Here is a 57,671-nt window from a genome sequence, read left to right as displayed (position 1 = left end):
ACGCTTTCAGCGTGTGCCACCAATGATCTGGGGGAAAAGCGCGATTTAAATAAAACTGAGCTGGGCGCTTTGATTGGTGTGGTAGGTGGTGCGGTGGCCGGTGCTGCAATTAATCATAATAATCGTGGCAAGGGTGCATTGATTGGTGCTGTGGGCGGTGGCCTTGCGGGCGGTGGTATTGGCTATTATATGGATAAGCAAGCCAAAGATTTTCAACAGCAATTAGCTGCAGAAATTCAGCGTGGTGATATCACCGTACAAAAAATGGCCGATCAGTCACTGCTGGTGAGCATGACTTCAAACACCGGTTTTGATACGAATTCTTCAGTGCTTAAGCCTGGCTATACCCCAACACTCGATAAGATTGCCAAAATTGTGAACCAATATGGCAAAACCAGCATTTCAATTGTGGGCCATACCGATAGCACTGGCAGCGTAGCCATTAATCAAAGTGTTTCCGAGCGCCGTGCTCAGGCTGTGTCCGATTATTTTGTCAGCCGTAATGTGAATGCGATTCGTCTTGATGCTTCGGGGCGGGGCAAGACAGAGCCAAGGGCAAGTAATGAGACTGAAGCAGGGCGCAGCTTAAATCGCCGCGTTGAATTACGTATTGTGCCGGTAGCCGCATAAACTTTTTATCAGCGCTTCTTGTCAGGTGAAAGCCAGTCATAGAAAGTGGATTGCAAAGAGGGCGTGTCTGTTTTCTTGTGAACGATCGTTTGCGATGAAACATACACGCCCTCTTTGTCTGGTCTTTAAATATCTGTTGCAGAATCTGATCAGGCTCAACCATTCGGCGACTTTGATTGTGAAGTAGCCCATAGATCCGTACACTGCTGCCCTTTCTTACCATGGGCGCTTTTATGCTTTATTCGCTTCGTATGCTTTTGATGTCGGTGCACTTTATTTTAGCTGGCATGATTGGCATCCTTATTGGACTCTGCCGCCCGTTTAATCCTGATAATAGTCGCCTTTGCGGGCGCCTGTATTCGCTGCCTGCCATGCGTATTCTTGGCTTTAAAGTTAAGGCCGAGATAAAAGATTTACTGGAGCATCAGCGCTCTTGTGTGATTATTGCAAATCACCAGTCAAACTATGACCTCTTTGTTTTTGGTGGCGCAGTGCCAGCGCGCACTGTAACGATTGGTAAAAAAAGCCTGAAATGGATCCCATTTTTTGGCCAGCTATTCTGGCTGGCGGGCAATGTGCTGATAGACCGAGGCAATTCTCAGCAGGCTAAAAAAGCCATGCTGGCCACTACGGATACCTTGCAGCATAAAGACACATCGATCTGGGTTTTTGTAGAAGGCACACGTAATAAAGGCCGTGGTTTATTGCCATTTAAAAAAGGGGCTTTTCAAATGGCGATTAATGCTGGTGTACCTATTTTGCCGGTCTGTGTAAGTACTTATATTAACCATCTGCAGCTTAATCAGTGGCAGGGTACCGAGCTTTTGATGAAATCGCTGGCTCCTATTCCTACTGCAGGTTTAACGCAGGATGATTTGCCCGCTTTAATTGAACAATGCCGCAATCAAATGCAAGCGTGTATTCAGGCGCTTGATGAGCAATTAATGCAGGCTCATTAAATACAGGGCCAGTTTATTGAGTACCCAATCGCCGTCGTCCAGCGGTAAATCGTGCCCTGCCTGTGTGTTAACCCAGCAGGGCACTTGCCATTTTTCTGCCAGCGTTTGCGAGCAGGCCGGGCTGACCAGCTGATCTTTAGCCCCGGATAAGAGTAAAAGTGGCACATCGGGTTTGCTGGCACGATAAAACATCGCTGCTGCGAGCTGGCGCAGGATATTGGCTCGTGAAACAGGAAACTGCTTTTGGAATTGAATCCATTGGGCTAATGCGGCCTGAGGCTGGTTGGTGCTGGTTAATTCTAAAATGATTTTTTCTTTACCTGCAGTATCACTGAATAATAAGCGGATTAAAGCGGGAAAACTTTGCAGGCGCAGACGGTGATAAAAAGGATTAAAGGGCCGCAAGCTGGTATTAATCAGAATGCAGGCCCGTATTTCTTTTGGATACGCATTGGCCCATGCAACAGCGGCCATTGCTCCAAGGGATATGGCCAGCACATAAAATGGGCCGCTGCATTGCTGATTAATTAAAGTCTGGCGGATATGGCTGATCATATCGCTGATATCGATCAGGCTTTTTTCCTGATACAAAAGGCCATTGCCCGGCCAGTCAATTGTAATCAGTCTGTCATTGGGGTAAGCCGTTTGTAGCTTGGGAATAAATTCTCCCCAATGCCTGGATTCCCGCATCAGCCCGCGTAATAAAACCCATGTTTTCATAGTATTCCGTACCATAAAGCTTCGGCTTCTTCTTTACAGTTTAAATAATGATTGGTTTTAGGAAGCCAGTGAATGTGATCGTGCACTGCGCGTAATAAAAATTCAAAAAGTAATAAATGGCTGCGTAATACGCGCTGCTGACGGTGCGGCACAATAGGATTAAATAACCCCAGTAGTGACATTAATTGCCGCGGGTTTTTTTTTACCCATAACCATGAGCCTAATTCCAGCGTGAGCGGCAGAAATAAATGGCCGCTGCCGCTATTCTCCTGATACAGATAATCCCAAATATCTCCATGGGTACAATATTGCAAAGCCTGAGGCTCAATGACATAGGGATGGTGCGGGTAGCTTTGATCAAACAAAGCTTTTAGCGCATAGATTTCAGGTAAATTAGGAAAAGGGCTGCGGGTATGGGCATAGGGAAACCATATTCTGTCTCTTAAGCCAAATCCCGAATGACAATCGAGCGCGATGCTGAATGGGCTGCTGAGTAATTGAGTTTTAACCACATGGCAAAGTGCCTGGTTTTCTAATTCCATTTGCGAATTAAATTCACCACGGTACCAGGGCAAAAGAGGGCTGATGCGGTGGCCCCCCACCAGAAAAGAAGTTTTCTCACTGGATTCAACCGGGGCATTACGCATTAAATCGACACCACGCCCATTACTGCGGGTGCCCCGGGCAATCCCAATGGGGTTAATCAGCGGCATAAAGACAAGGCGCATGGTTTCCAGCTTGCGCTGCAAGCTGCTGTCCCAGCGCAGCCTGACTAATAAAGAGCGCAAAAATGCCAGCACAATCTGGCTGCCGATGCGCTCCAGCCCGTGCACGCCGCCAAAAAAACCAAGCACAGGCGCTTCGGGTTTTTGGCTGCCCATACTGATGCTGTAAAGGGGAAAGCTGATTTCTGCACTTTTGACCTCACCATGCTGTTGTAAATGGAGAGCATCACCTGCCTGCAGGATGATTTCTTCCAGTTCAACCAGTTCAGGCAATTGCAGCATGGCTTACCTATTCAGTGATCAGTTTCGGTCAGAATACTTGATAGTAAGTGACTTGCCTCTGGCTTGCAGGTTTTAAAGCCACAGCTAAAACGTTTTTGTGGTTTTTAAGTCCTTGATCTTTAGTGGAAATAGGCTGAGCTGCAGAAAAGGGTCTCAGCGGGCTGCCTGTTAGTGCGCTGCGCTTTAAGCAGGGTGAAACAAGCATCATGGGCTATTCTGAAGGCGGAAGTTTGGATGATGTATTGCTTTTAGCTGCCGGATAAGGGGTCAGCAGATGAGGCTTTTCCTTGTTTACATACTTTTACTTTTTGCAGCAAAAACATCTGCAGCAGAGAAAGTGATTATTGAAGGCGATGATGATTACGCACCTTATTCTTTTATTGAAAACGGGCAATATAAAGGCATTTATGTTGATTTTTTAAAGCTTGCCGCAGAAAAACTGGCCCCTGATTATTTGCTGGAGCTGCGGCCTGTTCCATGGAAGCGTGGTTTAAAAAGCATTGAAAATGGCCGTGTTTTGGCTTTGTTTCCGCCTTATCTGAATAAAGACCGCCGTTATATACAGGCTTATTCTGTGCCAATTTACCGGGAGCGTGTGGTGCTGTTTTGTCGGGAAGATATGATTTCTGCTTCACGTAAAGTGTTTCCAAAAGATTTTTATGGTTTGCTTATTGGGGTGAATCTTGGATTTACACTGGGTGACAAAATGGTAGCAGCGGTTAAATCAGGCAGGCTGAGTATTGAGGAGGTGAAAGGCAATGATACAAATATTAAAAAATTACTGATGGGCCGGATCGCTTGTTATGCTAATGACAGATTATCTGTTATTTACAGCCTGAAAAAATGGAAGAATACATTTGAGGCATCAAAAATAAAATTAATTGAAGCGGCAGAAATTTCAGAAGAAGATGCCTTTATTGCTTATGGCAGTGAGTATAAGTGGCCTGAAAAAGAAGACTTTATTTTAAAAATGAATATGGCTATTGAAGAGCTGAAAAAAACCGGCATTATTTCAAAAATGATTAATGAATATACTCAGTAATGATTCCGTGGCCTGTTTTACCTTTTATAAAGCCGGTCTCTTTTTGCAAGTGCCGGAAACTTTTTGATCCAGATGCCTGCTACCAGCAGGGTGCCTGCGCCACCCATTATGACCGATGGCACGGTGCCGAATGCCGCCGCTGTCAGGCCTGATTCAAATTCCCCCAGCTGATTGGATGCGCCAATAAATAGTGCATTGACGGCGCTGACCCTGCCCCGCATTTCATCCGGGGTTTCCAGCTGTACCAGCGATGAGCGGATGACCACACTAATCATATCGCTTGCCCCCAGAATAACGAGCGCCAGTATTGATAAGGGAAATGAGCGGGATATCCCAAACACCATGGTTGCGATGCCAAAAAGCGCCACGGCAGCAAACATCAGCTTGCCTACCCGCCGCTGTGGCGGGTACCAGGCCAGCCAGACAGACATCCCTAAGGCACCAACCGCAGGTGCAGAGCGTAATGCACCCAGCCCCACCGGGCCGGTGAGCAAGATATCCTGGGCATAAACCGGCAGCAGGGCGGTGGCTCCGCCAAGTAAAACGGCAAAGAGATCAAGCGAGATAGCGCCGAGCAGCTCAGGTTTGCTGCGGATATAACGTATCCCTGCCAGTAAGGCGGGCAGGCGTGCCTCGGTGCTGATGGCTCTGGGCAAGGCGGCGGGTATTTGCATGATCAGCCAGAGTGCCAGTAAATAGAGCGCTGCGCTGATGCCATACACGCTGCTGGCACCCAATACATATAAAAAACCACCCAGAGCAGGCGAGATAATCGTGGCGGCCTGCATGCCGGATGAGGATGTCGCTAAAGCGGAGGGTAACAGGGCAGATGGAACCAGGCCTGGTAGCAAGGCCTGCAGGGCGGGCATTTCAAAGGTGCGGGCGGTGCCCAGAATCACGGCCAGCAGAAAAATCCATTCACGGCCAAGCTGTGCCTGAGTGGCCACCCAGGCCAGCGCCAGTGCTGTCAGCGCTTGTACCAGCTGGCTGATGGCCACAATACGCCCCCTGTCATAGCGATCGGCCGCATCGCCTGCGGAGAGCATAAACAAAAGGCGCGGTGCAAATTGTGCAAGGCCGATCAGGCCAAGATCTAAAACCTGGTGGCTTCGCGAGTACACCTGCCACGCCAGTGCAACCGATAAAATCTGGAAGCCACTCGCGCTAAGCACGCGGGTAAACCAGAATAAAATAAAGGCCTTGCTTTTGCGTAAGCTGGCGGGCTCGCTCATTGACAGGCCTCTGCCCGATCGGGCTGTGTGTTTATCTGATATACATTTTGTTAAGTCTTTCTTCCAGCTTTCTTTGTACGCCTTCAAATGAGGCACTCATCGCCCAGTAAATGGCTGCAGCGGCCAAATAAAGTGGGAAAGGCTGAAAGGTGGTGGCAATTACTTCCTTACTTGCCAGCATCAGCTCGCTGACCGAAATCACCGAAACCAGCGAGGTATCTTTAATCAGGCTGATCAGGCTGTTAGAAAGGCTGGGCACGGCCAGGCGCAAAGCCTGTGGTGCCACTACATAGCGCAGCGTCTGGCTGTTGGTCAGCCCCAGGCTTTTACCCGCGTCCCACTGGCCCTGTGTAATGCCATTGATAGAGCCACGCAGCGTTTCAGATAAATAGGCACCTACATTCAGGCTCAGAGCCAGTACACCGGCTGTCAGCGGCTCAAATTGAATACCGATACTGGGCAGGCCAAAATAAATCACAAAGAGTTGCACTAACAGTGGTGTGCCACGGATACAGCTGACATACACAGCGCTTAATTGCGCCAGCACGGGTAACTTGCTTAGCCGGATGATGACAACCAGTATGGCGATCAGTAATCCACCCAGCATGGATGCCAAAGCCAGAATCAGCGTATAGCCTGCGCCTTGCAGCAGGATAGGAAAGGCGTCTTTAAGCAGCTGAATTAAACCGGGTAAATCCATTAATCACTCCAAAAATAAAAGCCCCCGGTTGTTACAGGGGGCGCAGGTCTTGCTCATCTGGCAGATTCTGTGTGTTGGGAATCTGCCATGATATTTTACTGTGCAACAGGCGGTTTGCTTACATCACGGTCAAACCATTTTTTCGAGATTTTTGTGAAACTACCATCTGCTTGTAAATCCGCCAAGGCTTTATTGAGCGAGGCCTTAAATTTAGGGTTGCCTTTCACAAAAGGGATGCCTGATTTTTCAAGATCACCCAGTGGCGCGCCTGCTTTAAGTGGCAGCTTGGTTTTCTTAACAATGTACGGAATCAGCAGGCTGTCGTTCAGTGCTGCATCAATGCGACCAAGGGCCAGGTCTTGTAAATACTCTTGCGAGCCTGGATAGGTTTTAACATCAATTCCGCCAACTGCCTTAGCGATGTCTGCGTAATTAGTGCCCTGGCCAAGACCCAGTTTTTTGCCTTTTAAATCGTCCAGCTTTTTAAAGCTGCGTGTTTCATTACTGCGCACAATCAGCTGCGGGCTGGAGATCGTGTAAGGCTCGGAGAAGTCAAAAGTCTCTTTGCGCTTATCAGTAATGCCAACCTGATTGATCACAATATCGTACTTGCCTGCTTGTAAGCCTGCCAGCATGGCACTCCATTCGCTGGTGCTGAATTCTGCTTTTACGCCCAGCTTTTGGGCTAAGGCTTTGGCCAATTCAACTTCAAACCCTGTTAATTCATTGTTTTCTTTGTAGTTAAATGGAGGATAAGTGCCTTCAACTGCAATTTTCAAGGTTCCGCGTTGCTTTACGGTATCCAGTAAATCAGCGGCAGAGGCATGCAGAGTAAAGCCCAACAGGCTGGCTGCAAGTAAGAATTTGCGCATATGTATATTCCTTTTTGATCTAATGTGTTGCTTTCAAATGCAATATTCGCATGATTGCGCAGAGCTGAACAGTTTTTTTGCTTGCTATTGTCATGGTAATTTTGCCTGTGATCTTTGCCTGCAGATTTTGGCTTGCTGGGGTAAAAGCTGGCTTGCCAGAAAATGATGGATATCACCTGTTTTAAGTAATCCAGGCTGTGCATTTGCAGACTTTACTGCATATTCATATTACTTTGGGAATGCAAATTATTTTGTATTCAGTAAGACTGGAATTGGATGTGCATCCTGGGCTGTTTATATTGGATATTGCTTGAGAATATTGAACTTTATTTGGCCATGAAACTGAATTAATGGCATTTTTCTAAAATGCGGATGATAGGGGCAGGGTATCAGCGATATTTATTTTCAATGGCTAGGTTGGTACCGTCTTTATCCATATCCTGCAATATTTTATTGTAATTGTCTATCTTTGCCTGGCTGGTTTTTAAATTACAGGCCAGATACATTTCTGTCTGGTTAAACAGCAATATAGGAATGATTTTATCACTCAGGTTTTTTCTTTTTAAAATAGACAGCCCCAGCAGCTCGCCACTGGCCCAGAAATCAAAACGGTTGCTGAGCAGTTTTTGCGGGTTATCTTCATCTGCTTTGGCAAGATCAGTTTTAAAGCCATTTTTTTCTAAATACTCTGCAATGGCATCTCCCCGGTAAGCCCCTATTGAATAAGCTTTTAATTCTTTCAGATTTTTAGGGCTGCGGGTATCGCCTGTTCTGGCAAAGATATACCAATTGTTTTTGACTAACGGGCCTACCCATTTAAATGAAGCCTCGCGCTCTGGTGTGCGCGTGGTTGAAAAAACACAGGTGTCTGTTTCTTTTTGTGCTAATTGAAATGCTCTTAGCCAAGGGTAGGGTGTGATAGTAAAAGCTTCTTTGCTGCGCCGCATGACTTCACTGACTTTTTCTGTGGAAATGCCGCTGACCTTTTGTGTTTTGGGATCGACAATATTAAAAGGCGGATAGTCTTCAGTAGTGAGTGTTAAGGCCAGTGCATGGCCTGTGATCAGGCTGAATAAAAAGAGAATAAATTTCATTTTTTTATCCAAATAAGACGGCACACCTGCTTGCTGATAAAAAGGTGTTTAAACATGTGAAAGCCTGGAGTAAAGAAGGCTGACAGGGGCTGGTGAGCATTCATCCGCGTTATTCATTGCCTTCTTTATTGAGTGATGATTTGTTTTAGACCTTTCATGAGCAAAGTACAACGCAAGCCATGGGATGCCATGGTCATGAATGTATGGCATGAAGCTCTACATTGAAGCACTATCAGATCAATTTTTTATAGCCAAATGATATAAAAAAAGGATAAGCTAGCTACATAGATCTATTTGTTCTAAAAAACTACGACAATCAGCTTTTTTCTGATGTTCTTTGAGAGGTTACTCATGTTTAAGCCTTGGCCATGTTCTTGTCGACGCTCTTTTAATCGCCAAAAAGGAATGTGATTAACGGGTGTGTGAGGTGTGTGTGAGTTTGCCAATACTGGATTTAGCATTATTTGACAGCGCTGATCGTGAAGCGTTTTTGCGTGATTTGCGCCTTGCAGCGCGTGATTACGGGTTTTTTTATCTGCGCGGCCATGGGCTCAGCCTGCAATACCAGCAGGATATGCTGCTGCTGGCTGAGCAATTTTTTGCCCTGAGTGGCGCAGAAAAAACAGCCGTGGCCATGGTTAATTCCCCTCATTTCAGGGGCTATACCCGCCTTGGCGGTGAGTTAACGGCGGGGCGTGCCGATCAGCGTGAGCAGTTTGACATTATGAATGAGGGCCTTGCTGCGCTGGATCCGCAGCCCGCATGGCGGCGCTTGCGCGGGCCCAATCAATGGCCGGCCAGCCTGCCCGCGCTGAAGCCGGGCCTGCTGCTTTGGCAGGATGCTTTAAGTGATATTTGCGAGCGTTTAATGCAGGCCTTTGCGCTGGCTTTGGGCCAGCCTGCTGATATTTTTGCACCACTTTACCGGGGAGAGCCATTTCAGCATCTGAAAATGATTCGCTACCCTGGCTCAAAGCAGGCAGAGCAGGGCGTGGGGGCACATAAAGATGCGGGCTTGCTTACGCTGGTGATGCAGGATACTCAATCCGGCCTGCAAGTCGCAACAGCCGGGGGCTGGCTGGATGCGCCGCCAGTTCCCGGCACTTTTGTGGTGAATATTGGCGAGCTGTTAGAGCTGTCGTCCAATGGCTATCTGAGGGCAACGGTGCACAGGGTGGTGTCGCCACCGGCAGGGGTGGAGCGTTTGTCTTATGCCTTTTTTATGGGGCCAAGGCTGGATGCCACGGTGCCGCAGCTGCAGCTTCCGGCCGCGCTTGCCCAGGAAGTACAGGGCGAGGCAAGCGATCCGGCCAATCCGCTCTTTAGCCATGTTGGTGAAAATGTTTTAAAAGGCCGTATGCGCTCGCATCCAGATGTGGCAGCACGGCATTATTCTGATACGTCATTTGCTTCTCAGCCTGTGGCTCCTGTTTATTAAGTGAGTATTTATGAGTTCTGCATCCATCTTATCCTTGATCGGTAATACCCCTGTGGTTGAAATTACCCAGCTTGATACGGGCTTGTGCCGTCTGTTTCTTAAGCTGGAAAACCAAAATCCAGGGGGCTCGATCAAAGATCGTATTGCGCTTTCGATGATAGAAGCGGCCGAGCAAAACGGGCAGCTCAAGCCCGGCGGCACGATTGTTGAAGCCACGGCAGGTAATACCGGCCTGGGGCTGGCTCTGGTGGCGGGGCGTAAGGGCTACCGCACCGTGCTGGTGGTACCCGATAAAATGAGCCGTGAAAAAGTGCTGAACCTGCAGGCGCTGGGTGCAGAAGTGATCCTGACCCGCTCTGATGTGGGCAAGGGCCACCCTGATTATTATCAGGATAAAGCCCGCCGCGTGGCGCAAGCGATTCCCGGTGCGTTTTATATTGATCAGTTCAGTAATCCCGCCAACCCTGCCGCGCATGAAACAACCACAGGGCCGGAAATCTGGCGTCAGCTAGAAGAAAAAGTAGATGCGGTCGTGGTGGGTGTGGGCTCCAGTGGCACTTTAACCGGGCTGTCGCGTTTTTTTGCCAAAGTTTCCCCGCAAACTGAGTTTGTGCTGGCCGATCCGGTTGGCTCGATTCTGGCCGATTATGTAGAAACCGGTGCATTTGGTACGGCAGGCAGCTGGCTGGTGGAAGGCATAGGTGAAGATTTTGTACCGCCACAATTTGAAGGCGGCTCAATCAAACGCAGCTACCGGATCAGCGATAAAGAAAGCTTTGAAACCGGCCGTGCTCTGCTGCAGGCTGAAGGCTTATTTGCAGGAGCATCTTCCGGCACCCTGCTGGCCGCAGCACTGCGCTATTGCCGCGAGCAAACCACGCCTAAACGTGTGGTGACTTTTATTGGTGACAGCGGCAATAAATACTTAAGCAAAATGTATAACGATCACTGGATGATCGATCAGGGCATGATCGAGCATACAAAAACGGGCAATCTGGCCGATCTGATCAGCCGCCCGCACGCCAGCGGTGCCACCTTGATTGCCGACCCGGACGAGCCGCTTTCCCAAGCATGGCAGCGTATGCGCAGCAACGATGTATCGCAAATGCCAGTGCTGGAAAACGGCGAAATTGTAGGTATTATCGACGAGTGGGATTTGTTATTGTCTGTACACGGCGAGCCCCAGCAATTTGCCATGCCGGTGCGCGCTGCCATGAGCAGCAATGTTAAAACCCTGGCCCCTGATACATCCTTGCGCGATTTATTGCAGGTCTTTAATGACGACAAAATCGCTGTGATTGCGGATAAGAAAATCTTTTACGGCCTGATTACCCAAAGTGATTTGCTGGCCTTCTGGCGCAAGAAATTTGTGAGTGAAGCAGCTTAAGCAGCACTGTGTACATGAAGCACCACGTGCGATGAGTGCCATGCGCAGTACACCTCTCTATGAACTTAAAAACTAACACCCCGGAGCCATCCCATGAGCACATTTGAAACGCTTGCCGTTACCAGCGGCCTGCATCGCGATCCACTGGGTGCGATTAATACCCCGATTTATGCTTCATCCACATTCCGCCAGCCATCCCCTGGCCAGCCGGGGCAGTATGAATATTCGCGCTCCGGCAATCCAAGCCGTGATGCTTTTGAAGTGGCCATTGCTGCTTTGGAAGGCGGCACGCGCGGCTATGCTTTTGCATCTGGCATGGCAGCCATTGCCACGGTATTGGAGCTGTTGCCTGTAAATAGCCATTTAGTGGCGGTGGATGATTTATACGGTGGCAGCGGGCGTTTATTTGAAAAAGTAAAACAGCGCACTTCAGGGCTGACGGTCACTTATGTGCCAACCGGCGACTTAGAAGCGCTGCAAGCGGCCATCAAGCCAGAAACCAAAATGATCTGGATTGAAACTCCGTCCAATCCACTGAACCGCCTGAGTGATTTAAGCGCCATCGTAGCGATTGCCAGGGCGCATAGTCTGCTTACCGTGGCTGACAATACTTTTGCGTCCCCCGCTTTGCAGCGCCCGCTGGAGCATGGTGTTGATATCGTGCTGCATTCGGCAACCAAATATTTAAATGGTCATTCTGACGTGATCGCCGGTGCGGTGGTGGTGGGTGAGAACAGCGGGCTGGCTGAGCAGCTGGGCTTTTTGCAAAACGCCACCGGCGCGGTGCTCGATCCGTTTCAAAGCTTTTTAGCGCTGCGGGGCATTCGTACGCTGGCGATTCGTATGGAGCGGCATAATCATAATGCCCTGCACATCGCTCAGTGGCTGGAGCAGCATCCGCGTGTTGAGCGCGTTTTATATCCATATCTTGAAAGCCATCCGCAATATGCGCTGGCCAAAGCGCAAATGGCTGGCGGCGGCGGGGTGGTGTCGTTTTATCTGAAAGGCGATGACGCTGATGTGCATCAGGTGCTGACGCAGACCAGGCTGTTTACTCTGGCAGAAAGCCTGGGTGGTGTAGAAAGCCTGATCAGCCAGCCTGTGCGGATGACGCATGCTTCGGTGCCGCCAGAGCGCCGCGCAAAATTGGGCATCAGCGATAATCTGATTCGCCTGTCGGTGGGGATTGAAGGCCTTGAAGATTTGCTGGCTGATTTAGAACAAGCACTGGCCGCGTAAGCTGATATTCCTGGCGGGCACGGTCTTATGAAGATCTGTGCCTACCATGCGCCATCTTAAACAGTTATCCTTTGCTTACTATTTAGTTAAAGGATTTTGTCATGGATTTCCAAACACCCATCGATCGCAGCGCAACATCCAGCCAGAAATGGAATAAATACGCAGGGCAAGACATCCTGCCGATGTGGGTGGCCGATATGGATTTCGCCAGCCCCGTTTCCATTATGGCGGCCTTGCAAGAGCGCGTGGCGCATGGCGTGTTTGGTTATACCGATGCACCGGACAGCCTGGTGGAGGCGGTGCAGGCTTACTCAGTGCAGCATTATGGCTGGCATATCGACGCCAGCTGGATTGTCTGGTTGCCGGGCCTGGTGCAGGGTTTAAATCTGGCTTGCCGCACGGTGGGCGAGGCGGGTGATGAAGTACTGACCGCCACGCCTATCTACCCGCCCTTTTTACGTGCACCGGGCCTGTCCGGCCGCAGCCTGCTGACCGTGCCCTTGCAGCAAAAAAATGATGCATGGGAATGGGATTTTGCCGCACTGGAAGCGGCGATCACGCCTAAAACCAAGCTATTGCTGCTGTGCCATCCGCATAATCCGGTGGGTCGGGCCTGGAATACGGCAGAACTGACCCGGCTGATTGCCATTGCCCGCCGTCACGATTTAATCATCTGCTCAGACGATATTCATTGTGATTTACTGCTGGCGGAAGGCCTGAAGCATCAGCCTCTGGCCGCGCTTGATCCCAGCTTTGCCGCACAAACCATTACCCTGCTTGCGCCATCCAAAACATGGAATATCGCTGGCCTTGGCTGCTCGCTGGCGGTTATTCCTGATCCGGCATTGCGTGCCCGCTTTCAAAAGCAAATGGCCGGTATCGTACCATCAGTGAATTTGCTGGCCTTTACTGCAGCCGAAGCCGCCTACCGCGATGATGGCATCTGGCATGCTGAGCTGATTGCCACTTTGCGGGCAAACCGGGATATTTTACTGGATTGGTTTACTGGCTCTGAGCGCTTAAAAATGACCCTGCCCGAGGCAACATATCTGGCGTGGATCGATGCCAGAGCGCTGGACCCGGTCAACCCCTTGCCGCATTTTGAAGCGCTGGGTGTGGGCCTGTCAGATGGCCGTGACTTTGGCCTTCCCGGCTTTGTACGACTCAACTTCGGCTGCCCGGCTGTGACGCTGAAAGCGGCTTTAAAGCGGATTGAATCGCTGCGTTAAGTGATATGCAGGCAAGGTTTTTCGCCTTGATCGGGGGCTGAGCTTTGAACCACAGAGGATGCAGACAGCACAGGGTTTCACGGAGAGAAGCGAGGCCAGATGGGTTTTCTCTGTATCCTCGCTTTATTCTGTGGTTTAAGGTGCAGCTCAGTGGAACAGCAGATCTTATTTTGAAACGTGTATTTTACACATCCTTTAACCCTGCCTTTTCACAGCCCCGCTCTAATTTATTCAGCATGCCCTGAAAAACCCGCAATTCTTCGTCGTTAAATTCTTCCAGTATCACCTTTAAAAATTCGCTGCGTTTGGGCAGGGCCTGGTTTACTTCGGCGCAGCCTTGCTGGGTGAGGGTGACGTTGCTGAGGCGGTTGTCCTGCGGATCGTTGCTGCGCTGGATTAAGCCTTCTTTTTCCATCGCTTTAAGCAAGCGGGTCAGTGAGCCGGGGTCCATTTTCAGTTGTTGAATCAGCGATTTTTGCGAGCATTGGGTTTCTTTATAAAGCTGATTCAAAATGCGCCAGCGGGTTAGCCCCTGGCCTACGGATAATTCAAATGCACCCAGCATGCTGCGATAGCTGCGGCCCAGTTGTTGTAATACTTTGAGTTGTTCGGCTTCGTGCGGCGTCATTATGCACCCCTTGGCTTGAACTGGATGACAGGCAGGCGGCGCAGGCACCAGAAGGCAAACAGTACGGCGGCAATGCCCAGCCACTGGCTGCTCTGAATGGCGTGGCTCAGTGTGGCGCGGGCTTGCTCAATCAGTTGCAAACCATCTTCGCCCAAGGCATTCATTTGCAAGATGGCGGCCTGCTGGCCTTCGGTGTTGACCAGGATTTGCGGATCATTTATCAGGCTGGCCACTGGCCTTGCAAACTGCTGATTAATATCGTGTCCATAGCGCCAGCTTAAGATTGAGCCAACCAGTGCGGTGCTGAGCATCCCGCCGATCATTCGCAGCGATTGCAGCAGCGCGGTGCTGATGCCCAGGTCTTTGCGCGGGCAGGTTTCCTGCACAAAAATAGTGAGGTTGGGCATGATAAAGCCCAGCCCCAGGCCGCCAGATACCATCAGGCTGATAATGAGAGGGTGCGAAGTGTGCGGGTTGATATTCATCATGCCCGTCACGCAAACCAGCAGCAGACCAAAGCCCAGATAGAGCATGGCTTCGGGCCGTGGCAGGTGGTGCACAATCCGCCCGTTTAGAATGCTGGCAAAAGTAATGCAAACCACCAGCGGCGTAATCAACATCCCGGCCTGGCTGGCCGACAAATGAAAACCACCTTGTAAAAGAAGCGGGGCATAAGACAAGATCGCAAACATGGTAAAGCCCATCAGGAGCGACAGCCTGAATAACGCAGCAAGGGCGGGGTCTCTGAAAAGGGCGAAGGGCAGCATGGCGTGCTCATTATTGGCTTCCTGTTTCCATGCCAAAAAGCCTGCGATCAGGCATGTGAGCAAGACGCTGATCACCGGCACGCTCAGCCCCTGCTCCGGCAGCCATTCTACGGACAACTGCAAGCTGCCTAAAAAAAGCGTAATCAGCAGCGCGCCCAGCCAGTCAAGGCGGATTTTTGTATCGTGCTTGGGCTTTAAGCGTGGCAGAAAGCGGCTTACAAAAATCACACTCAATAAGCCAACCGGGATATTTACAAAGAACACGGCACGCCAGCTGACATAGTGGGTGAGCAGCCCGCCAATACTTGGGCCAATGGCGTTGGCAATCCCGAAGGCGGCGCTCAGCATCACCTGCCATTGCAAGCGCACTTTGCTGTCGGGGAATAAATCGGGAATACACGCAAAAGCGGTGCCGACCAGCATCCCGCCGCCTATGCCCTGTAGTGCACGGGCTAACACCAGCAGCAGCATGTTATTGGCCATGCCGCACAGCACCGATGCCAGCGTGAACGTCACAATAGCAACTACCACAAAAGGCTTGCGCCCGTAGTAATCGCCTAAGCGGCCAAAAATAGGAATGGTAACCACTGATGCCAGCAAATAGGCGGTGGATACCCATGCATACAGCTCAAAGCCATGCAGCTCGGCCACGATCGTCGGCAGGGCGGTGGCTACAATGGTTTGATCAAGCGCTACCATCATAATCACAAAGCATATGCCCAGCATGGCCAGCAGGGACTGGCGGAAGGTACGTACGGTATTCTGTTTCAACATAGTAGACATATCAATGATTGACTGATCAACTAATTATCGCAGCATCTTTATTGCAAAGGAAAGGGTATTTTCCCCAGTGAGTGAAATGGGCAGGCCGGGCGGGATGTCCATCAGATACGGAGCAGGCCTGAAGTGCTGCACGAAGAGGGGCAGGTTTTTTATCCTGCCGTGGCGGAAAAAAAAGCGCAGCCCAGGCTGCGCTTTTTACTATATATGCCAGCAAGTATTCAGCGGCCGGCAAAGGCCAGCTGTGACTTGTGTTCTGCGGCCTGGCAGGCAGCAGCTGTAAAGAGTACGTCTGTGGATGAATTGAGCGCGGTTTCGGCAGAATCCTGCAGCACGCCAATAATAAAGCCGACAGCAACCACCTGCATGGCCAGATCATTAGAAATACCAAACAAGCTGCATGCCATAGGAATCAGCAGCAGCGAGCCACCGGCTACACCAGAAGCTCCGCAGGCACAGATGGCGGAAACCACACTTAAGAGCAGAGCAGTAGGCAAATCAACCTGGATGCCCAGAGTATGCACGGCAGCCAGGGTCAGCACTGAAATGGTAATTGCTGCACCGGCCATATTGATGGTTGCGCCCAGCGGAATCGACACCGAGTAATCCTCTTCTTTCAGCCCCAGCTTTTTACATAAGGCCATATTGACGGGGATATTTGCCGCAGAGCTGCGGGTAAAAAAGGCGGTTACGCCGCTTTCACGCAGGCAGGCAAAAACCAGCGGATAAGGATTGCGGCGCAGCTTCCAAAACACAATCGCCGGGTTCATGATCAGAGCAACAAACAGCATGCAGCCGATCAGCACCAGTAAAAGGTGGGCGTAGTTCAGTAAAGATTCGATACCGGTTTCGGCAATCGTTGAAGCAACCAGGCCAAAAATACCCAGCGGTGCAAAGCGAATGACCACACCTACAATCACCGATACGCCACCGGATAAATCGCTGACCACCGTTTTGGTCGTTTCATTGGCGTGGCGCATGGCTACACCAAGGGCAATGGCCCAGGCCAGAATGCCGATAAAGTTGGCATTCATCAGCGCTTTTACCGGGTTATCAACCACACTCAGTAAAAGGCTGCGCAGTACTTCCACAATGCCGCTGGGCGGGGTGATGTCGCTTGCGTGCTTGACCAGAATCAGCGTGGACGGGAACAAAAAACTGGCCGCTACAGCCACGACGGCCGCAGCAAATGTGCCAAATAAATACAGAACCAGAATGGGCCGCATATTCGATTTTTGGCTGGGTTTATGGTTAGCAATAGAAGCCGCTACCAAAACAAAAACCAGGATGGGGGCAACCGCTTTTAAGGCGCTGACAAATAAGCTGCCCAATAAACCTGCTGACTTGGCTGCCGCAGGAAAAAATAAAGCCAGTGCAATACCCGCGATCAGGCCAATCATAATCTGGCTGACCAGGCTGCTGCGGTTTAATAGCCTGAGTAGCGGATTTTGTGTCTGCTGCATCGTGTTTCCTTTACTGTTTTATTCTCGCTGCTCGTCAGGAATGGCAATTGAATTTCCTGAAACGGGCGTTGAGGGGAAATAAGGCCAATGCCCGAGAATAAAATGGAAAGGGTTTAAGCAGCTACTGGGGATTGCCTTAGCAATGCCCTTTTATCAGATGGTGTTATTACCATGGCAATTAATGACATTTACATAAAAATGACAATCTGAAAGTCAGATGGATAAAAAACGGATTATTTGAGTTGCTTTATAGCGAAACGTATATGTATTCATTCGTTTTATTTACAGGCATCAAGGCCTGCTTTATACAAGATTAAATTTGCAAACAAGACGATTGGGGGCGTACTGCGGATTGGGCAGTACGCCAGGCACTTTAAAGCTTGAAGCGATTAAAGGCGCTCTGCATTTCTTTGGCCAGCTCATCCAGTGTTTTTAAGGTGTGCATGGATGATTGCAGGGCTGCATCTGAATCCAGAATTTGCCCGTTAATGGATTCAGTACTCTGTGCCATTGCCGTAGTGGCGTTGTGCTGCTCGCCGGTGGAGAGCGCAATTTCGCTGATTCTTTCCATAACCTGTTGCATGGAATAACCAATTTGCTGCATTTGTTCGCTGGCGGTTTGTGTGAGTGCGCTGCTGGTGTCTACGGCTTTCACGGTTGTTTGCATATTGCCCACTGCACGGCCGGTTTCACCAAGGATATCGCTGATCATCTGGCTGATTTCCATGGTGGCTTTACCTGTACGCTCAGCAAGTTTGCGTACTTCATCAGCAACGACTGCAAAGCCGCGGCCTTCTTCGCCAGCACGGGCGGCTTCAATTGCTGCATTGAGAGCCAGCAGATTGGTTTGGTCGGCAATATCACGGATCACATTGGTGATTTTGCTGATGTCTTGTGAGCGATGCTCCAAAGAAGCCAGCAGGCTGGATAAATCGCCCACAGACTGGCGCGTATTCGCCATTTCTCTGCTGATTTTCAGCACATTCTCACTGCCATGCTGCGAGGCCAGCGCTGCCGCTTTTACTAAATCATCGGTCTCGCGGGCGGCATCGGCAATGTGCGAGATGCTGACGCTGACTTCTTCGATGGCGGCCGCGTTGGCGCTTGAGATATCGGCCAGGTTATGTGAATCACTGGCAAGCCTGAGCACTGAATTACTGACCTCACCCACGCCTCCTGTGAGCTCAATCGCCTCATGGCGCAGTGCAATAAACATCGTGTTTAAGCGTTCAATAAAGTGATTAAAAGCCTGGGCTGTTTCAGCAACTTCATCATGGCCCTTGCTTGGAATGCGCCGGGTTAAATCGGCTTCGCCCTGAGAGATATCCAGCATGGCATCGCGGATTTGCAATAAACCTGCCAGCAGCCGGCGTAAGTAGGCGGTGCAAAACAGAATCACCACCAGCAAAACAATGCAAAGTGCAGAAACAATAATCCAGACGAGTCGATGCAAAGGAGCATCGATTTCAGCTTTATCCAGTGCGACACCCAGCACCCAATCGCTGCCTGCTACCGGGGAGAGCTCAATCAGATAATCTTCACCATCTATGGCAAAAACGCTGGCGTGTTTGCCACCACTTAAGCGTGCAGAAAATTCGCTGTCTGTCAGCCCGGGGATTAAATCGCTGATGGGCTTGAGATCAAAACCTGTCTTGGGATAGGCAATAATCTTGCCATCTTTGGTTGTCAGGAAAACATGGCCTTTACCCGCTAATTTGGTGTCGAGGGTTGATTTAACCAGATCAGTAATCAGAATATCGCCGCCAATGACAATATTGGGGTCTTTGGCTTTTTGCGCAAAGGTAATGACCAGCTGGCCTTTGGTTGCCGGCTCAGAATCAGGATAGGGGCCAGAAATAATCACCCCATTGGCGGCCTTGGCTTCAATAAACCAGGGGCGGGCAGCAGGGTTATATTCTGCGCTGGGTTTGCTGCGGCCGGGCACAGAATACAGCATGTCTTTGCTGCTGCCATTGCCCTCATAAATAACGTTAAAGCCACCCGCTTCGGCAAGCTGCTGCAGGTAGTAGCTGATATTTTCTTCGCCGCTGTGACGCAAGGTGGCGGTGATAATGCGTTTATGTGATTCAAGCCAGCCGCTGATAAATGCGGTTTGCCCGGCGGCAACCGAATCAATTTCTCGTTCGGCTTCGGCATAGGTATGGCTGCGGATATTAAGGCAGGCAATCACTGTGATGCTGATTGTGGCGATCAGCATAGAGAGTGCAATTAAGAGCGTAATCTTACTTCTGATAGAGTGCATCATCTTTTTGAAAGGTAGTAGTAATATTCCGCATTATCCTTTATTTTAAGCGCCGATTTATTGGTATATCACAATATGCTTATATGATATTGCTGGTAATAATTACCATTAAATAAAGAAAAAAAGCGGTCATTCAAGATGATTGAATGACCGCTTTTTTTGTAAAAAGAAAGAACATAAGAAGGTTCTTTAAATTTAATCAGCAGATGAATGCAAGCAGATTTGTTTACATTTTAAAGCGATTAAATGCTGCCTGCATTTTCTTTGCCAGATCGTCCAGCATTTTCAGGGTTTGCATTGAAGATTGCAGTGCCGCATCTGAATCCAGAATCTGGCCATTAATCGATTCAGTGCTTTGTGCCATGGCCGTGGTTGCGTTCTGCTGCTCACCCGTGGACAGCGCAATTTCGCTGATCCGGTCAGTAACCTGCTGCATAGACTGGCCGATCAGGGTCATTTGCTCGCTGGCTGTTTGCGTGAGTGCGCTGCTTAAATCAACTGCTTTCACGGTGGTTTGCATATTGCTCACAGCAAGACCTGTTTCGCTGAGGATATCGCCAATCATCTGGCTGATTTCCATCGTGGCCTTACCGGTACGTTCTGCCAGCTTGCGAACTTCATCGGCAACTACGGCAAAGCCGCGGCCTTGTTCACCTGCACGTGCCGCTTCAATTGCGGCATTCAGTGCCAGCAGATTGGTTTGATCGGCGATCTCACGAATCACATTGGTGATCTTGGTGATATCTTGCGAGCGATGCTCTAAAGAGGTCAGCAGCGTTGATAAATCACCAACTGACTGGCGGGTATTGGCCATTTCATCGCTGATTTTCAAGACATTCTGGCTGCCATGGCGCGATGCTTTTGCTGCTTCTTTAACCAGATCATCGGTTTCACGCGCAGCTTCAGCGATATGCGAGATGCTGACGCTGACTTCTTCGATGGCGGCTGCATTTGAGCTGGAAATATCTGCAAGGTTGTGCGAATCATTGGCCAGCTTCAGTACCGAGCCGCTGACTTCACTCACGCCACCTGTCAGCTCGATGGCTTCGCTGCGTAATTCTTTAAACAGAATATTCAAGCGATCAATAAAGCGGTTAAAGGCCTGAGCGGTTTCTGCAACCTCATCATTGCCTTCGCTTGGAATACGGCGGGTCAGATCGGCTTCACCCTGGGAAATATCCAGCATGGCGTCGCGAATTCGTAATAAACCTGCCAGTAAGCTGCGCAAATAGGCGGTACAAAACAGAATAACGGCAATCAGCACGGCAACAACCGCCGCAATAATAATCATGATCAGATGATTGAGCGGTGCGTCGATTTCGGCTTTATCCAGCGCCACACCCAATACCCAGTCGCTGCCGGCAATGGGGGCAAGCTCAAGTAAGTAGTCGTTGCCATCAAAGCTTATCTGGTTTGCACTGCCTTTGCTGAGCAGGGCAGAAACAGCGCTGTTATCTAAGCCGGGGATTAATTCTGTGATCGGTTTTAGTTCAAAGCCCGGCTTAGGGTAGGCAATGATTTTGCCTTCTTTGGTCATTAAAAAGACATGACCTTTACCAGCCAGTTTGATGGCGAGTGTGGATTTAACCAGATCACCAATCATAATGTCGCCGCCAATGACCTTTTCATGGCCGCCTACTTTCTGGGCCAGGGTCAGAACCAGTTCTTTAATGGCCGGATCGGCATCGCGGTAAGGCTCGGATACGATCACATCATTGCTGGATTTCGCCTGGATATACCATGGGCGTGCTGCAGGATCATATTCAGGGCTGGGTTTGCTTTGGCCTGGTACCGAGTACATCATGGTTTTTGCGCTGCCATCGCCTTCAAACATCAGGCTGTAGCCACCCGCTTCGGCTAATTGCTGTAAATAAAGGCTGATGTTTTCTTCGCCGCTATGGCGCAGGGCGGCTTTTACGATGTGTTTGCGCGAATCAAGCCAGTTGCTGATAAATGCAGTTTGGGCCGCTGCGACTGAGTCAATTTCCCGTTCCGCTTCGGCGTAGGTGTGGCTGCGGATATTTAAGCAGGTGATGATTGTAATGCTGATTGTGGCAAACAGCATGGATAACGCGATTAATAGCGTAATTTTACTTCTGATGGACTGCATCATGTACCTGAAAGTAAAGAGAATTAATCCGAATTATCCTCTTTTTTTATGTTATTAGGATACGCTAATAATCCAAAAAGCCTGCATAGGTATTATTTACAGTTTCGCTGCAGATGCAGCAAGCTTTCCGGCCATTTTTTTCATGGTCAAAACACCGGAATGCTCCGGCATTTTTGATTGTCAGGGCAGATAAGCTTGAGTTTGATGTGGATAGCCCTCATTCTGATCTAGTATTTAAAAACTGCCCAAGGAGTAGTTATGAACGGCCCCAGCCCGGAAAATAAGCACCCGATGGATGGGTTTCCCCAGGTTTGCTATATCAAAAATACCATCAGTAATCCCAATATTATTGTCGGCGATTACAGCTATTACGATGACCCGGCAGATTCGGAAAACTTTGAACGTAATGTGCTCTATCACTATCCCTTTATTGGCGACAAACTGATTATTGGTAAATTTTGTGCCATTGCCCGTGGTGTGAAATTTATTATGAATGGCGCCAATCACAAGCTCTCCGGTATCTCTTCTTATCCCTTTCAAATCTTTGGCAATGGCTGGGAAAAATCTGCGCCGCCTCTTTCTGATTTTCCTTATAAAGGCGATACCCTGGTTGGGAACGATGTATGGATAGGCTATGACGCTTTAATTATGCCGGGAGTAAAAATAGGCAATGGTGCCGTGATTTCATCCCGCTCTGTGGTGACTCGCGATGTGCCTGCCTACACGGTGGTGGGCGGTAATCCTGCCAGGCTCATTAAGCATCGCTTTACCCTGGACCAGGTGGCAAGGCTGGAAGAAATTGCATGGTGGAATTGGCCTGTAGAAGTTATCAGCCAGCATCTGCCGGAAATTATGGCGGGGGATATTGGCGCATTGGGTGCAGTGGATTTTTAAACGTGCAGTGCTTCGGGCTGAATCCCTGTTTTAAAGATTCCGGGTTTTTGTATTAAGGCAAAAGAGCAAAAGCGTTCTTTTCAGGCAAAGGCCCTGCCTGCAAGAACGCTTGATGATGCCTGAGCTGTTTTGTTTGCAACGTTAAATAAAACCTTTCTTATGCCCTTTGTCATACAAAAAGCCGGTAAGTTTTTTTTGGGTTTGTGTCAGTAATTTCTGAATTAAATCAAGTCAGTTCGTAATTTAAATACAACAGAGAAGTACGCTTTTGCTGCTGTTTGTCCGCAAAAATGGTGTTTATCATTTACGCTAGGTGCATTTTTTTGGCGTGCTCTGTATATTTATCATTTCTATTGTTGTAATTATATAAAACGCTGTGAGATTGCTAACACTTATTTTTTTGTAAGCTATATTCAAGTTTGCTTTCTGCCTCGCTTGGTATATAAGGGAGTATTAATATTTTCCCTGTATATCTTAAGACAGGGGGAATGCACTTATCTTAACGCTCTGCAACAGCATGCAGCGCTGCACCAACGAGCCGGGTGGCTGGATGGCTCGCTATTTTCAGAGGCCATTTGCAATGCAAAATAATGAATCAGCACGTGATCCTTTTGCCGATGAAGAACATTCTTCACAGCGGCTTGCTTCTTTATTTGCCCCCCGGCTTATTACCCCGCCGCCGCTCAATTCTGAAGTTGTAAGTCATCGCACTGCCGCCAGCCAAATTGTTTTTATTGAAGATAATGTGGCGGATATCGCGCAAATTATTCAGGCGATCAGCGCGGATAAGGAAGTTCATATTCTGGATTCAAGCCGGGATGGGCTGAGCCAGATGAGCGATGTACTGGCGGGCAGAAGTGGTGTGGATGCGCTGCATCTTATTTCTCATGGCTCTGAAGCAGCGCTGAGTTTAGGCTCGCTGACACTTGATGCTCAGAATCTGAATGAGCATGCATTTGAATTGCAAACCATTGCTTTATCACTGCGCCAAGGGGCAGACATTCTGCTTTATGGCTGCAATGTGGCGAAAGGAGAAGATGGCGCTGGCTTTATCCGGCAGCTGGCCAGCTATACCAAAGCCGACATTGCGGCATCAGATGATTTAAGTGGTGCTGCCGCTTTGGGCGGAAATTGGGTATTAGAAAAAACCACAGGCAATATTGAAGCAGCGCTCGCTATTTCTAAATTAACGGCATATTCCGCTACCCTGGCCGTACCGGCCAATCAGAATTTTGAAACGTTTTCAAATACAGGTAATTCTACGACCAGCCGCTCTGTTGGCGGGATTACTTATTCCAGTAATGGCAGTGCTGCTGTTGATATTATTGATGATGTAAATGGCTTTTACAGCGAGACATTTACGGGCTTTACCGGCCATGCCATTCTGAATGATTACAATGGATCTGCTAATTCGGCCATTTCATATTTTCAATTTTCCTCTGATAGCGTCAGTGATAAATTTAAACTCCTCTCACTGGTTGCAAATGCAAACGATAATATTGGCGGCTTTAATAGCAATTTTTCGGTAACAGGCTATAGCGGGGGCAGTGGGGGCACCCAGGTGGTGCAAGTCACGGGCCTGAATATGGGGCTTTCAGCTACTTACGGCAGTGGCAATGCAGCAATTGTTTATAGCAAGTTATCCAGTACGTATAACGCGGGCTCGCTGACCTTTGGCTCGGCCTGGGACAATATAGATACGGTTGTTTTTAGCCGCACTGGCGGCACAGATGGGGTGGGTCTGGCATTGGACAGCCTGGTGTTTACAACGCCAACGGCTACTGCTGTCATCACCAGTGCCACTTATGATGCCAGTACCGGTGTGCTTTCTGTAACCGGCAGTGGTATGAATACGAGCGATACCATAGATGCCACTAAGCTTTCACTTACAGGGCAGGGCGGGGCAAGTTATACCCTGACCAGCGCCAATACTAATCCCGCCAGTACCACCACTTTTTCAATTACCCTGAATGCCACTGACAAAATTGCAGTGAATGGCTTGCTGAACAAGGCAGGGACATCTTCAGTGGGTGGCACGACATTTAATCTGGCTGCGGCTGCCAATTGGGATGCCACTACAAACGCTACGGCAGATGTAAGCGCTAACGGGGTGACTGTCAGCAATGTGAGCCCGCCAGCCATCAGCTCCGCTACTTATAACGCGGCGACGCATGTGCTGACGGTAACGGGCACTAATCTGGTCGGCACAATCGGCACGCCAAATGATATTACGGTTTCCAAGCTTACCCTGAGGGGCGAAGGGGGCAGCACTTACACGCTGACGAGTGCCGATGTGGAAGTCGGCAGTGCAACTTCGTTTGCTGTGACGCTCAATGCCACAGACCGTGCCCAGATTGAAATGCTGTTTAATAAGGCGGGCACCAGCTCCAGTGGCGGCACAACGTATAACCTGGCTGCCGCCGATGACTGGAACAGTGTAATCAATAACAGCGATACCTCGGTAGCGACTGCAGGGGTCACGGTTTCCAATGTGGCCGTTCCCACCATGACTTCGGCTACCTATAACGCGGCAACAGGCGTGCTGGTGGTCACGGGCACGGGCCTGTTGTCTGCCAGCGGTGCAGCTAACGATATTGTGGCTAATAAGCTGACCGTGAGCGGGGAAGGAGGAGCAACGTATACGCTGACAGACAGCGCTAATGTGGATATCAGCTCGCAAACTTCATTTACGCTCACACTTTCCGCTACCGATAAAGCCGCAATTAATCTGCTGCTGAATAAAAATGGCACAAGCGCTACAGGGGGCAGCACCTTTAATCTGGCCGGGGCAGAAGACTGGGCTGCAGGCGCAGATGCGGCGGTAGTGGTGGCTGATCTGACGGGGAACGGTATTACGGTCAGTAATGTGGCGGTGCCAGCCATTACTTCCGCCTCCTATAACGCAGCAACGGGCGTTTTAACAGTGAGCGGTACAGGTTTTTTAAGCCTGAGTGGCGCGGGCAACGATATTGTGGCCAATAAGCTGAGCATTGGCGGGGAAGGCGCAAGCTATACCCTGACCGATACGGCCAGCGCAGACATCAGCTCCGGCACTTCATTTACCCTGACGCTCTCTGCAACGGATCAGGCCGCGGTCAATCAGTTGCTGAATAAAAATGGCAGCAGCTCTACCGGTGGCACCACCTTTAACCTTGCCGCCGCCGAAGACTGGGCCGCTGGCGCTGATGCCGCTGTTGTTGTGGCTGATTTAAGCGGTAATGGCATCACGGTCAGCAATGTGGCTGCACCTGTGATTAGTTCTTCCACTTACAACGCGGCAACGGGCGTATTAGTGGTGACCGGTACGGGCTTTTTAAAACTGAGCGGTGCCAGTAATGAAATCATTGCCAATAAGCTCAGTTTTAGCGGGGAGGGCGGCAGCTACACGCTGACTGACACCGCCAATGTGGATATCACCTCTGACACCAGCTTCAGCCTTACCCTGAGCGCTGCCGATCTGGCGCAAGTGAATCAGCTGCTGACTAAAAATGGCAGCAGCTCTGTCTCTGGCACAACATACAACCTTGCGGCAGCAGAAGACTGGCAGGCCGGGGCGGATGCGGCTGTTGTGATTGCTGATTTAACAGGCAATGGGATAACAGTCAGCAACGTGGCCGTCCCAACCATTACCTCTGCTGCATATGATGTGAGCACGGGCGTGCTGGTGGTGACGGGCACCGGCTTGCTTAAATTAAGCGGGGCTAATAATGATATTGTGGCCAATAAGCTGACCTTTACTGGTGAAGCGGGCCAGACTTACACCCTGACCGATAGCAGCAATGCAGAAATCACATCGGCAACCTCGTTTACCATCACCTTGAGCAGCACTGATCGCGCTGCGCTTGATCTGATTATCAATAAAAACGGCACAAGCTCTGTAGACGCCAGCACTTACAACCTGGCTGCCGCCGAAGACTGGGCGGCCGGTGCAGATGCTGCGGTCGTCGTGGCTGATTTAAGCGGCAACGGTATAACCGCCAGCAATGCGGGCGTGCCGGTGATTAGCAGCGCCACCTATAACGCAGCGACCCATGTGCTGACGGTGACGGGCAGCCATTTTCAGGCCCAGGCAGGGGCGGCGAATGATATTGCGGTTTCTTTACTGACTCTGACAGGCGAAGGGGGAAGCTATACCCTGACCTCAGCGGATGTTGAAATCAGCAGCGCCACTGGTTTTTCTGTGACCTTAAATGCGGCAGATCAAATCAATATTGAAGGGCTGCTGAATAAAAACGGCAGCAGCTCAGGCAACGCCACAACTTATAACCTGGCTGCAGCAGATAACTGGCTGGCCAGTGTTGCGCTGAGTGCAGATCTGACTGGCAATGGCATTACCGTAAGCAACACCACTTTGCCACAGATCAGCTCGGCCACTTACAACGCAGCCACCGGTGCTTTAGTGGTAACAGGGAGCAATCTGATTAAAAAAGTGGGGGCAGGCAATGATGTCACCGCGAATAAACTGACTATCACGGGTGAAGGCGGAGCCACTTACACGCTGACGGACAGTGCCGATGTGGAAATTACCTCTGCCACAGAATTTACGCTGACCTTAAGCAATACCGATAAGGCCGCTGTTAATCTGATCATCAATAAAAATGGCAGCAGCTCAAGCAGTGCAACAAGCTACAACCTTGCTGCCGCAGAAGACTGGATTGCCGGCGCAGACAGCGCTGCTGTGGTGGCGGATCTGACTGCTAATGGGATAAGTGCCAGTAATGTGGCGGTACCGGTCATTACATCGTCTGCCTATAACGCGGCAACAGGCACGCTGGTGGTGACGGGGACAGGTTTTTTGTCTTTTAGTGGTGCAAATAACGATATTGTTGCCAATAAATTGACCTTGAGTGGTGAGGGCGGGCAAACCTATACCCTGGTTGATACGGCCAATGTGGAGATCACATCGGGCACCAGCTTTACTCTGGTTTTAAGTGCGGCCGATAAAGCGGCGATGAATTTAATCTTTAATAAGGCAGGCACAAGCTCAACAGGAACAGCCACCTACAATCTTGCTGCAGCAGAAGATTGGGCTGCCGGGGCTGATGCTGCCGTTGTTGTCGCAGATTTGAGCGGCAATGGCATCACGGTCAGCAATGTGGCCGTGCCACAGATTAATTCATCGGCATATAACAGCAGCACAGGCGTGTTGCAGGTGAGCGGCAGTGGCTTTTTGTCTTTAAGTGGTGGTGCTAACGATATTGTGGCCAATAAGCTGAGCTTTACCGGGCAGGGCGGTGCCAGCTATACCCTGACGGACAGCGCAAATGTGGAGATCACATCGGGCACGGCATTTACCCTGACACTGAGCGCCACAGACAAAGCCGCTGTGTTGCTCTTACTTAATCAGGATGGAACAACAGCAACGGATGCCACCACCTACAATCTGGCTGCCGCTGAAGACTGGGCTGCAGGTGCGGATGCTGCCGTGGTGGTGGCAGATCTCACCGGCAATGGCATTACGGTGGCCAGCGGCCCGGTGATCAGCAGCGCCAGTTATGATGCGGCCACCCATATTCTGAGTGTGACCGGCAGTAATTTTCAGGCCAAGACAGGCGCAGCTAATGATATTGCGGTGTCGCTGCTGAGTATTGCAGGGGAAGGAGGGAGCTATACGCTGACCTCGGCCGATGTGGAGATCACAAACAGCACGTCTTTCTCGATTAACTTAAATGCCACTGACAGCATTAATCTGGATGGCCTGCTGAATAAAAACGGCACAAGCTCCGGAAATGCCACAACGTATAACCTGGCCGCAGCAAATAACTGGCTGGCGAATGTGGCCTTAAATGCAGATTTGACGGGTAACGGGATTACGGTCAGTAATACAGCCACGCCGCAAATTACCTCTGCAACATACGATGCCAGCAGCGGTGTTTTAGTGGTAACGGGCACAGGCTTACTTAAAAAAATAGGTGCAGCTAATGATATTGTCGCTAATAAATTCACCCTTAAAGGTGAGGGGGCCGGGACATACACGCTGACAGATACTGCCAATGTGGAGATTAGTTCGGCCAGCGCATTTACTCTTACCCTGAGCGCAACTGACAAAACGGCTATTAATCTGTTGCTGAATAAAAGCGGCACACTATCTACGGGGGGGACCAGCTATAACCTTGCCGCCGCTGAAGACTGGATTGCCGGCGCAGACAGTGCGGCTGTCGTCGCTGATTTAACCGGCAATGCCATCACAGCGACATTGCCAACACCAACACCAACGCCAACGCCAACGCCAACGCCAACACCAACACCAACGCCAACACCAACACCAACACCAACACCAACACCAACACCGGTGCCAAGTACTGTCGATGGCGTTGTAGTGAGCACCACCACCACTCATGATGCTAATACCGGTCTGAATAATCAGAGTGTTTCTGTTCCTGTCATTACGGCAGGCAGGGTAGAGGACAACAGCACCTCGCATGGCCAGCTGGCCGATATTCCGCTGGGCATCAATCAGGGAGCCACCAGCTCTAATCTTGTGGTGAGCTTGCCCAATGGCACGGGTCTGCAGGCTGATGGCCCTAATACGCTGCTGAGCAATAATCAGGCTTTGATTGATTTAATTATGCGCATCGAAAGCAAAACGGTGTCTGGCTCACAAGTGCAAACAGGGATGACGGGGTTTGGTACTCAATTTTTAAATAATTTACTGCCTGATACGCTGTTACAAACCAAGACGCTGACGCTCAGCATCGCACCTGACCAGACGCTCAATCAGGCGATTTTGGTTTCAGGTACACCGGCTGCGGGCAATGGCGGCTCCTTGCCCGCATCGCCTGCTTCCTCCCTTGCTATTGTGATTGATGCAAGGGCATTGCCGTCAGGTACAACAATTCAGCTTGATGATGTTGATTTTGCCAGTATCGTAGGCAGTGCCATTGTGCGTGGTGGTAATGGTAAAAACTACGTGATTGGCGATGATGCATCACAAACACTCTTTTTAGGGGCTGATGACGATACGCTGCTTGGCGGAGCGGGTGACGATATCGTAGGAAGTGCCGGAGGAAATGATTATCTGGATGGCGGAGCCGATAATGACCGCCTGTTTGGCGGCACGGGCAACGATTCCGTGCTGGGTGGCAGTGGCAATGACTCAGTGCAGGGCGGTCGAAGTGACTTAGGGCAATGGAATTTTTATTTGAATAACCAGGGCCAGGTGACAGGCCGCCATATCACCCAACTGGTGGATGCCACACAGACTGAAACCATCACGGCTACAGAGCTTAATCAGACAGTGGCAGATTTAGGCTTTGCCTCAGGCAGCCAGACGCAGTTGCAATCCCTGGCACTGCTTTATCATGCCGCATTTAACCGCAGCCCTGATTTGGCAGGCTTAAGTTATTGGGTTAAAACAGGCAAAACCACAGACCAGATCGCGCTTGATTTTTGCTATTCAAATGAATGGAATAATGGCGCGGGCAAGCTTTCAAATTTAGATTTTATGCGCCAGCTTTATCAGACAACCCAAGGCAGCGTTGATCAGAATGGCAGCGGCACGTGGGCCGCCAGGCTGGATTCGGGTGCTGTAACACGTGTTGAGTTATTAAAACAGTTTGCCGGCAGCAGTGAGCATCAGGCACTGTGGCTGACCGCTTTCGGCCTGTCGCTGGGAGGGCAGAATATCAGCACAGAGCAAGGCTGGATTGCAGGCAGCGGAGATGATCGCCTGACTGGAGGCACTGGCAATGACACCCTTGTCGGGGGCGACGGCACCGACACCGTGGTTTACTCCGGCAAGCTGGCTGATTACAAATTTATTCTCAGCAATAAAGGCGAAGTACAGATTGCAGAAAATAAAGCCAATGGGGATATTGATTTAATCCGGCAAATTGAAAAGGGAGAATTCAGCGATGGTACGGTCGATTTAAGCTTCACCCAGGCCGGCCAGGCTACTTTGCAGCAAATTGCTTTAATGTACCAAATGGTGCTGGGAAGAAATGCAGAACTTAATGGCTTCAGCTATTGGACAAACAACTATCAGGAAAACAAAGCACTGGCAGATGGCTTTTTATTCTCGGCAGAATTTCAGCAACAACATGGCAGCCTGAATAACGCTGATTTTGTTAACCTGCTTTATCAGAACGCATTGCATCATGCTGCGGATGCTACGAGCCAGCAAAACTGGCAAGGCTATCTGGCCAGCCATACACGCGCAGAAATGATTGTTGCAATGAGCATCACCCCGGAAATCATCGCCGCTCAATACAATACCGAAGGCTTGTGGATGGTGTGATGATCTGGTGCTTTTAAAAGTAAACTTCTGAGGAATATTTTTTAAAAGCCGGAATCTTTCCGGCTTTTTTCATGGGCTGCAGGCAACAAAAAACCCGCTAAGCCTTATCGGGTGCGGGTTTAAAGTTTTGCTGCTTGAGTGTGGTGCCCGGGATCGGACTTGAACCGATACGCCATAAGCGAGGGATTTTAAGTCCCTTGTGTCTACCAATTTCACCACCCGGGCATTTCAACATCATTTGCTTTGCATTTGACTGGCATAAATCAAAGATGAATTTTTTTCTTTGGCAACTGGCTGAATTTTTATATCCCGCCTGTTTTTTTATGCTTGTTTCAAACTGCGTCAGCGACAACAGGCGTGCATTCTATCGCGTTTCGAAATTATTGCAATACCCCTGCCACAATAATTTTTATCAGGGTGGAGCGGGCATGGTTGCCGGATCTGGCTCATTTTATGGATAAGGTGGCTAGGTGATTGAATTATAGTAAAAAATATTTTTGACTGATTGCCGCTCTCTGATTCTGCCGGGTTCTGGTTTTGTAATACTTTTTTTAAAGCGGGCTATTTTCTGCTGCCCGGGCTTTGCCACATGAGGAGGGGGGTAAACGATTTTGCTGCTGATTGTTTCTTAAGGCTGAAGGTTTTGTGCAATGGATTAATTTTACTAGACTTGAATTAAGCCATGAACAAGGAGTGCTGCGATGCAAATTGCACAAATTAAATTAGGGCAGTTTGATCAGCTTGCCAGCCAGCTGGATGAATTAAAGGCCATTGAGCCTCAGTGGCTGCTGGTGTTCGGCAGCCGGGCATTTTTGGCTGATACCCCTTTATTCAGTGTGCTCAGGCAAAGTTTTCCTTCCGCAGTATTACTGGGCTGTTCAACTGCTGGCGAGATTTCTGCAGGTGGCGTTGGAGAGGATGGCTGCGTGATTACCGCTATTCACTGGCGGTTTGGGGTGCCTCAGTGTGCATTGACGCAATTGCAGGATATGCAGGACAGCGAACAGGCCGGGCAGCGGCTGGCAGAGCAGCTTCAGCAGCCTTTGTCTGGCGTTTTGCTGTTTGCTCAGGGCGTGAATATCAATGGCAGCGCCCTGGTAGCCGGGCTGGAACGTGGTTTGCCTGCGGGCGTGCCCATCATGGGAGGGCTTGCCGGAGATGGCACGGCATTCAACCAGACGGTAGTGCTCAGCCCGGCCGGGGTTGCTGCTGATGCCGTGGTGGCGATGGCGATTCCTGCCGGGGTATCTGTGGGGCATGGCTCTTATGGCGGGTGGAAGCCCTTTGGCCCGGCACGGCGGGTCAGCCGTCATGAGGGTAATGTTTTGTACGAGCTTGATGATGAGCCTGCCTTGGATGTTTATAAGCGCTATCTGGGGGAATACGCCGGGCAGTTGCCTTCTTCCGGCCTGCTGTTTCCGTTTGAGATGCTTGGGCAGGATCATTCGGCAGTGGGTGTAGTTCGTACTATTTTGGGGGTTGATGAGGCCAGTGGCAGCCTGACTCTGGCAGGAGATTTACTTAGTGATGGCTATTTGCGGCTGATGCATGCAAGTAATGATGCCTTGGCTGATGGAGCTGAATCAGCGGCTCTGGCAGCCAGAGCGCTCAATGGCGCGGTCAGCGGGCTGGGCCTGCTGGTCAGTTGTGTGGGGCGTAAATTGGTGATGGGGGGGCGTGTTGATGAAGAAATAGAAGCGGTGGCCGGGGTGCTTGGCCCGCAAATAAGTCTGGCTGGGTTTTATTCTTATGGCGAAATCAGCCCTTTGCTGGGTGCAACAGGCTGTAAATTACACAATCAAACGATGACGATCAGTATTTTGAGTGATCAGCCGTATGAATAAATTGCTCGCACGTCAGTTAAAGCGCTACCTGGCTTGGGCTGATGAGCAGGCGGTGGAGGCGATGCTGCAGGCGGCAGATTTGGCTGCGGTTGATATTCGTGACCGGTCTGTGGCGGTATTGCTGGGTAATTTCAGGCGTTTATTGCTGGCCATTGATGAGTCGTATCAGCAGTTTGACCGGGATGTGGCTCTGGGCTCGCGCAGCTTGCAAATCAGCTCGGATGAGCTGAGCAAGGCCAACAGCACTTTGCGCCAGGAGGTGCTGACAAGGCAGAGGGCGATTGATGCTTTATGGGAAACGGCAAATCGTTTACAAGCCAGCCTTGGGCGCCCGGCGCTGGGCAAAGAGAGCGCCGGGCTTGAGCAGCTTTCTGTGCTGATGGGAAGCTTGCTGAGTGAGCGGCAGCAGGCCGAGGCTGCATTACTGCAGCAGGAGGCGCAATTTCGCACGCTTGCAGGCAATGTTCCGGGTGTGGTTTTTCGGGGGCAGATCGAGTATCCACGCGGGATGCACTATATCAATGATGAAATTGAAGTGCTGACGGGCTACTCTCCTGCACATTTTCTTTTGCCTCACCTCACGCACAGCTATGGCACTTTAGTGTTGCGAGAAGATTTGGCGCTGCTTGAAAAAACGATTCATACCGCCTTAGCCGGGCCAGACCGCTATTCGGTGGAATATCGGATTGCCCATGCCAGCGGGGCAATCCGCTGGGTGCTTGAGCGCGGACAAATTGTCAGAAATGCTGCTCAGCAAGCAGAATATCTGGATGGGATTATTTTTGATATTTCAGATCAAAAACAGGCGGCGGTTCAATTGCGTCAGCTTTCTGCCGCCATTGAGGCCAATCCTGTGCCGGTGCTGATTACAGATGCGCAAGCGGCGATTGAGTATTTAAATCCAAAGTTTGAGCAGACATTTGGTTATTCATTAGCAGAAATTAAAGGTAAAACCCCCGATTTGCTGCTTTCTGGTGAGATTAATTTGCTGGCTTATCAGGAAATGTGGCAAAGCTTATTGCGCGGGGATGAATGGCGGCGCGATGTCCGGCATTGCTGCAAATCGGGGCAGGTCGTCTGGATGTCAGTTTCGGTGTCACCTATCCGGGATGCCGCGGATAACGTCACGCATTTTGTGACGGTATACGACAATATTGAGTTGCGTAAGGCCACCGAAGAGGCGCTGATTAAAGCAAAAGAGGCTTCTGATCAGGCCAACCGGCTTAAAAGTGATTTTTTAGCCAATATGAGCCATGAAATACGCACCCCGATGAATGCGATTATTGGAATGACTCATCTGGCATTAAATACAGATTTAAACAAACAGCAAAGAGATTATTTAACTAAAACCAGTTGTACCGCTGAATCTTTATTACATATTCTGAATGATATTCTGGATTTTTCTAAAATTGAGGCCAATCGCCTGCAAATGGAGATATTGCCTTTCAGGCTTGAATCTGTTTTAGAAAAACTGGCTGCCCTTTATACATTAAAAGCAGAAGAAAAAGGCTTGCGGCTCTATATAGAGCAAGCTGCAGATTGTGATCTTTCTTTATTGGGAGATTCTCTGCGTATTGGGCAAATATTAAATAATTTGGTTGGCAATGCGATTAAATTTACCCCTGAGGGTGAGGTACGGGTGCAAATCAGGCTGCTTGAAGCTGAGGAGCAGCGGGTGCATTTGCAAATTGCAGTAAAAGACACAGGAATAGGCTTATCCGCAGCACAAATCGCCCGGTTGTTTAAGCCTTTTTCTCAGGCGGATAGCTCTACCACCCGGAAATTTGGTGGCACGGGCTTGGGTTTATCTATTTGCAAGCGTTTGGTTGAGCTGATGAAAGGGCGAATCTGGATTGAAAGCACGCCTCAGCAGGGGAGTACATTTTATGTGTCATTGTGGCTGATGCGCTCGGCCGAGCAGGTTTTGCCCGATCTGGTGAGCGGGCCTGTGCAGCGTCTTGATGGTGTGCGTATTTTATTGGTTGAAGACAATGTGCTTAATCAGCAGGTGGCTTATGAGCTGTTAACTAATGCAGGGGCCCGCGTCATTATTGCTCAGCATGGCGGGGAGGCGCTGGGCTGGTTATCCATTGATCCTTTGCCTTGTGATTTGATTTTAATGGATTTACAAATGCCGGTGGTGGATGGCCATCAGGCTACGCAATTAATTCGCTCTGAACCCCGTTTTAATTCTCTGGCCATTGTGGCGATGACAGCGCATGCCATGTCGGATGAGCGTCAGCGCTGCCTGGATTTGGGGATGAATGACTATATTACTAAGCCTGTGCAACCCCATGAGCTGTTTTCAACGGTTGCAAAATGGGCTGGGCAGGCTGTCCGCCCTCAGCCTGAGGATGGTAAAAAAGTAAGCAAAGTGTCTGATGAGTCTGTACTTCCCCATTTACCAGGCATAAATACACAAGAGGTTTTGCAGCGGCTGGGGGGGAATAAAGCACTGATCACGCATCTTTTTAAGCAGTTTTATCAGGATTATCAAGGGGGGTACGAGCAGCTTCAGCACTTGTTAAAGACGGATGCCAAGGGGGCCGAGCGCTGGGTTCACTCGATAAAAGGGGTGGCGGGTACTTTGGGTATGCATGATTTGATGCTGGCTGCCGGGCAGCTGGAGCGGCAGCTTCAGCTTTATCCCGCAGATGAGGGCGCTGCAGCTTATCCTTTTAAATCAGCGCTCAATCACATGCTTGGCACGGTTGGCCGTGGCTATACTCAATTTATAAAACCACAGAAAAATCCGCCGGATGCAGAGCAAATATGCTTGTTGATCAAACAGCTGTCAGCTCTTTTGGATGATTGTGATGGTGATTCGGTTGATGTGTATTACCGTTTACGTGAGCAACTGGAAGGGTGGGTTGAAGTGGTCTTACTTGATCGTCTGGGGGAAGCAATTAATACATTTGATTTTGAACGGGCTTTAGAGAGCCTTACGCTGATCGGGAAAAAATTGTAGGGAAATCTTATGCTCGATGCAGAGTTTAATTATCGCCGGACAATTTTATTGGTGGATGACACGCCTGCTAATCTGGCTGTGCTGAATGATTGCCTGAAAGATACCTATAAACTGCGCATCGCAAATAATGGTGAGCAGGCATTAGTCCTTGCCGAGAGGGATCCGGTTCCTGATCTGGTTTTGCTGGATGTGATGATGCCAAATATGGATGGAATTGAGGTATGTCAGCGTCTGAAGGCCAGGAGCAAAACGAATGATATTCCGGTTATTTTTCTGACTGCTAAAACGCAGGAAGCGGATGAGATTAATGGCTTTAATGCGGGGGCGGTGGATTATATTCATAAGCCGCTTAATCCGGCCATTGTGCAGGCCAGAGTCAAAAATCATATTACGATTCAGGATTTAAAAAACTCAATTCGTCTTTATAACCAGACTCTGGAAGAGCGTGTGGAGCAGCGCACTCAGGAGCTGCTGAAAATTCAGGATGCAACAATCCTGGCAATGGGTGTAATGGCCGAGCTGCGGGATGAGGAAACAGGCTTACATCTGAAGCGTACTCAGGAATATTTGCGCTGCCTTGCCGGGGCGGTGGCTCATCATCCGCGATTTATTCATCAGCTTGATCAGGAAAGCATTGCTGGAATGGCCAAATCTGCCCCTTTGCATGATATTGGCAAGGTGGGTGTGCCGGATGCTATTTTGCATAAGCCTGCAAAGCTCACTGATGACGAGTTTACCATTATGAAGAATCACCCTACCTATGGGCGCAATATTATTCGTGAAGTAGAGCGAATGCTGGGCGAGGAAAGCGTTTTTTTGCGCTATGCTAGGGAGATCGCTTATGGGCACCAGGAAAAATGGGATGGGTCGGGCTATCCCCAGGGGGCGAAAGGTGATGAGATCCCCTTGTCAGCAAGGCTGATGGCCGTGGCAGATGTCTACGATGCTTTAGTGAGTAAGCGGGTCTATAAAGAGGCTTTTTCGCACGAGAAATCGGTAGCGATTATCCTGGAGGGTAAGGGTAAGCATTTTGATCCGGATTTAATTGATGGTTTTATAAGGGTGGCGGCGCAGTTTCAGGCAATTGCATTGCAGTACGCGGATAAAGCGGAAGACGATTTGGAGGGGTAAAGAACTTAGAGGGTGAAAGCTTGTGCTGATCACCAGCACGACCAGCCAAAAAATGGCGTGCTATTTTTCAAAGTAAAGGCTGTTTTGGGCGTTTTCACGAAAAAGCAGCTACAGGAATAGCAGGCAAAGAAAAAGCCCTGATTAATCAGGGCTTTAACTTTAATTCTACTGGAGGCGGAGGCCGGAATCGAACCGGCGTAGACGGCTTTGCAAGCCGCTGCATAACCATTTTGCTACTCCGCCATGGTTACTTAAATAAAGGATAAAATCTTTATTCTTAAAATTTGGAGCGGGAAAGGAGGCTCGAACTCCCGACATCTACCTTGGCAAGGTAGTGCTCTACCAACTGAGCTATTCCCGCATTGATTTGATTCTACATGAAATGGAGCGGGAAAGGAGGCTCGAACTCCCGACATCTACCTTGGCAAGGTAGTGCTCTACCAACTGAGCTATTCCCGCATCTGTCATGCTTTTACTACAGAACTAAAATAAGTGGAGCGGGAAAGGAGGCTCGAACTCCCGACATCTACCTTGGCAAGGTAGTGCTCTACCAACTGAGCTATTCCCGCATCTTACTTTATTTCTACAACGATTTACTGGAGCGGGAAAGGAGGCTCGAACTCCCGACATCTACCTTGGCAAGGTAGTGCTCTACCAACTGAGCTATTCCCGCATCACTGCTTTGTTTCGTTTTCTTTTCTGTCGTTGCGTCAGAAGAGGAGTCGCATTATGAAGATGAGCCCCTGCTTCGTCAAGCACTATCTGCGCATTTTTCTACCTGAAAAGGGGGTTAAATAGATAGTGGCTTGATATTTAAAGGCTAAGTTATGGTACGCTTATGGCTGCTGACGCTTGCCAGGGATACTGGTGATGCTGTTTGTCGTCAGCAATACATTATTTTTTATGCTGCCGGGATGACGGCGGCGCCTTTCATTGGAGGAATTCCCATGTCCAAACGTGTTGTCACACTTGCGCATTACTATACCCAGCCTGAAATCCAGCAGATGGCCGACAAAGTTGGCGATAGTTTAGAGCTGTCTTTATATGCTAAAGAATGCGGTGCAGACGTTATTGTGTTTGCCGGCGTGCGTTTTATGGCTGAAACCGCCAAGATTCTTAACCCGCAGGCTGAGGTGATTTTGCCGGCCAGCGGCTCCACTTGTTCCTTAGTCACCCAAACCGACGTGGCCGCCTTACAAAAATGGCGTGAAGAGCATGCTGATTACGTGCACGTTTCTTATATTAATTCCTCGGCGGAGCATAAGGCTTTATCGGATTGGATTGTTACCAGCCGTAATGTGGATGACATTATCGCCAGCCTTTATGCCGAGGGTAAAAAGGTGGCGTTCTCGCCAGACCGCAATATGGGCGCGTATTTAAACTTCCAGTATGGCTACGATATGCCGCTGTGGAGCGCTGTGTGCGAAGTGCACGATAAATTCAACCAGGCCGCGCTGGATGAAGCATTTGCCGCCGTAACAGGCGCCAAATACCTGATTGCTCACCCGGAAAGCCCGCTGCCTGTGTTGCAGCAGGCAGATTATGTGGGCTCCACATCGGGCATGCTGAATTGGATTAAATCGTTTGATAAAGAGCCGGATGCGGTCATCTTTGTCGCGACTGAAGACGGCATTCTCTACAATATGGGCCTTGCCCGGCCTGACTTGAATATCAAACAAGCTCCGATTTACGCGGGCTGTCAGTGTAATTCCTGTCCTTATATGAAGATGAACACGATCGATGCAGTAAAACGCGCTCAAGCGGGCGAGGGCACACGCATTGATTACCTGAACAGTGAGCAAATGGATAACGCCCGCCTGCCGATCGAACGTATGTTGGAGTTCTCCAAGCGTTATTACCAGTAAGCAGCATTTAAGAAAAAAGGGCGGGTTTGTTACCCGCCTTTTTTTGCCATTTAAGTTTGAAGCTTGTGATTTCTTTCGGGCTTCTTTCCTATATCAGATTAAATGACGGGTGATTGAATAATGCTGGATTACCTCGTATTTATTGGGCGCTTTCAGCCTTTCCATCTTGGGCATTTGCAGGTGGTGAAGGCGGCTTTAGAGCGGGCGGGCAAGCTGATTGTGATTTGCGGCTCGGCGCGTCAGGCCAGAAACCCGCGCAACCCATGGACAGTACCTGAGCGCGAAGCGATGTTGCGGGCCGCCTTGCCGCCGCAGATGCAGGACAGAGTGTTTGTGGTGGGATGCTCGGACCGGATGTACAACGATCAGCAGTGGGTGACCGAGGTGCAAAGCCTCGTGGATAAAGTGATCGCGGTGGATACCGCCAGCCTTGGCAGCCGGGAAGCGCAGTTTAAAGTAGGCATTGTGGGCAGCAGCCGCAGCAAACACACGTATTACCTTGATCTGTTCCCGCAGTGGCAGCGGGTTGAAGTGCCCGAGATAGCGGGCATTCATGCCTCGCAAGTGCGGCGTAATCTGTTTGCCGATGGCGGGGCAGGGCTTTGTGCCGATAAATTACCTGCGCCTGTCTATGCGCATTTACAAGCGTTTCGCTCTGGTGATGTATATGCCAATCTGGAGGCAGAATGGCGCTTTGTGCAGGACTATCGCAAGGCTTGGTCGGCGGCGCCCTATCCGCCTACTTTTGTTACTGTGGATGCGGTGGTGATTCACTCCGGGCATATTTTGCTGGTGCGGCGCAAAAACTTGCCGGGGCGAGGGCTGTGGGCCTTGCCGGGCGGGTTTATTAATCAGGATGAGCTGGTTAAAGATGCGGTGATCCGGGAGCTGCGTGATGAAACGCGTTTAAAAGTGCCTGCGCCGGTGCTGGCGGGCTCGATTCGCTCTTCACGGGTTTTTGATCATCCGCACAGATCCTTGCGCGGGCGCACCATTACCCATGCGTTTTTAATTGAGCTTACGCCCACTGGTGAGGGCTTGCCTAAGGTGCGTGGCGGGGATGATGCAGAGCGGGCTAAATGGGTGCCGTTATTTGAATTTAACCGTATGGAAGCCGAGCTGTTTGAAGACCATTTTTATATTGTGAATTGGTTTTTAGGGCAGATTTAAGGTTAAAAGATGATTGGCATGTTGATATATGCTCATTTAAAGTGTTTTTTTAATCTGGTGCCAGTGCATTATGAAAGCATTTGAATTGATAGAAAAAGAATTTTGGGAAGATTTGCTTGCCAGTTTTGATCTGGGTGAATACAGCGAAGAATTCGTAATTGAATACTCCGCAATCGGTATGAATCTTGATGCTCAAATGGGCATGGCTTTTTTTGAAGCTGATCATCATGAACCCGATGTGAAGATCAGCTCATCCAGCGCAAAAATGAAAACAATCACTGATTCAAATCAGGCCACCCTGGTGGAATATGCATTTGATGATGACGATCTGATGCTGGCTTTTGTTCAGCCTTTAACGCCAGAGAGTGAAGTGTTTTGGAAGAATAAGTCTGATGATCAATATCATGCGATCACGGCTTCTGATCGTATGGCGCTGATTGCCGCACAAATAGTTTTAAATCAGGCTGCTGCATCCATTGTTGCCAGCGAATTAAAAGAAATGGGTGAGTTTTAATTGAGCAGCTGACTGATGCTAATTAAAAAAGCCTGCATCACAAGATGCAGGCTTTTTTATGACTTACTTAACCAGCTCTAAAGGCACTGGAATATTTTTCTCTGGTGCCTGGCCGTCGATAATTTTCTTAGCCGCTTCAATCCCCATTTTGCCGATCAGCTCAGGTTTTTGTTGTACGGTAGCGGCCATTTTGCCGGCTTTTACTGCAGCCACAGCATCTGCTGTGGCATCAAAGCCCACTACAACGACATTTTTCAGGCCAGCAGCTTCAAGCGCTTGTACTGCACCCAGAGCCATTTCATCGTTGTGGGCAAATACGGCTTTAATCTTTTTATTGCCTTGCAGGATGTTTTCCATCACAGACAAGCCTTTAGCGCGATCAAAATCAGCAGGCTGTTTGGCGGCGACTTTTACGCCTTTTTCAGCATCCACTCCGGCATGAAAGCCCTGGCCACGCTCACGCGCGGCAGAAGAGCCGGCAATGCCTTCCAGCTCGGCGATTTCACCTTGCTTGCCGATTTTTTCCAGCAGAAACGCTGCTGCCATTTTGCCGCCCGCTACATTATCTGAAGCAATATGGCTGACCACTTCGCCGCCATTGACGCTGCGATCCAGTGTAATCACGGGGATTTTTGCCGCATTCGCTTGTTTAACGGCAGACACCAGCGCATCAGAGTCTGTTGGGTTAATCAGAATCACTTTTACTTTTTTCTGGATTAAATCTTCGATGCTGGCAATTTGTTTAGCCGCATCGTCTTGCGCGTCTACGGTAATCAGCGTCAGGCCATTGGCTTTGGCTGCTTCCTCTGCACCTTGTTTTAAGGTGACAAAGAAAGGATTGTTTTGGGTGGAAACCGCTAAGCCAACTGTATTGCTGCTTGCAGTTTCGGCAACCGGCGGGGCAGAAGCCGCTGGTGCTGCGCTTTCCGGGCCTTGCTTGGAGCAGGCAGAGAAAGCAAGGGCCATTGAGGCGATCAGAAGAGGTTTGAGCCAAGTTTTCATGTTTAAAGCCTTGTGTGTGAAGGACGACGACATTAGCACTGGCGACTTCTGCGCCATTGAGTGCTTCTTTTTAGCCTGGCGATATATTGCCAGGCTTGAAAAACAGGGGGGAAGGGACCCGCCCTATTAACAAAAGGGAATGTGCAGCCAGGGTTAGCGGGGGTGATGCAAATCGGCGGACAAGCCCGCTAAGCCCAACTGTTAAATTATCATTCTCTGGTGTTGTGGCTTTAAGGGCGTGATCCCCGCAGCCCTTTATTTCTTAGCACTTCTGTCCAGTAATACTGCCAGCAGGATAACGCTTCCCTTAATAACTTGCTGGTAAAATGATGACACAGATAGTAAGTTCAAGCCATTATTGAGAACCCCTATCAACACTGCGCCGATCAGGGTGCCGACAATCCAGCCCCGGCCACCGGATAAGCTGGTGCCGCCTAAAACAACCGCTGCAATGGCGTCCAGCTCGTATCCCATGCCTGCATTGGGCTGGGCGGAGTTCAAGCGAGATGTGAGGATGACACCTGCCAGGGCCGATAAGCCACCAGAAAGGGTGTAAACCCAAAGCTTGACACGGTTTACTTTTACGCCAGAGATCAGCGAGGCTTCTTCATTGCCGCCCACTGCATAAACATGGCGGCCAAATACGGTTTTTTTGAGTACAAACCAAAGAGCAATAAAGGCAAGTGTTGTGGTTAGCACAGGTACAGGAATCAGATTGCCGATATAGCCTGCACCCAGCATAGAAAAAAAGTCGCTGTTAAAGCCAGTAATCGGGCGGCCATCTGATGCCACCAGCGCCAAGCCGCGAAATACCGTCATGGTGCCAAGGGTGGCAATAAAGGGGGCGACCTTGCCGCGGCTAATAATAATGCCGTTGACAGCACCCAGCGCTGCACCCGCCAATACGCCAAATAAGGTTGCAAGTACCGGATCAACACCGGCCGCCATCATGCTGGCAATGGCTACAGAAGAGAGTGCCAGTACTGCGCCGACAGATAAATCAATCCCTCCCAGCAAAATCACAAAGGTCATACCAAAGGCGATCAGTGCATTGATCGATACCTGGCGCAGCACATTCAGCAGATTATTAACGGTGAGAAAATCACGGCTCATCACCGACAAAACGCCGGAAATAAGCAGCAGTGCGAGCAGGGGGCCCAGTTTTTGTAGTGTGGCTTTTTGGCTTTGGTTCATGATTACTGGCCTCCGGTGGCGGCGTGCATAATTGATTCTTGGGTGGCCGTTTTCGCGTCGAAAATGCCGGCGCTTTGTCCCTGGTGCATCACCAGGATGCGATCGCTCATGGCGAGTACTTCGGGCAGCTCGGATGAGATCATTAAAATGGCGACGCCACTGGCGGCCAGCTCATTAATAATGTGGTAAATCTCGGCCTTGCCGCCTACATCAACCCCGCGGGTGGGTTCGTCTAAAAACAGCACCTTGGGATGAATTCCCAGCCATTTTGCAAACACCACTTTTTGCTGATTACCGCCTGATAGTGATTTCACTTCTAAATCAGCATCACGGGTACGGACAGACAGCTTGCGTATCATTTCGCTAACGTTTTTACTTTCGGCATCGTGGTCAATCACACCCATTTTGCTTGGGGTATGAGTCAGGCTGATGTTTTCTTTTACCGATAAACCCAGCACAAGGCCCTGTGATTTTCTGTCTTCTGTGACATAGCCTATGCCGTGGCTGATGGCCTCTATCGCTGAATTGCAATGTACTTGCTTACCATCCAGCCAGATTTGTCCTGCTGATTTAGGCGAGAGTCCAAAAAGGCTATGGGCAATTTCGCTGCGCCCCGCACCCATCAGGCCCGCTACACCCAGCACTTCACCCTGGCGAATTTCAAAATTGATCCCGCTGATGGTGTGATCATCTGCGAGGTTTTCTACCTTAAAACGCACAGCCCCAGGGGCGCTGCTTCGCTTGGGGTAGCGGTCACCAATTTCACGTCCCACCATCATTCTGACGATTTCATCAAAGCGCGTTTCTTTGATCACGCGGGTGCCTACAAACTGGCCATCCCGCAATACCGAGATGCGATCGCAAACCTGAAAGATTTCTTCCATACGGTGCGATACATACACAATGCCTACACCGCGTGCTTTTAAATCCTGCATCAGCTTGAATAAGACTTCGATTTCCCGATTGCTGAGCGCAGCTGTGGGCTCATCCATAATCAGGACTTGCGCGTTGAGTGACAGCGCTTTGGCAATCTCCACCATTTGCTGCTGGCCGATAGATAAGCTGCCTGCTTCCTGGTCCGGGTCGATATTTGTAATGCCTAAGAGGGCCAGATATTCGCGGCAAAGCGCGCGCATTTCGCCGGATTTCAGCCAGCCGCCACGGGTTTTTTCACGCCCTAAAAACAGATTATCCATCACCGATAATTCACGGATCAGGTTCAGCTCCTGGTGAATGATGGCAATGCCCAGCGCTTCGGCTTCTTTGGGGCTGTGAATGGCTACTTCGCGGCCATCCACATGAATACGGCCAGCGTCGCTTGGGTAAATGCCGGTGAGGATTTTCATCAGCGTGGATTTACCCGCGCCGTTTTCACCCATCAGCGCATGGATCTCGCCGCGTTCCAGCGCAAAATCCACGCCTTCCAGCACCTTAACCGGGCCAAAAGATTTATTGATGCCTTGCATTTGGATCAGCATACGAAAGCCTTGGTTTTTAATGACTGAGGGTTGTAAAAAATACATAAAAGCGCTGTAGCAGCAGGGCAAAAAAAGGCATAAGCCAGCTTTAGAAAATGACGCCCGAATGCAAAATGATATTGGCGTAGGGCGATGCTTCGCCGGTGCGGATCACCGCCCTGGCTTTGTGGCACAGCTGTTTGAATTCTTCATGGCTGACAAAATCAATACTAATACCTGACGATTGCATGGCTTGTGCCTGAGCTGCAACTGTTGGATTTTTTGCCAGGCATTCTGTGGCAAATACGGCACGCTCTACCTGCATGTCGGCAAGGATTTCCTGCAGCGTGTCCACAAAGCTGGGCTGGCCCAGTTTGAGTGCCAGATCGATGCGCTCTACATGATCAGGAATCGGCAAGCCGCAGTCGGCAATTACAATGCTGTCGGTGTGGCCCAATTGGGCGAGTACGCGTGCGATATCGCTGTTTAAAATGCCGTGCTTTTTCATGATTGTTTCTTTAAGAATTGTTCGAGTTCTGCAAGGGTGGGCATGCCGCCCTGCGCGCCAGCGCGGGTGACTGATAATGCACCTGCTGCGCTGGCTCTTTTTGTGGCTTCTGCAATGCCCAGGTGCCAGAAAGTGGCGAGTGCACCGTTAAAGGTGTCGCCTGCGCCGGTGCTGTCGGCCAGATCTACCTTAAAGCCTGCCTGGTGCTGAAGTTGCCCGCCCTGATTAAACCAGGCACCATCACTGCCCTTGGTCATCACCGCTGCGTGCTTAGCCAGGACGGTTTTCCAATCTGCTTCTGATTCACCAAGTGCTTCCAGCAGCTCAAATTCATTCGGAGTGAGCAGGGTGCACAGCGCCAGTAATTCAGCGGGTAAAGCCTGCGCAGGAGCGGGGTTCAGAAAGAAAGGCTTACCGTGTTTCTGAGCGAGCTTCGCCGCGGCCAGCACCGTATCTAAAGGAATTTCCAGCTGGGCCAGAATCACGTCGGCATCGATAAAGGCGGCCTCGGCAGTGCTGATATCGCTTGGGCTAAGCTGCATATTTGCGCCTGGCACTACCACAATGGCGTTGTCTCCCTGGCAGAGCGTAATCAGCGCCACACCGGTAGCCGTATCCGGGCTGGTTTTAAGCCAGCGGGTATCAATCCCTTCCGCCGCCAGACCCGCGGTCAGCGTTTGGCCAAATTCGTCATTGCCGACACAGCCCACCATCGCAACCGAAGCGCCAAGGCGCTGTGCGGCCACGGCCTGATTGGCCCCTTTGCCACCCGGATGCGTTGCAAACTGCTCGCCAAACAGCGTTTCGCCCATGCGGGGAAACTGCTGGGTATGGACCACTAAATCCATATTTATGCTGCCAACGACGACTACTTTTGTCATGTTGCACCTTTACATTTTCTGATTGCGGCTTGATTTATGAGCAATGCTAAACCGTACGCAGCAAAAAATATAGATCTAAATCAAGAAAATGTAGTGCTTTTCAAAAAACTACGGGATTTTCCCGATGGGGGGATGGCCAGAGCAGCCTGCAGGCGGAAAACAAGGTGCCAGGAGGAGGGGGCAAATAAGGGGGAGTAAAGAGCAAGGCCTTGCCCCCATAGAAAAGATGCAAAGCACTCGCTGCTGAGTGGGATATTCTGCTTATCCTGCTAAGGCTTAATAGCGAACCACAGAGAACTTAAAGTTTCACCAGGTAAAACCAAGTTTTGCAAATGAATTCTTTGTGGTTCGGGATTGGGTTTTTTATAGCCAGGTCGTCTTTACTCTGCCACTTCCACCCGATTACGTCCGCCGGCTTTTGCGCGGTAGAGCGCCAGATCTGCTCTGTGCAGCGTGGCTTCAAATTGTTCACCTTTTTGCCGCTCTGCGACGCCAAAGCTGCAGCTCAGTGGGATTTCTGCGGGCCAGCTTTGGCTGAACAGCCATAAACGCAGCTTTTCAGCGAGGCGCTCTGCCTGTGCCAGATTGCTGTGCTGGCATAGTAAAATAAATTCTTCTCCCCCCAGACGAATCAGTTGTTCGCTTGGGCGAATTTGCTGCTGAATATGCTGAACCAGCTGGCAAAGCACTTGATCTCCCGTTCCATGGCCATAGTGATCATTAATTTTTTTAAAGTAATCAATATCAATAAAAATAATGCTGCCTGGTGTATCGGGTGTTTCTTTGGCAAGTAATATACTCAGCCCCTCCCGATTAAACGCGAGAGTTAGCGGATCACGCATGCTGCGCTCAGCAAGTAATTGATTGGTTTCCTGCAAATGCTGTTGGGCATTTTCCAAATCTTTTTGCCTGGCATGGCTGCGTTGTAAAGCTTGCATTGACCGGCGTAATTCACTGAGCAGCCAGACGGCGGCAGTGCCTCCCCATAATAAAAGAAGTAATAGTTGCAAAGTATCGTTATTGATCCATTTGCCACGAAACTCGATATAAGCCAGATCAATCCGGATATTGGACAGTTCCGGATAAAGGCCTGTTGCCAGACGAATTTCTCTTATATTACTAAATTCATTATTTGTCCATTTAGGTGGTATTTTTTTATCAGCAATCCACCATGAAGCCACATTAAATTGATGCCATTTAAGGGTTTGCGTGCTCCAGCCTGCAGCTCCGGGCAGGTAAACCTCGGTAAATTTCTGACTGCGATAATCACTTTCAATACTATATTCGGGGTTGAAATTAACCATCACTAAATTGACTTGTTCACGCGTATTTTGATAGCGATAGCGAATGGTAATGTCTGTATATTTGGATAAATCAATTCCTTGCGTGCCATTGCTCAAGTCGAAATCAATCGAACAATATGGGGTGCGATGACCTTTATTAAGCTGGCAGTCTAAGCGCCAGTATTTGGGGTTGATGCTAATTAAACCAATACTTTTTCCACCATTATTATCTCTGTCGTCACTGGCACTGATTTTATTAAAATTGCCGGGGTCAAAGCGTAAATATAAATTCATGCCATAGTGTTGCCACAGTAATAATGAGGCGGTCAGCAGGATGAGCAGGCCAAGCACAAAATGGATAGGTTGAAGAATGCGCCACTGACTGATGATTTTCTGTGCGGGCATGAGCAAACCTATTGATAACAATTAGTCTGCAGTATCGGATTGAAATTTATAAATGGCTAGCCCAAATTGGTCACTTGTCTTGCTTACATTAATATGCAAAACGCTTTAAATTCTCTTATTAACCTTGGTAGCGCTTAAGTAATGGTGATTTCGGAGCGGATTACTTTTTTGGCTATGAGATGGCTCACAATCATTCAGGGGCCGGAGTGCTTCAGGGCGAGCCAACTTTGGGTATTTACCAGCTATGAATCCAGCGCCACACCAGGATTTACCACTCAGTGGCGGCAATACACAGCATGTTTGCATGCTGCGTATGCCGCCTGGCACCTGTAAAAAACATCACGCCTGTTTAAGCGCAGATGATGAGCTTTAAATCCTCTGCCCTATAAATTGATTTGCCCTTTCAGCCAAAGCGTTCTGCCAGGCTCGTTGATTTTGCTGGTTTGTAAATAGCCACCCACCATTGCGCCTGCGCGGCTGATGTGTTCTGCATAGTTACGATCAAAGAGATTATCAACACCGATGCTGAGCTGGCTGTTTTTGCCGGGCTTGTAAGCTGCGTTGAGTGAGAAAATCGTGAAGCCTGCTGTGCTGCCCGTATCCTGACCAACGATATTGCCCTTGCCCGGGTCGATTCTGTTTTGTGCCGCTACCGCACGGATCAGCCCGCCGACATTCCAGTTGGCCTCATTCCAGCTGATATTTAAGCGGCTTTCCAGCGGTGGGATTTGGGCCAGGTCGCTGTGATCGGTTTGATTATTGCCACGCACAAAGGAGAGCGCCAAATCGCTTTTTAGTTTGGGACTGATCTGATAAGCCAGCCCCATTTCGCCGCCCCATGTGCTGGCGTCTGCGTTGCGGCTGATGGTTTTTGTGCCCATGCTGCCATTGGGCACGCCGGACTGAATCAAAATATAGTCATCAATCTGGTTATAAAACGCAGAGGCGCTGAGTGATAAAGGCCCATCGTGATGAATTGCGCCCAGATCAAGCTGGCTGGTTTTTTCTGTGGCGGTGTTAAACGCAGAATTGCTGTCTGCACTTTGCTTGCTGATCAGCTCCCAGTAATCCGGCGCGCGTTCGCTGCGGCCTAAGCCCGCATAGACCATCGTGTCAGGGCTGATATCCTGCTCAAGGCGTATAAAGCCGCTGCCCAATACTTCATTGCGTTCTTGCCTGGCCGTTGCACCGCTCAGGCGTCTGTCGTTAGCCTGCCAAAAGTCGGCACGCGCACCGCTGATCAGGCGTGATTGCTCGCTGATAAAGTAACTGAACTCCGCAAAGACGCCGCTGTTTTTAAAGCGGGCATCGTTGATGCGTGGTTTATTTTGATAATCTTTGCCGGTGCGTAAGCTGTGCTCATCCTGCTGGAAATCCAGGCCGGTTTTTAATTGGCTTTCCTCACTGGTATTGAGTGTGGCCACCATGCGCCCGCCCCAAGTCAGGCGATCCGGATTGCTGGCCATTTCCTTGCCCGGCATGTAGGGGCGCAGGCTGTAGTTATCCATCACATGATCGATATAAGCGTGTGAAAGTTGCGCGTCGATTTGCTTAAGCAGTGGGGAGATATTCTTTTTGCTGAATTTAAAGCTCAGGCTGTTACGCGCAAACTGGCTGCCATCCATGCCGCGATCGGCGTAAGCGGCTTCACCATCGCTTTGGGTCGCAGAAAATTGCAAGCGGGTATCTTCATCGGGCGTCCAGCCCAGAGTCAGGTTGGCACTGTGCCTTTGGTAATTGGAATGCACTGCGTTGCCATTGCCATCCTTGTAATCATCTTGCCGGGAGTGAGTGGCAATCAGGCTGACATCGGCCTTGCTATTGCCAGTGGAAATCTCGCTCATGGCATCAAAGCGGCCAAAGCTGCCAACGGTCAGCGCCGCATTGGCCTTGATGCTGTCTTGTGAAAACGCGGTGGCTTTGCGCTCAAACAGCACCGTGCCCGCAGAATTACCCGGCCCATACAGCACCGTTTGCGGCCCTTTGAGCAGGCTCACTTTGTCGTAAGAATCCGCAAAAATATAGGCTGTGGGCGGGTCCATCCGGCCACCGCAGCCGCCCGGAATCTGCTCGCCATCCAGTAAAATATTCAGTCTGGAGCCTGCCATCCCCCGGAAAACCGGATCGCCATCAATCCCGCCTTTGCGAATCACATTCATGCCTGGGATGGTTTTCAAAAAACTGGCCCCGTCAGTGGCTGGTAAAGGCTGCTGCGGGTTTCTTGCATCAAGCTCTACTTTCAGCGCTTCTTGCATAGCAGGCGCGGTGACAATAACGGGGGAGAGCTGGATGGTTTCTGCGCTGACAACAGGGGCTGCAAGGCTAAGCGTGAGGGCAATGGTGGTGGTATGCATTGATTGTATTTGCCGTTGGTTTTTTTAAAATTACTGATTACGGAGAATTAAGCCGTTTTGCTTATTATGCAGAATGCATTAACGGGTGTTGATGAATGAATATTTTATATTTAATGCCATAGCATTAACAGTTTAATGGCTTTTAATCGCCCGTCATTTATTTTTTATGCTGGGTGGTTTTGATAAATATCAATAAAATATGATTGTTTTATTCAAAAAAAAACGGCACTGATCAGTGCCGTTTAAATGAGTTTAATAATAAAATAGTGTGCTGTTTATTCAACCGCCGCTTGGGAAGGCAGCAGTAAAAAATCAATCACAATGGCTTCATGATCGCGCTGAATATACGTGGCTTTAATTTTGCCCTGATAGCGCTGCTCAATTTGCGCTAATAGAGGCAATGGATCATGGTCATTTACAAAACGCATTGTTTCACCTTCATTTAATGCATCTATGGCGCCAAAAATGGCGGCATGGCGAAAGCGTTTGGCAATGCCACGGGCATCGAACCCATAAACGCCATTTAATTGATTGGGGAGGCTACAGTCGTGCATGGTGATTCCTTTTTAGATAGTTAAGTAAAAGACTTGGTATTACAGTGTGTGCCCGTTTTTTTGCAGGAGTGGCTTTAGCCGCGAAAGGCCTTAACTGGCAGAGCTTTCGCGGCTGAAGCCGCTCCAGAGGTATTTATGCTTCAGTTGGTGGATTGGTTTTTACCCTCGCCATTTTTTCCAAAACACATCCCTCAGGCATCTAGCAACTTGCCCGCATGCACAGGTAAGCTGCGGTCTCGGCCCAGTAGTTTCAGGGCAAATACGGCGAGATACACTACGCCTGCCGAGAACACGATATCGCCAGGCACGCGCAGCCAGACCAGGGCTTCCATCACAGGGGAATGGATGATCCCGGCGGAGCGCGCATACCACAGGCCGTGTTCTACGCTGGCAATGGCCTGGTAAATACCGGATGGCAGCAGCGACATAAATACCATCATAAACAGGCCAATATTCAGTGACCAGAAAGCCGGTTTCAGCAGCTTGTCATTCCAATTAGCCGCAGGGGCAAGGCCGCGTAAGCAGAACAACATCAGGCCGATACCCAGCATGCCGTACACCCCAAACAGCGCGGCGTGGCCGTGGGCTGCGGTCATGTTTAAGCCTTGCACGTAATACAGCGAGATTGGCGGGTTAATCGCAAAGCCCAGCAAGCCCGCGCCAACGGTATTCCAAAACCCCACAGCCACAAAACACATGATGGCCCAGCGATATTTAGCTACCCACGGCGCGGCTTGGTTGTGACGATAGGTTTGATAAGCTTCTGCACCGATCAGCGCCAAAGGCACTACTTCTAAGGCTGAGAACATCGCGCCGACGGCAATGACGCTGGTTGGAGAGCCGGTAAAGTACAGGTGATGCAGCGTGCCTAAAATGCCGCCAAATAAGAAAACAATCGTTTCAAGCACAATGGCGCGGTTGGCCGATGCGGCACGGATCAAGCCTAAGCGGCTGAGCAGCAGGGCAATCACGGCGGTGGCAAATACTTCAAAGAAGCCTTCTACCCACAGATGCACCAGCCACCAGCGCCAGTATTCAATCAGCGCGTAATGGGTTTTTTGCCCCCATACCAGGGATGATGCGTAAAACAGGCCGATACATACTGCAGAGATAAACACCATGGCGATCAGGCCCTGGCTTTCGGATGGTTTACGCAGCGCAGGCCATAAGCCACGGCCCAGTAAGCCAGCCCAAATCAGCAGACCAATAAACAGCAGCACTTGCCAGACACGGCCCATGCTGGTGTATTCCAAGCCTTGATTGCCCAGCCAAAAACTATAGCTGGTGCCCAAACGTTGTAAGGTGCCGGCCCAGCCACATGCAATCGATCCAACCACAATCAAGAGCAGCGCATAAAACAAAACATCCACGCCGGTTTTTTGCATCTTAGGCTCTTTGCCGCCTAATACCGGCGCTAAAAACAGGCCCGTTGCCAGCCATGCGGTAGCAATCCACAACACGCCAAGCTGAGTATGGATGGTGCGGCTAATGGTAAAGGGCAGTACTTCTGCCAGCGGAATCCCAAAGAAGCTACCGCCTTCTACCTGGTAATGGGCGGAGATAATCCCCATCCCTACTTGCGCCATCAGCAGGCCAATCACCACATAGAAATACTTCATGGTGGCTTTCATCGATGGTGTCAGTTTCAAGGTGACCAGCGGATCGTTTTCCGGGCAAATCACCGGCTCTTCATCGCGGTGCATTTGGTGGAATAAGACCATGGCTGCAATACCGGCGATCAGCAGAATAATGCTGGCAATCGACCAAATGCTGGTGCCGGTGGTCGGGGTATTGGCCACCAGTGGCTCGTGTGGCCAGTTGCTGGTGTAGGAAATATGATCAAGGCCGGGGCGATTGGTGGTGGCCGCCCATGCAGACCAAAAGAAGAATGCAGGCAGGGCTTTCAAGTCGTCAGCATTTTTAATCGAGCCAGAAATCATCGCGTATTGCTCGCGCAGCTTATCTTGCGAAGCATCGCTGCCAAACAGGCTCATATAGTGCTGCGCCACTTGCCCGATAGCCACAGCTCTGTCGGCTTGAATAGTCAGCGTATCGCTGGATTTATCGTAAGTATTGCTGCGCATCACCGGGATTAAGCGTGCATTTAGCGGCGCTTGCTCTTCACTGCTGAGCTGGCTGTAGTCTTTTTTAAACTGCTGCCTTGCCCAGATTTCACGCAGGGTAACCGCCTCGCGATGCAGCCAGTCGGCCGACCAATCCGGTGCCACATAACTGCCGTGCCCCCAAACCGAGCCCATCTGCTGGCCGCCTGCGGACAACCAGGCCTCCTGCCCCCGCTGAATTTGTTCACCGCTATACAGCAGCTTGCCGGTGCTGCTTAAAACTTGTTGGGGAATCGGCGGTTTCTCCAGGTAAATTTCCCTGCCTATCCAGCCGAGCACGGCAAAAGACAGGAAGAAAATGACCGCAAGCGAGCGCCAGTGATTGCGCGTTTTATGCATGATGTGCTCCGGATGGATGAGGCGTGTTGGTGTTTATATATGCATAATATATACCTATTTTAAAAAGATGCAAATAAAATGCATATTTAAGATGGGAGAATATTCTGGAGTAGCAGACGATCAGGGACCAGGCGCATTTGCGGGTCTGAAAATACCATCACTCTGGCATGGTATTGGAGGCGTCCAAAGGCGTGGCAGGGGCAGGCGGGGGAGGATTGTTTGGTTTATTACGCCATGCTGTGAAGGAATTGCGAGGCATGTCCTGAGCCCGGTTGGCGCTCAGGCGTTTAAGCCGTTGTAATCAGCCCCTGCTCAATCCACGTTCGCAAAAAACCTGCGGCCGTCAGAGGCACGTCGTTGATATCGTCGCTCAGGAGCGCCTCACAGATGGAGGAAAAGTTTGCGCCGCTGGCCAGTAAGTTTAATGCATGAGTTTCGGCTGGACTGGCGCTGCGCCAATGGATGCTTAAATCAGGCTTGCGCCAGACTAGACAGGGCTGTGGAAGGCATTGTGGCTCTGGCGGAGTTTGCTCTGCCATCAGTGCTTGCCACACCTTAGGCGCGTTCCATTGCAGCGATAAAATACTTAAGGAAGGATGCAGCTTAAAGCTCAGCTGGCCCCAATCCCCGGCCGGAATCGCCTGCAGGTTTTCCAGCGTCAGCAGGGGGGCGTCAGCGGCATCCACGGTATGGCGCAAAGCCCATTCAAAAGCAGCCAGCTCAGCAAAAACAGGGACGCTGGCATAGGGCTGCCCGTGCGCGAGGAAGGTGGCCAGCTGATCGCCAAACCAGCGTATCGATGGGTGCGATGAGGGATGGGCGGACAGATAAGCACGGGCCAGTGTGTAAAAATCATCGTCACCCAAAATTTGAAACAGGGCGGGGTAATTGCTTTGCAATGCTTCGGCTAAGCGCAAAAAATAGCCATCAGCGTAGATGGCGATCTTCCGTTCGCGGCTGATATTTCCCTGATTGAGCGGCTGCTGTATTTGATCGCTGGCCGTCAGAATACTGGCCTGCAAATTACGCTGCCATGCATGCAGATTCATGGGTAGCTCCTGTCTGGCGGGCATGATCCAGCTCAGCTAATAATTCGGGCAGAGCCGGGATATTTGCATCGCGCTCAATCATGGTGGGAATCGCACCCCATTGGCTTATCGCTTGAGCATATAAAGACCACACTTCGGTGCAGATGGCCTGATCGTGGGTATCGATGCAATGATCGCCATAATCGGTGTGCCCAGCCAGGTGAATATAGGCGATGCGCTGGTGGGGAATATTATGTAAATAGCGCAGCGGATCAAAACCATGATTACGGCTGGAAACATAGATATTGTTAATGTCGAGCAGTAAGTCACAGCCGGCTTCGCTAAGGATGGCGCTGATAAATTCCCACTCTTGCAGATTGGCTTGGGCTTCGAGATAGGTCGAGGCGTTTTCAATCACCAGCCGGCGGCCTAAAAAATCCTGTACCTGCCGGATTCGCCCGGCTACATGCTTGATTGCTTCTTCCGTATAGGGAATTGGCAGCAAATCATGCAGGTATTTGCCATCCACGCCTGTCCAGCAAAGATGATCTGAAATCGCTAATGGCTCAACAAGCTTGGCCAAAGTTTTAATCTCTGCAAGGTAATTAAAATCGAGTGGATCGGTCGAGCCTATATTCATCGCCACACCGTGCATCACCATTGGATAATCGCGGCGAATTTGCTCCAGGTAATAAAGGGGCTTGCCGCCTGGAACGAGATAATTATCTGAAATGATTTCCAGCCAGTCCACAGGTTGTTTCCGGGCTAAAAAATCAGCATAGTGTTCTGGTCGCAGACCGAGTCCAAAGCCTTTGAGAGATTGATTCATAGTGGCTCAGATAAGAAAAGGGAGGCTCTTTTTGTAAAGAAATTGCAGCCCCTGAAAACAGGCCGCAGATCCGATCAAAAGGCTTTGAATAATTAATTATCTATCACTCAAATAAAAAAGGGAGCTGAGAAGGCCCCCTTTGTAATATTGAGTTTATAAAACTTTCCCGCCCTGATCGCCGCAAGCTTTGGCGCTGGCTGCAGGCAGCCAGCCATGACCCTTACACACATTTTGGCCTTTACAAGCGTTATCCGCTGTTTTACACATGGATGTGCCTTTACAGCTGTTAATCCCCGCGCATTTTACTTCTTTGCTTGCATCGCCAGATGCAGGCATTTCCTCAGCATGCGCCGCAAAAGTGAAAAGTGTTGCGGCGGCCGCGGCTAAGGTTGCTCCGGTTATACGATTCATGGTCAATCTCCAATTTTTGCAGGATAGTCAACAAGCATGATTACTTGCTGATCCTTAGTCGTAGCAGACTGGCAAAATATGACGAAGATTTTTATATATTTTTTTGCTGGGTGTTGAGGCCGGGCTGCATCATGTGTTTGAAGATGGGATATGACTAACTTTTGAGGGTGCAGGATCTTTTGTGTTAGCGGCGCATTCTGGCGTCCAGCTCTTCTACTTTGCTGCGTGCCCAAGGCGTGCGGCGCAGAAATTTCAGGCTGGATTTGATGGATGGATCTGTTGTAAAACATTGAATGGGGATTCGGCGGGCCAGCTCTGGCCAGCCAAAATGATCGACTAAATCGGTCAGGATATTTTCTAAGGTGATGCCGTGCTGGGGATTATTTATTTGGGTCATGGTTGTCTGGTGATGCAGTGCAGATTTGAATGGCGGGAAACTTGATTTGTCAGGCTTGAAAAAGCGTAAAGCAAAAGGCTCTAAATGCGGTTTTTCCCGTGAAATGCCAATAAGGCCTGGCTGTCAGGGATGGGGTGCTCCTGGATTAGTCTTTTACCTGCACTAAGGGAATACTAAAAATTGCATTCAGCTCGGCGGGGTTATTAATTAAATCCTGCAGGGTGTAGCGGTCAAGTACGCTGTAAAACGCCTGCATGGCTTCAAACAGCACGCCCTTTAAGCGGCAGATACCATCAATGCTACAGCTGGAATGCGCATGATCAAAGCATTCTACAACCGGGCTGTCTGCCTCGCTGAGGCGTACCAAAGCGCCAACGCTGATCTGATCTGCCGGGCGGGATAAACGCATCCCCCCCCCTTTGCCCCGGGTGGTTTCTAAAAAACCATTGCGCGCCAGAAAGCTCATGACTTTCATCAGGTGATTGTCAGAAACACCATAGGCTGAAGCAATCTCCCCCCGCGTCACAACGCCATCGTTCTGTATACCAACGTAAATTAAAGTACGCAGACAGTAATCAGTAAAAACATTCAGGCGCATTGCTGTTGTCCGGACTTTAAAATAAGCATTTATAGTACATCTTCAGGCTGGATAAGGGTATGGCATTTAATGCCAGTGGCTTGGGGATGGGTGATACGGGCTGCCCGTGCAGGGCAACCCGTCTGCTCTGCCGCGCTTAACTACGCTGATGCAAGCTTGCCGGAATCCATACCGAATCTGCCGCCTCGCCCTGCATAAGCTTCAATACTCTGGCAAGGCTTTCGCTGGCGAGTTGCTGGCTGTCCTGCACCACGGATTGAATACCCCATGGCAGGCAGTTGAGCAGGTTATGATCGTCAAAGGTCATTAAATGCTTGGGCATGCCGTTTTGTTTTTCGTTGATATACGCCAGCGCGCCTTCCAGCAGGGTGAGTGAGCCGGTAAACAGGCTGTCGGGATAGTGGCCAAGACGCTCATAGCATTCAGCCATCATGCTGTAACCCGATGGGCGCAGGTAATCTCTTTGCCATACCCAGTATGGCTGCTCTGGCACACCGCTTAATTCCAGTCCTTTGCGATAGCCAGCCAGCCGGTCCTGGCTTGGGGATAAATCGGCTTGCCCGCCAAAATAAACCACTTCTTTGCTGCCACCCGCGATGGTTTGCATGACCAGGGAGGTAACGGCATCAATGGCGTCGGTGACCACAAAGGGAATCGGGCAGTTTTTAATATGGCGGTCAACAAACACCAGCGGCAGGCGTAAAGACCATTTTAAATATTGTGTTGCATCGCTGCTGCAGGGCACCACAATCAGGCCGTCTACCTGGCGGGTAAGCAGATGCTCAATGCCTGCTGTTTCCATGCTGGCCTGCTCATTACTGCTCATCACCAGCAACTGATAGCCTGCTTTGCGGCACAGGGGCTCTAAAGCTTGCGCAAGGCTGGCGTGGGCAAAGTTGCTGAGCTCCGGCACAAGTAAACCTAAAGTGCCGCTTTTGCGGGAGCGCAGCGTTTTGGCCGATTGCGAGGGCTGAAAATGATGCTCGCGTGCAATCGCCAGTACGCGCTCCTTGGTGGCTTCCGCGATACGGTATTCTGCCGAGCGTCCGTTAAGGACAAGGCTGGCCGTGGTTTTGGAAACATTGGCCAGGCGGGCAATGTCATCCATCGTTAGGCGTATAAATTGGCTCACAATGACTCTTAATGCACATTCAAGTTGCAAGGTTACCTAAAAAACAGCAACTTGGATTGCGTAATTGTATTTTAAGGAAAAATAAAAGGGCGGGCCCCTGCCTGCCAGACTGCAAATTTTTGCATCACGTTTTGATAATCACGGCTGCTGCAGAAAAAATTCAACCACTGCTTTAGCTTAGGATAGGGCGCAGCGTCAAACCATTTTGGATCAACGCCGGCAAACTGGCGAATAAAAGGAAATATCGCGGCATCTGCCAGGCTGATTTTATTCGAGAGTAAAAAAGTAGTCTGCGCCAGCCGGGTTTCTAAATCACGTAAAAATAACTCACCCTGATGACGATAGTATTCTTTGGGCTGATCAGGATAACGGTCAGCGTATTTATATCGATCAAGATGCGTTTTAAATACCCGGTCATTATGATCTATTAGCAGGGCAATTTGGGTGCTTAGCGCCGTACTTTGCTGACAAAGCCATTGCTGCGGATCATTTTGCAATAATGCCCATTGCATAATATCCAGGCTTTGCTCTATGACATTTCCATTATTTAAAACCAATACCGGCACGGTGCCTTTGGGCGAGGCGAGCAGCAATTCTGCAGGCTTATCTCTCAGCACAATTTCACGTAATTCAACTTGAATACCAGAATACTGAATCGCCATTCTGGCACGCATGGCATAGGGGCAACGGCGGAAGGAATAGAGAATCGGCAGCATGGGAGCAAAGGGCAAACAGGATGCTCACCATGATACGCGAATTGACAGGCTGAAAGCGCAGAAGGGCAGGGGGGATTTTATGCCAGAAAGCTGCGAGCGAGCATTGCGGCTACGGCCAGAAGTAAAACGGCACTGGTTTTATGCAGCAAAGATTGTCTGGAAGGCTGATCAAGTAGTGGCTTAATCCGCTGGCCAAAATAACAATAGCTGCAACCACTGGCAAATTGAAGAACAAGAAATGTGATTCCTAAAATAGAAATATCTGTCATTTGGTGATC

General features: G+C 50.0%; 43 protein-coding genes and 6 tRNA genes (2 of these 49 cut by a window edge). 15 read left to right on the top strand and 34 right to left on the bottom strand.

The genetic code is table 11. From position 1 onward, the window contains the following. On the top strand, positions 1–630 hold the 3' portion of the coding sequence (locus tag HA050_RS00500) for a YiaD family glycine zipper/OmpA-like lipoprotein (RefSeq protein ID WP_166820726.1). It extends 33 nt beyond the left edge of the window; the window shows 630 of its 663 coding nt (coding positions 34–663); the start codon falls outside the window, past its left edge; it ends in the stop codon at positions 628–630. Between the two features lie 233 nt (positions 631–863). Further along, entirely contained in the window at positions 864–1,589 is a 726-nt protein-coding gene (locus tag HA050_RS00495; protein WP_166820723.1) for a 1-acylglycerol-3-phosphate O-acyltransferase, read from the top strand. Here HA050_RS00495 and HA050_RS00490 read toward each other — a convergent pair. Together HA050_RS00490 and HA050_RS00485 are read right to left on the bottom strand one after the other, a co-directional pair. Beyond that, positions 1,572–2,309, bottom strand: a complete 738-nt coding sequence (locus HA050_RS00490) for an alpha/beta fold hydrolase (protein ID WP_166820721.1) — start codon at positions 2,307–2,309, stop codon at positions 1,572–1,574. The two genes, HA050_RS00495 and HA050_RS00490, sit on opposite strands and share 18 nt — an antisense overlap. Continuing rightward, positions 2,306–3,316, bottom strand: coding sequence for a M14 family zinc carboxypeptidase (locus HA050_RS00485; RefSeq protein WP_166820718.1), 1,011 nt, complete (start codon positions 3,314–3,316; stop codon positions 2,306–2,308). Before HA050_RS00485 ends, HA050_RS00490 begins: the two co-directional genes overlap by 4 nt. Before the next feature lie 274 nt (positions 3,317–3,590). Between HA050_RS00485 and HA050_RS00480 the strand changes: the two genes are divergently transcribed. Beyond that, positions 3,591–4,358 carry a substrate-binding periplasmic protein gene (locus HA050_RS00480; RefSeq protein ID WP_205836236.1) on the top strand — a complete coding sequence of 256 codons (768 nt, stop codon included), beginning with the start codon at positions 3,591–3,593 and terminating at the stop codon, positions 4,356–4,358. A 17-nt stretch (positions 4,359–4,375) separates the two neighbouring features. Here HA050_RS00480 and HA050_RS00475 read toward each other — a convergent pair whose 3' ends face one another. The 4 genes from HA050_RS00475 to HA050_RS00460 form a co-directional block, all read right to left on the bottom strand. After that, positions 4,376–5,590, bottom strand: a complete 1,215-nt coding sequence (locus HA050_RS00475; protein WP_205836235.1) for an MFS transporter — start codon at positions 5,588–5,590, stop codon at positions 4,376–4,378. A 31-nt stretch (positions 5,591–5,621) separates the two neighbouring features. Next, entirely contained in the window at positions 5,622–6,290 is a 669-nt protein-coding gene (locus HA050_RS00470; RefSeq protein WP_166820712.1) for an amino acid ABC transporter permease, read from the bottom strand. Positions 6,291–6,385: 95 nt separating this feature from the next. Continuing rightward, complete coding sequence (locus HA050_RS00465; RefSeq protein ID WP_166820709.1) at positions 6,386–7,162, bottom strand: transporter substrate-binding domain-containing protein; 777 nt, start codon at positions 7,160–7,162, stop codon at positions 6,386–6,388. 389 nt (positions 7,163–7,551) lie between these two features. Beyond that, positions 7,552–8,256: a substrate-binding periplasmic protein gene (locus tag HA050_RS00460; protein ID WP_166820706.1), complete on the bottom strand. Its 705-nt coding sequence runs from the start codon at positions 8,254–8,256 to the stop codon at positions 7,552–7,554. A 433-nt stretch (positions 8,257–8,689) separates the two neighbouring features. On the opposite strand from HA050_RS00460, the gene HA050_RS00455 reads away from it, so the two are divergent. The 4 genes from HA050_RS00455 to HA050_RS00440 all read left to right on the top strand — a co-directional run bounded on the left by HA050_RS00455 (position 8,690) and on the right by HA050_RS00440 (position 13,549). After that, entirely contained in the window at positions 8,690–9,694 is a 1,005-nt protein-coding gene (locus tag HA050_RS00455) for an isopenicillin N synthase family dioxygenase (protein WP_205836234.1), read from the top strand. A 10-nt stretch (positions 9,695–9,704) separates the two neighbouring features. Continuing rightward, the gene (locus tag HA050_RS00450) at positions 9,705–11,081 is read left to right on the top strand and encodes a pyridoxal-phosphate dependent enzyme (RefSeq protein WP_166820700.1); all 1,377 of its coding nucleotides are present in this window, start codon (positions 9,705–9,707) and stop codon (positions 11,079–11,081) included. 93 nt (positions 11,082–11,174) lie between these two features. Next, positions 11,175–12,320 (top strand): trans-sulfuration enzyme family protein, encoded by a 1,146-nt coding sequence (locus HA050_RS00445; RefSeq protein WP_166820698.1) that lies wholly within the window; start codon positions 11,175–11,177, stop codon positions 12,318–12,320. Between the two features lie 101 nt (positions 12,321–12,421). Continuing rightward, a complete protein-coding gene (locus tag HA050_RS00440) occupies positions 12,422–13,549 on the top strand; it encodes a MalY/PatB family protein (RefSeq protein WP_166820695.1) in 1,128 nt (375 codons plus the stop codon). Positions 13,550–13,733: 184 nt separating this feature from the next. On the opposite strand, the gene HA050_RS00435 is transcribed toward HA050_RS00440, so the two are convergent. The 5 genes from HA050_RS00435 to HA050_RS00415 form a co-directional block, all read right to left on the bottom strand. Continuing rightward, a complete protein-coding gene (locus tag HA050_RS00435) occupies positions 13,734–14,177 on the bottom strand; it encodes a MarR family winged helix-turn-helix transcriptional regulator (protein ID WP_166820693.1) in 444 nt (147 codons plus the stop codon). Beyond that, on the bottom strand, positions 14,177–15,718 hold the full coding sequence (locus HA050_RS00430; protein WP_240928936.1) for an MFS transporter: 1,542 nt from the start codon (positions 15,716–15,718) through the stop codon (positions 14,177–14,179). The genes HA050_RS00435 and HA050_RS00430 overlap by 1 nt, the downstream gene beginning before the upstream one ends. 227 nt (positions 15,719–15,945) lie before the next feature. Continuing rightward, positions 15,946–17,187: a serine/threonine transporter SstT gene (sstT, locus tag HA050_RS00425; protein WP_166820687.1), complete on the bottom strand. Its 1,242-nt coding sequence runs from the start codon at positions 17,185–17,187 to the stop codon at positions 15,946–15,948. 373 nt (positions 17,188–17,560) lie between these two features. Beyond that, positions 17,561–19,405: a methyl-accepting chemotaxis protein gene (locus HA050_RS00420; protein WP_240928935.1), complete on the bottom strand. Its 1,845-nt coding sequence runs from the start codon at positions 19,403–19,405 to the stop codon at positions 17,561–17,563. Positions 19,406–19,676: 271 nt separating this feature from the next. Then, positions 19,677–21,563, bottom strand: coding sequence for a methyl-accepting chemotaxis protein (locus HA050_RS00415; protein ID WP_240928934.1), 1,887 nt, complete (start codon positions 21,561–21,563; stop codon positions 19,677–19,679). Positions 21,564–21,818: 255 nt separating this feature from the next. Between HA050_RS00415 and HA050_RS00410 the strand changes: the two genes are divergently transcribed. Beyond that, positions 21,819–22,454, top strand: coding sequence for a Vat family streptogramin A O-acetyltransferase (locus tag HA050_RS00410; RefSeq protein WP_166820681.1), 636 nt, complete (start codon positions 21,819–21,821; stop codon positions 22,452–22,454). 517 nt (positions 22,455–22,971) lie between these two features. Then, complete coding sequence (locus HA050_RS00405) at positions 22,972–30,690, top strand: DUF4347 domain-containing protein (protein ID WP_166820678.1); 7,719 nt, start codon at positions 22,972–22,974, stop codon at positions 30,688–30,690. 141 nt (positions 30,691–30,831) lie between these two features. On the opposite strand, the gene HA050_RS00400 is transcribed toward HA050_RS00405, so the two are convergent. Then, positions 30,832–30,915: transfer RNA gene (locus HA050_RS00400), tRNA-Leu, on the bottom strand. A 476-nt stretch (positions 30,916–31,391) separates the two neighbouring features. Between HA050_RS00400 and HA050_RS00395 the strand changes: the two genes are divergently transcribed. From HA050_RS00395 to HA050_RS00385, 3 genes are read left to right on the top strand one after another with little or no spacing between them, the layout of a single operon-like run. After that, positions 31,392–32,534, top strand: coding sequence for an FIST signal transduction protein (locus HA050_RS00395; RefSeq protein WP_166820675.1), 1,143 nt, complete (start codon positions 31,392–31,394; stop codon positions 32,532–32,534). Continuing rightward, entirely contained in the window at positions 32,527–35,502 is a 2,976-nt protein-coding gene (locus HA050_RS00390) for an ATP-binding protein (protein ID WP_166820672.1), read from the top strand. Before HA050_RS00395 ends, HA050_RS00390 begins: the two co-directional genes overlap by 8 nt. A 9-nt stretch (positions 35,503–35,511) precedes the next feature. Beyond that, positions 35,512–36,633: a response regulator gene (locus HA050_RS00385; protein ID WP_166820669.1), complete on the top strand. Its 1,122-nt coding sequence runs from the start codon at positions 35,512–35,514 to the stop codon at positions 36,631–36,633. Positions 36,634–36,802: 169 nt separating this feature from the next. Here the strand turns inward: HA050_RS00385 and HA050_RS00380 are convergent. The 5 genes from HA050_RS00380 to HA050_RS00360 all read right to left on the bottom strand — a co-directional run bounded on the left by HA050_RS00380 (position 36,803) and on the right by HA050_RS00360 (position 37,306). Beyond that, a tRNA-Cys gene (locus HA050_RS00380) sits at positions 36,803–36,876 on the bottom strand. A gap of 42 nt (positions 36,877–36,918) precedes the next feature. After that, positions 36,919–36,994: transfer RNA gene (locus HA050_RS00375), tRNA-Gly, on the bottom strand. Positions 36,995–37,016: 22 nt separating this feature from the next. Beyond that, positions 37,017–37,092 (bottom strand) — tRNA-Gly (locus tag HA050_RS00370). Between the two features lie 34 nt (positions 37,093–37,126). Continuing rightward, positions 37,127–37,202: transfer RNA gene (locus tag HA050_RS00365), tRNA-Gly, on the bottom strand. Between the two features lie 28 nt (positions 37,203–37,230). Further along, positions 37,231–37,306 (bottom strand) — tRNA-Gly (locus tag HA050_RS00360). Positions 37,307–37,580: 274 nt separating this feature from the next. Here HA050_RS00360 and nadA point away from each other — a divergent pair. The 3 genes from nadA to HA050_RS00345 all read left to right on the top strand — a co-directional run bounded on the left by nadA (position 37,581) and on the right by HA050_RS00345 (position 40,182). Continuing rightward, a complete protein-coding gene (nadA, locus tag HA050_RS00355; RefSeq protein WP_166820666.1) occupies positions 37,581–38,498 on the top strand; it encodes a quinolinate synthase NadA in 918 nt (305 codons plus the stop codon). 120 nt (positions 38,499–38,618) lie between these two features. Further along, entirely contained in the window at positions 38,619–39,668 is a 1,050-nt protein-coding gene (locus HA050_RS00350; protein ID WP_166820663.1) for a bifunctional nicotinamide-nucleotide adenylyltransferase/Nudix hydroxylase, read from the top strand. Between the two features lie 70 nt (positions 39,669–39,738). Next, positions 39,739–40,182, top strand: coding sequence for a hypothetical protein (locus HA050_RS00345; RefSeq protein WP_166820661.1), 444 nt, complete (start codon positions 39,739–39,741; stop codon positions 40,180–40,182). Positions 40,183–40,245: 63 nt separating this feature from the next. Here HA050_RS00345 and rbsB read toward each other — a convergent pair whose 3' ends face one another. From rbsB to HA050_RS00260, 17 genes are all read right to left on the bottom strand, one after another. Next, positions 40,246–41,184: a ribose ABC transporter substrate-binding protein RbsB gene (rbsB, locus tag HA050_RS00340; protein ID WP_099399469.1), complete on the bottom strand. Its 939-nt coding sequence runs from the start codon at positions 41,182–41,184 to the stop codon at positions 40,246–40,248. Between the two features lie 255 nt (positions 41,185–41,439). Continuing rightward, positions 41,440–42,378 (bottom strand): ABC transporter permease subunit, encoded by a 939-nt coding sequence (locus HA050_RS00335; protein WP_166820659.1) that lies wholly within the window; start codon positions 42,376–42,378, stop codon positions 41,440–41,442. A 2-nt stretch (positions 42,379–42,380) separates the two neighbouring features. Continuing rightward, on the bottom strand, positions 42,381–43,856 hold the full coding sequence (locus tag HA050_RS00330; RefSeq protein WP_166820657.1) for a sugar ABC transporter ATP-binding protein: 1,476 nt from the start codon (positions 43,854–43,856) through the stop codon (positions 42,381–42,383). An 88-nt stretch (positions 43,857–43,944) separates the two neighbouring features. Then, a complete protein-coding gene (rbsD, locus tag HA050_RS00325) occupies positions 43,945–44,343 on the bottom strand; it encodes a D-ribose pyranase (RefSeq protein WP_166820655.1) in 399 nt (132 codons plus the stop codon). Beyond that, a complete protein-coding gene (rbsK, locus tag HA050_RS00320) occupies positions 44,340–45,224 on the bottom strand; it encodes a ribokinase (RefSeq protein WP_166820653.1) in 885 nt (294 codons plus the stop codon). The genes rbsD and rbsK overlap by 4 nt, the downstream gene beginning before the upstream one ends. Positions 45,225–45,604: 380 nt before the next feature. Continuing rightward, complete coding sequence (locus HA050_RS00315) at positions 45,605–46,912, bottom strand: GGDEF domain-containing protein (protein WP_166820652.1); 1,308 nt, start codon at positions 46,910–46,912, stop codon at positions 45,605–45,607. Between the two features lie 383 nt (positions 46,913–47,295). Then, complete coding sequence (locus HA050_RS00310) at positions 47,296–49,266, bottom strand: TonB-dependent copper receptor (protein WP_166820650.1); 1,971 nt, start codon at positions 49,264–49,266, stop codon at positions 47,296–47,298. Positions 49,267–49,541: 275 nt separating this feature from the next. After that, positions 49,542–49,820 (bottom strand): DUF2249 domain-containing protein, encoded by a 279-nt coding sequence (locus tag HA050_RS00305; RefSeq protein WP_166820648.1) that lies wholly within the window; start codon positions 49,818–49,820, stop codon positions 49,542–49,544. Positions 49,821–50,011: 191 nt separating this feature from the next. Next, positions 50,012–52,282, bottom strand: coding sequence for a nitric-oxide reductase large subunit (locus HA050_RS00300; RefSeq protein WP_166820646.1), 2,271 nt, complete (start codon positions 52,280–52,282; stop codon positions 50,012–50,014). Between the two features lie 287 nt (positions 52,283–52,569). After that, entirely contained in the window at positions 52,570–53,331 is a 762-nt protein-coding gene (locus HA050_RS00295; protein WP_166820644.1) for an HvfC/BufC N-terminal domain-containing protein, read from the bottom strand. Continuing rightward, positions 53,306–54,139, bottom strand: a complete 834-nt coding sequence (gene bufB, locus HA050_RS00290) for an MNIO family bufferin maturase (RefSeq protein WP_166820634.1) — start codon at positions 54,137–54,139, stop codon at positions 53,306–53,308. The genes HA050_RS00295 and bufB overlap by 26 nt, the downstream gene beginning before the upstream one ends. Before the next feature lie 153 nt (positions 54,140–54,292). Then, positions 54,293–54,550: a BufA2 family periplasmic bufferin-type metallophore gene (bufA2, locus tag HA050_RS00285; RefSeq protein ID WP_099399485.1), complete on the bottom strand. Its 258-nt coding sequence runs from the start codon at positions 54,548–54,550 to the stop codon at positions 54,293–54,295. A gap of 184 nt (positions 54,551–54,734) precedes the next feature. Further along, positions 54,735–54,947: a VF530 family protein gene (locus HA050_RS00280; RefSeq protein ID WP_166820632.1), complete on the bottom strand. Its 213-nt coding sequence runs from the start codon at positions 54,945–54,947 to the stop codon at positions 54,735–54,737. Positions 54,948–55,092: 145 nt separating this feature from the next. Further along, entirely contained in the window at positions 55,093–55,545 is a 453-nt protein-coding gene (locus tag HA050_RS00275) for an RrF2 family transcriptional regulator (RefSeq protein ID WP_166820631.1), read from the bottom strand. A 136-nt stretch (positions 55,546–55,681) separates the two neighbouring features. After that, positions 55,682–56,677, bottom strand: coding sequence for a LacI family DNA-binding transcriptional regulator (locus tag HA050_RS00270; RefSeq protein ID WP_166820629.1), 996 nt, complete (start codon positions 56,675–56,677; stop codon positions 55,682–55,684). A gap of 71 nt (positions 56,678–56,748) precedes the next feature. After that, positions 56,749–57,408: a glutathione S-transferase gene (locus tag HA050_RS00265; protein WP_240928933.1), complete on the bottom strand. Its 660-nt coding sequence runs from the start codon at positions 57,406–57,408 to the stop codon at positions 56,749–56,751. A 62-nt stretch (positions 57,409–57,470) separates the two neighbouring features. Further along, positions 57,471–57,671: the final stretch of a LysE family translocator gene (locus tag HA050_RS00260; RefSeq protein ID WP_166820627.1), read on the bottom strand. Its footprint extends 429 nt past the window's final position; 201 of the gene's 630 nt are visible here — the last part of the coding sequence; its start codon lies off the right edge, out of view; its stop codon occupies positions 57,471–57,473.

It is taken from the genome of Iodobacter violaceini, assembly GCF_011601265.1.
Lineage (GTDB): Bacteria > Pseudomonadota > Gammaproteobacteria > Burkholderiales > Chitinibacteraceae > Iodobacter > Iodobacter violaceini.
Note: the sequence above shows the minus strand (reverse complement) of the source record. Positions and strands in the feature narration are given on the sequence as shown.

Coding starts and splice junctions, on each gene's coding strand:
- HA050_RS00495 (WP_166820723.1), top strand. CDS start 864: ATGCTTTATTCGCTTCGTATGCTTTTGATGTCGGTGCACTTTATTTTA.
- HA050_RS00490 (WP_166820721.1), bottom strand. CDS start 2,309: ATGAAAACATGGGTTTTATTACGCGGGCTGATGCGGGAATCCAGGCAT.
- HA050_RS00485 (WP_166820718.1), bottom strand. CDS start 3,316: ATGCTGCAATTGCCTGAACTGGTTGAACTGGAAGAAATCATCCTGCAG.
- HA050_RS00480 (WP_205836236.1), top strand. CDS start 3,591: ATGAGGCTTTTCCTTGTTTACATACTTTTACTTTTTGCAGCAAAAACA.
- HA050_RS00475 (WP_205836235.1), bottom strand. CDS start 5,590: ATGAGCGAGCCCGCCAGCTTACGCAAAAGCAAGGCCTTTATTTTATTC.
- HA050_RS00470 (WP_166820712.1), bottom strand. CDS start 6,290: ATGGATTTACCCGGTTTAATTCAGCTGCTTAAAGACGCCTTTCCTATC.
- HA050_RS00465 (WP_166820709.1), bottom strand. CDS start 7,162: ATGCGCAAATTCTTACTTGCAGCCAGCCTGTTGGGCTTTACTCTGCAT.
- HA050_RS00460 (WP_166820706.1), bottom strand. CDS start 8,256: ATGAAATTTATTCTCTTTTTATTCAGCCTGATCACAGGCCATGCACTG.
- HA050_RS00450 (WP_166820700.1), top strand. CDS start 9,705: ATGAGTTCTGCATCCATCTTATCCTTGATCGGTAATACCCCTGTGGTT.
- HA050_RS00445 (WP_166820698.1), top strand. CDS start 11,175: ATGAGCACATTTGAAACGCTTGCCGTTACCAGCGGCCTGCATCGCGAT.
- HA050_RS00440 (WP_166820695.1), top strand. CDS start 12,422: ATGGATTTCCAAACACCCATCGATCGCAGCGCAACATCCAGCCAGAAA.
- HA050_RS00435 (WP_166820693.1), bottom strand. CDS start 14,177: ATGACGCCGCACGAAGCCGAACAACTCAAAGTATTACAACAACTGGGC.
- HA050_RS00430 (WP_240928936.1), bottom strand. CDS start 15,718: ATGTTGAAACAGAATACCGTACGTACCTTCCGCCAGTCCCTGCTGGCC.
- sstT (WP_166820687.1), bottom strand. CDS start 17,187: ATGCAGCAGACACAAAATCCGCTACTCAGGCTATTAAACCGCAGCAGC.
- HA050_RS00420 (WP_240928935.1), bottom strand. CDS start 19,405: ATGCTGATCGCCACAATCAGCATCACAGTGATTGCCTGCCTTAATATC.
- HA050_RS00415 (WP_240928934.1), bottom strand. CDS start 21,563: ATGATGCAGTCCATCAGAAGTAAAATTACGCTATTAATCGCGTTATCC.
- HA050_RS00410 (WP_166820681.1), top strand. CDS start 21,819: ATGAACGGCCCCAGCCCGGAAAATAAGCACCCGATGGATGGGTTTCCC.
- HA050_RS00405 (WP_166820678.1), top strand. CDS start 22,972: ATGCAGCGCTGCACCAACGAGCCGGGTGGCTGGATGGCTCGCTATTTT.
- HA050_RS00395 (WP_166820675.1), top strand. CDS start 31,392: ATGCAAATTGCACAAATTAAATTAGGGCAGTTTGATCAGCTTGCCAGC.
- HA050_RS00390 (WP_166820672.1), top strand. CDS start 32,527: ATGAATAAATTGCTCGCACGTCAGTTAAAGCGCTACCTGGCTTGGGCT.
- HA050_RS00385 (WP_166820669.1), top strand. CDS start 35,512: ATGCTCGATGCAGAGTTTAATTATCGCCGGACAATTTTATTGGTGGAT.
- nadA (WP_166820666.1), top strand. CDS start 37,581: ATGTCCAAACGTGTTGTCACACTTGCGCATTACTATACCCAGCCTGAA.
- HA050_RS00350 (WP_166820663.1), top strand. CDS start 38,619: ATGCTGGATTACCTCGTATTTATTGGGCGCTTTCAGCCTTTCCATCTT.
- HA050_RS00345 (WP_166820661.1), top strand. CDS start 39,739: ATGAAAGCATTTGAATTGATAGAAAAAGAATTTTGGGAAGATTTGCTT.
- rbsB (WP_099399469.1), bottom strand. CDS start 41,184: ATGAAAACTTGGCTCAAACCTCTTCTGATCGCCTCAATGGCCCTTGCT.
- HA050_RS00335 (WP_166820659.1), bottom strand. CDS start 42,378: ATGAACCAAAGCCAAAAAGCCACACTACAAAAACTGGGCCCCCTGCTC.
- HA050_RS00330 (WP_166820657.1), bottom strand. CDS start 43,856: ATGCTGATCCAAATGCAAGGCATCAATAAATCTTTTGGCCCGGTTAAG.
- rbsD (WP_166820655.1), bottom strand. CDS start 44,343: ATGAAAAAGCACGGCATTTTAAACAGCGATATCGCACGCGTACTCGCC.
- rbsK (WP_166820653.1), bottom strand. CDS start 45,224: ATGACAAAAGTAGTCGTCGTTGGCAGCATAAATATGGATTTAGTGGTC.
- HA050_RS00315 (WP_166820652.1), bottom strand. CDS start 46,912: ATGCCCGCACAGAAAATCATCAGTCAGTGGCGCATTCTTCAACCTATC.
- HA050_RS00310 (WP_166820650.1), bottom strand. CDS start 49,266: ATGCATACCACCACCATTGCCCTCACGCTTAGCCTTGCAGCCCCTGTT.
- HA050_RS00305 (WP_166820648.1), bottom strand. CDS start 49,820: ATGCACGACTGTAGCCTCCCCAATCAATTAAATGGCGTTTATGGGTTC.
- HA050_RS00300 (WP_166820646.1), bottom strand. CDS start 52,282: ATGCATAAAACGCGCAATCACTGGCGCTCGCTTGCGGTCATTTTCTTC.
- HA050_RS00295 (WP_166820644.1), bottom strand. CDS start 53,331: ATGAATCTGCATGCATGGCAGCGTAATTTGCAGGCCAGTATTCTGACG.
- bufB (WP_166820634.1), bottom strand. CDS start 54,139: ATGAATCAATCTCTCAAAGGCTTTGGACTCGGTCTGCGACCAGAACAC.
- bufA2 (WP_099399485.1), bottom strand. CDS start 54,550: ATGAATCGTATAACCGGAGCAACCTTAGCCGCGGCCGCCGCAACACTT.
- HA050_RS00280 (WP_166820632.1), bottom strand. CDS start 54,947: ATGACCCAAATAAATAATCCCCAGCACGGCATCACCTTAGAAAATATC.
- HA050_RS00275 (WP_166820631.1), bottom strand. CDS start 55,545: ATGCGCCTGAATGTTTTTACTGATTACTGTCTGCGTACTTTAATTTAC.